Consider the following 40,471-nt stretch of genomic DNA (forward strand, 5'->3'; position numbering starts at 1 on the left):
ATTGTCTGATGCGTTACATACAATTTTACAGCTCCCTCTACAGCAGCATCGAAAAGTCTATCCGCTAAAATCTTATAGGGGGAGCTCTTTATTATACGCTCAACCACCACGCTTGTGTCAATCACGTATTTCCTTGAGGATCGCACTTATCTTCCTCCTCTCAAGCTCATTCTCCTCCTTTAAGATCTGATCAACAATTTTAGGATCTATTTCTACTTCTCTCGGCCTGAATGGCTTCAGCACAATTTCTCCCTCCCTAGCTTCAGCTATAACCTCCCCCTCATCTATCCCGGCAGCTTCCCGAATGGATTTCGGAAGTATTAAAACCCCCTTCTTCCTCATCCGAAGCACAACTCTCACTTCAGTTCACCAACAATGCTAAGTTAAACTTATATTAAAAGTTAACCTTTTCAGTACTTATCAACCGGATGAAAGCAAGCTGAGGATTGTATACAGGAGCTTAAATAACTTCTCTAAATGAAATAAAGACTTTTTAGGCAATGCGTTGCAAAGCAGATTTCGGGAGGCGATTGAGTTCCACCTAATCAAATCCCTGAACAAAGGTCATTCTAGGAACTATCCAGATCTGAGCATGGTCAAGGACATCATAGACAGCTATATGAGGGAAAAAGGAATTAAAGACGAAAATATAGCAATTAAAGAGCTTATAGAGAAGGGATATAGGTACTGGAGCTTGGAGAAGATATATCAGAATGTATCGGAGAGGGAGATATGGGATATCAGGTACAAGCTGTTGAAAGTTGAGGGCAGATATCTTTACTACAGGTTGCGACTAAAGGAGACTATTGATGAGATGAAAAGGCTTGTCCTCATGCTCAGCAGTGTCATGTCGGAACTGGAGCTCTGCTACAGGCTTATGAAGGAGAGAGATCCGAGCGCAAAGCTGGATGAAGACAAGCTGAGGGAGGAGAAGAAGTCAGTTGAGAATTATGTGCACAGGTATATAGCGAGCTTAAGGGAGGATGTTGAGAGAGCTGCTGTCGATAACGAGCTGGACATCTTAGCAGAGATGGAGGATCTCATGAGGAGATATAGAAAGGAGTTTCGATCAACACAGTAGAACATAAAAACTATGCTAATAGGATATAAAAGTTATAGAAATAGATAAGCCACCTAAAACAAATAGCCTTGCGAAATTAAGGAGGCCTGAGCACTTCAACCTCCCTTAAGGACATATCCTTGGCTATTATGATCCCTCCGGCTCTCTTCACCTCCCTTATATAGTCTATGTCCTCCTTTCTTATCAGAAATCCCTTTATGAGTATCGGAATACCTGGAGGATATGAGACTATGTTCTCAGCAGATACTAAGCCCTGCGCAAGATCTAGAGGAACCCTTCTTGAAACAAGCTTTTTTGGCATCCTTCTCACTAAATATGGCTCTATTTTCGGTGAATCACATCTCAAAGGTGGAAGCAATAGGCTCTTTCTGTTCATTGAGTGCCTGTCCTTCAGGGAATCCTCAATGGCATTAACAGTTGGCTCTACAGATTCCTCCTTTAGCTGAAAGGTTGCAAGGAACAGTATTGAGTTGTAATCTGCTTTTTCAGGGACTATTCTGTAATTAGCCTGAAGCATATTGTCCAGCTGGAATCCAGTTATATCGAAGTTCGTCAGGACAATCTGAGTTTTTGTCAAATCCATGCCCGAAATATGATCTTTCCACTTCTCCAGCATCTCATCATCCATTATTCTCAGGCCTCTTATTCCTCTAAGCTTCTCTCTAAAGATCTCAGATATCCTTATTATCCTCTCAACCTCCTCTCTTCCTCTTCTCTCCAGATGGCTCCTAGCTGCATCAAGGGATGCAAGAAGGTGATAAGAGGGGCTTGTGGTCGCATATCCCCTGTAAGCATCAAGCATTAAATCGGAGTCTATCACCCTCTCCTTCCAGTGTATCATCCCAGTCTGTTGAAGGGATCCTCCCTGCTTATGCGTGCTCTGTATGCTCACATCAGCCCCTGCGTCCATTGCTGTCTCGGGAAGCTTTTCACTGAACTTGAAGTGAGCTCCCCAAGCTTCATCCACTATAACGATTATGCTGCTATCGAAGTTGTTCACAACTCTAACTATATCCCTAAGCCTACAGGAAAGGCCCTCATATGTGGGATTTGAGAGGAGAACTGCAGTTGCCTCAGGATTCCTTTCCAAAGCCTCCTTTACATCATCAGGAGTTGGAGGTATGAGGGAATCTATTTCTGGATCGTAGTACGACTTTATAAACCTAAACCTTATTCCGAAGTCCTCGCAGGCATTCTGGACGCTTATATGGATGTTCCTTGTGACGAGGATGAGGGGATTTCCGTACATCAGGGATAGATATCTCATCACGACATAGACGCTACCAGTGGATCCATTTACACTGAAAAGGGTTCTATCAGCATTATATAGCTTGGCAGCTCTCTCCATAGCCTCCTCGAATATCCCTGTTATCTCTATCGGATTTCCGTGCAAGGAGAATGATGCGGAGACATCACTGCCGTATATATCAGTTACTTTCTTCGCTTCCTGAAGAACAGAGGGGGTGCACCACCTTATGTACTTCCCCACCTCATTGTTCAGAAGATCCACTAAATCCATAAGCTCATGAGAAGGGGGAGTTTTTAAAAAGAGATTGTGATACCAGCTGTGAAAAAGATCCTCATAATAACTGAGAAGCCAAGCGTTGCTGAAAGAATAGCTAGAGTGCTGAGCGGAGGAAAGATGAAAGAGGAAGTTAAGGGAAAGGTGAAAATCTACAGGTTTTACAGAGGGGATCTTCACACAGTTGTGCCGGCATCCGGCCACATCTTCCAGCTGGATTATCCCGATGGAAAATGGACATATCCCATAATAGTAGAGCCTGAAAATCTTATTTACAAGCCAATAGCCGGAAAGAAGGCCTACATAGACGCAATAAAGAGAGAGGCGGAGGATGCAGATCTCATAGTGATAGCAACTGATTTGGACACAGAGGGCTCGGCAATAGGTCTTGAGATACTGGAAGCTCTGAATATAAAAGGAGAGGTCAAGAGGATGGAGTTCAGCTCCCTCTCAGAAGCAGAGATAAAGAAGTCATATGAAAATTTAAAAAATATGGATTATACTAGAGCATATGCCGGCTTTGCCAGAAGAGTGCTGGATCTAGAATGGGGAGCAAATATCACAAGAGCTCTCACTCTCTCAGCTAGAAACCACAGATGGGTGAAGCTTTTGAGCTCAGGGAGAGTTCAGGGGCCAACGCTTAGGATGATAGTTGAGAGGGAGAGGGAGATAAGAAGCTTTGTCCCGGAGAAGTTCTACGTCATAAAGGGGATATTTGAGGCAGGAGAGAGGAAATTTGAGGCCTTTCTCAGGGGTAAGATAAAGGATCCTGGAAAAATAGAAGAGATAAAAACCCTTGTAGGCTCGGAGTCTAGGGCTAATGTGAGAGAGAGGAAGGTCTCGTTGAGACCTCCGCCTCCGTTCGATGGGACCACGATGCAGATAGAAGTGAGCTCCATAACAGGATTGACTCCAAGGCAGATAGCTGATAGAACAAGGGGGATAGCACAGCAACTATATGAAGCAGGTCTGATAAGCTATATAGGGACTGAAAGCCAGAAATATCCAAAGTCTTGGAGAAAGGAGGATTTTCTGGACATGGTGAAGATAATAGCATCCTACAGCCCTCTGAGCAGGGATGCGATGTGGGTTCTGGAGAACATGAGGGAAAAAGCCGTTGAAGGAAGAAAAGATGATCCAGCACATCCATGCATTCATATAGTCGGGGCTCCGGAAAAAGGATTCCCTACAGAGAACCACAGGAAGGTGTATGAGATAATAGCAAGGAGGGTTCTGGCAACTCTATCTCCGGACGGGGAGGATATGAGAACTATAATCTCTGTCAGAATCGGGGAAAACGTCTTCATAGCTAGAGGAGTTGTAAGGTTATCTGATGGATGGAGAAGGGTTTATCCCTTCATGAAATCCGAGGAGAAACCCCTTCCAAGGATAGAAAATGGGCAGGAAGTGAAGCTTATTGATATAAAGGTGGAGGAAAAGGAGACAAAGCCTCCAAAGAGATACACCCCTAGAAGCTTGATAAAAGCCATGGAGAAGCTTGGACTGGGGACAAAGAACACAAGAGCTGTCATTCTGGACCTTTTAAAGGAGAGAGGTTATGTGGAGGGAAAGACCTTCAGGCCAACCAAGATAGGGGAGAGGGTTGTCGATGTCCTATCCGATTTGGTGCCGGAGATAGTTGATCCTAATATGACAGCAAAGTTAGATGAGGCGATGAGAAGGATAGAGATGGGTGAGCTAAACCACAAGGACTTCCTCAGGAAGACTTTGAATGAGCTGTCTGGCTACATGATCAAGTTCAAGGAGCTAGAAAAAGCAATAGGAGAGAGTATATCCTCAGCAATAGAGGCTAAATCTGTCGGAACATGCCCCAAATGCGGAGGAGCTCTTGTTTTGAGAAGGAGCAGATTTGGCCCTTTTGTAATCTGCATTAATGGAGATGTAAAATACGACTTAATGCCGAAAGAGAGAGTTATCGAGGGCTCCTGTGAGTGCGGCCTTCCGCTAGTTGCTGGAAGCATAAGGACAAAGAGCGGGAAGCACATAAAATATGAGAGATGCTTGGGCAACTGTGATAGATCCCCTCTCAGATGCTCCAATTGTGGCTCAACAGCAATACCAAAGAGAGGAAAATACGGCGTATATGTGAAATGCAGCTCATGCGGTTCTGTCAACTTTTTCAAGATCTCCCGGGCGAAGAGAGGATGAAGCTCAGGACAAACTATCATATCCACACTCAGTGGAGCGATGGGGATAACTCGGTGGAGGAGGTTGTGAGGACAGCAGAGAAAGTTTTCGATGAGATAGCTATAACAGATCACCTCGTCATAAAGCCGGATGGTTCACAAGAGCCTTATTCAATACCTGCAGGTAGGATAAAGAGCTACTTGAAGGAAATAGAGAAAGTTGAAGCGCAGGTAAGGGTGCTCAAGGGCCTTGAGGTGGACTACTTTCCTGAATCTGAGAGAATTATAGAGAATTTGCTGAAGGAGCTGGACCTTGATTTAGTCATAGGAAGCGTTCATTTTGTCGACATGGCTCCAATAGATCTTTCGGAGGAGTTCTGGATTGGAAAGAGCCAGAGAGAAGTGGATGAAATATACAGAAAATATTATGAGCTTGTGGAAATGGCATCGTCATCGGGCTTGTTTGATGTTATCGGCCACCTTGACCTGCCGAAGAAGTTCGGGAGAAGAAGTGATATATTCCCCGAAAACCTAGATGTAGAAGTTGTGGAGATAAACACCAGCGGATTAAGGTATCCTGCTAGGGAGATCTATCCAGCAGAGGCGATCTGCAGGAAGCTTGTCCAGAAAAAGGTCAGGTTCACAATAGGAACCGATGCTCACTCTTTAAACCATCTTTCTTATTGTATTAAGGAAGCTGAAGAGCTTCTAGAGAGAATATCTGGGGAGAGAGTGGTCTTCAGGCATAGAGCTGCAGTTCCCATCTGACCATAGGTTATTAAATAGGATCTCTATCACCGAGGAAGATGCCCTATCTGAAGGAGCTCACGCCTATATACCTTTCAGTGCTCTCAATGAGACTGAGCTTTGGGCTTGTGGTCTTCGCTCTCCCTCTATACATAGGTGAGAAATATCTCTCAGTTGGCATAATTGCTGCTGCATATCCTGTTGCTGAGCTTCTTCTCGTCTTCCCCTTCGGAGTCCTATCTGACAGATATGGAAGGAAGGTTTTTCTGCTTATCGGGCTCCTCTTATCTGCTATCGATCTTCCTCTCTTCTCCCTCACAAGGAACACCATTCTGCTGACATTGATACATGGAATTCAGGGGATAGCAGCTGCATCTGTTATGGCAAGCTCTCTGGCAGCAGTATCCGATGTAGCAAAGGAGAGCAGAAGGGGGAGGGAGATGGGAATATACGATCTTGTGAACATGGCAGGCTATATAATAGGTTTCCCCCTCTCCGGATTGGTAATAGATGCAACAAAGGATATGAGATCCCCCTTCTTTGTTGCGTCCCTTATAGCTGCTCTTGGATTGATTATAACAGCTTTTCTTCTCCCAAGAGACATTGGAAGATCCACAATGGATCTTAAAACCAGACTTAAGATCGCATTCAAGGGGATAACGGGGGGAAGAGAGGCCGTTCTGCTGACAGTTATGTGGTTCACCATAATGATGTTCATAAGCTTCTTTCTCACATTTGGACCCCTCATCATCAGAGGCATGGGAGGGCATCACAGCTTCTTCAGAATTGGATCCTATTTGTCAGCTTTAATAGCAATCCTAGCCATAACCCAGCCCCTTTACGGATATATATCTGATTTAATAGGGAGAACAAAGGCTCTTCTCACCGGTTCTATCTCCATATTTCTCCTTCTGATCACAATTTATGCATGGCATGCAGGATTTGTGAAATATCACATTGCAATTCCATTGATAGCGATCTTGGGCCTTGGATCACTCATGTTCTCCCCTGCCGGGCTTGCATTCCTTGCTGATATATCCAAGGAGGGAGCTAGAGGCTCTTTCATGGGATTCTACAGCTTCATAATGAACTTGGGGAATGTCCTAGGGCCTATAATGGGAGGAGCCTTTATGAGCGCATTTGGTCCAAGGGATGGGATATCAGCCATGATACTGCTGGGAGCTATCCTCACCGGATCCTCTGTCCTAATCTTTATGATAAAAAAGAAAAAAGAGGGGAGTTCAGGCGGTTATAGTCTGGCTTATCGCCTTTCTGGAGATATCCAGAACGTATTTGCCCTTGTCGGTTAGCTTGTACACCTTTCTTCTGTCTTGCCACACTCCCTCGACAAGCCCCAGCTTCATCAAACTGTATATTATGGCATATATTGTAGTTGATCCCATTTTTGCATGAGAGAGTTCAAGTATCTTCTTTTTGACTCCATATCCATGCATTGGCTCTTTTTCAAGCAATGCCAGTATTATATAGGGTGCAAGATCTTTCCAAACTAGGTCCTCAACCTTCTCGGTCTCCCTCTTGGGTCGGGTCATATGTTTCACCCACTTAAGTTTAGAACCACTTGCTTATAAACATTTCTTCCATCAGAGGTACTGAAGAAAAACTTAGAATTTCAAGTAGAATTTCTCATCAAAGACTTATTTTAGATAGAATTTTATCCATTTCCTTTATTACAGGAAATTCTCCTTTGAGGTTCAATATTCGAACAGATCAGTGCTGAGATACTTGAGCCCGTTATCAGGCAGAACTGCCACAATTGTCCTCCCTCTTCCGATCTCCTTTGCCTTCTTCACAGCGACATCCATTATTGCTGCAGAACTCTGGCCTACTAAAAGCCCCTCCTTTCTCGCAAGCTCCCTTGCTATAAGCTTTATTGAGCTGAGATCCTCTATTTCCACTATCTCGTCGAAGGCATCTGGCCTGAACAGCTTTGTTGGATTTTCCTCGGCTGGATTTCTCAGCCCCTGTATGCTGATACCGGGTTTTGGAGTGACTCCAACTATCCTCACATCTTTTTTTGTATTCCTTCAGCCCCATCGATATTCCAACACCTGTTCCAGCAGTTCCTATGCCAACTACCACCATATCGACTTTGCCAGATGTCTGCTCTATTATCTCCCTCGCTGTTGTCTGGTAATGAGCCATTATATTAGCTGGATCGCTGAACTGATCCAGATCCACATATTTCTCCGGATCCTCCTCTATGATCCTTCTTTTCAGCTCTATCGCACCTGCCGTCCCCTTTTCCCCAGGAGATAGAATGAGATCTGCACCATATGCCCTTATTATCTTCCTCCTCTCTATGCTGACGGATTCTGGCATCACAACCACTATCCTATATCCTTTGACAGCAGCTATCATCGCCAGAGCTATTCCTGTATTTCCCGATGTGGCCTCTATTATCACCTTGTCCTTTCTAAGTCTTCCTGATGCCTCAGCTGCCTCCACTAAATAGAGGGCCATTCTATCTTTCACAGATCCTCCTGGGTTGTACCACTCAAGTTTTGCCAGAAGCTCTGCATCCTCGCTGCTCACAAGCTTGTTTATCTTTACCATTGGGGTTCTACCTATTAAATCAAGAACGCTTCTGGCTATCATGAGATCACCTCAGCGCCCTGATATCAAGTCTCACATCCGGCTCTATTCTGGATATGTGGAAAAGATGGCCCTCCAGCGATATCATGTGCTTAGTTGTCTTGGGAGGAAACTTTCTTCCCTCTAAAGCAGCTCTTATCACATCCTCCTTGCTTATGCTATGGGGAGTAACAACGATCTTTTCAGAGCTGTAATCCAAGATGATGGCTGGTATTCTTCTGAGCCCTATTGCTCTAGCTGCCTCAACTCTGTGATGTCCATCGAGAACGACAAAACTTGATTGATCAACTGCAATAGCCTTTTTTATGAACCCATCTTTCAGAATTCTTGCTGAGAGAGAGGCAACCCTTCTCTCTACTATATTTTCATGACTTAATAGGTTTGATATATCGAGAAGAAGGATATCCAACACAAAGATGGTCACCCATCCTCATCACCGAACTACTGAAGAACAGAAGGAAATATAAGCTATTCCATTGCAGGAGGAGGGATGCCCAAGACAATAAGGATAACTGGGATAGTTCAAGGAGTTGGGTTCAGGCCATTCATCCACAGGCTGGCAACGGAGCTCAAGCTAAATGGATATGTGAGAAACCTAGGTGGGAGCGAGGTTGAGATATACGTTGAGGAGGATGATATAGACCTCTTTCTCGAGCTTATAATGAGAAGAAAACCGCCTCCAGCCAGAATAGATGAGATAACAGTTCTTTCATCCAGATCAATTGGAATAAAGGGGTTCCACATAATGGAGAGCGGAAGGGAGATGAAAAAACCCTCCATGATACCTCCGGACTTTGGAATATGCGAGGACTGCTTGAGGGAGGCGTTGAATAAAGGGGACAGAAGATATGAATATGCCTTCAACAGCTGTGCTTGGTGCGGTCCTAGATATAGCATGATGTTCACAGTTCCATACGATAGGGATAACACCTCGATGAGGGATTTCCCTCTCTGCGACAACTGCTTATCTGAGTACAATGATCCGGGAAACCTGAGGAGATTTCATGCAGAGGGGATAAGCTGTCCTCAGTGCGGGCCTGTCCTATGGCTGGAGGATGAAAGAGGAAGGGTAATCACAGAGAGACCAATTGAAACAGCTGCCGAACTCATAGATTCTGGAAAGGTAGTAGCAGTGAAGGGAATAGGTGGCTATCACATAGCAGCTTTAGCAACTGATGATGAGGTTGTATCGGAGCTCAGAAAAAGAAAAAACAGGCCGCAGAAACCATTTGCCCTGATGGCCCTTGATCTGAATGTGGCATCGAGCATAGTGGAGATAGAAGGAGTGGAGAAATTGCTGACAGGACCGGAGAGACCCATAATTCTGCTGAAAAAGAAGAGAAGTAGGGTATCGGATCTTGTGGCTCCCGGTCTAAATTATCTTGGTGTTATGCTTCCATACTCAGCCTTGCACTATCTTTTACTCGAGAAAACTAAGGACAAGTTCCTGATAATGACAAGCGGAAATCTGAGAGATCTTCCAATGTGCAGAGATGAGGAATCAGCTAGGAGGGAGCTTAGAGGGATAGTGGATTACTTTCTGCATCACAACAGGAGAATAGTGAACAGAGTTGATGACAGCGTCCTCAGAATAACAAACGGAAGAATTACAATGATAAGAAGAGGAAGAGGATATGCTCCCATGTGGTTTGAGCTTCCCTCAAAGCTGGATAGACCTGTTGTTGCACTTGGAGCAGAGCTCCAAAATGCAGGAGCAATTGCATTTGATGATAAGGTGATTATGACCCAGTTCATAGGGGATACTGATGTTTACGAGAATTTATTGGAGCTTGATAGAGCGATAAAGTTCCTAGCTGGGGCATATAAAGTTGAGCTGAGCGATGCATTATGCGTAGTTGATATGCATCCTGAATACAAATCCAGGATCCTATCGGAGGGATTTAGGGATGTTTTGGAGGTTCAGCACCACCATGCCCATTTGCTTAGCGTTGCTGGTGAGAGAAAGCTGAAGAAAGACAGAATTGTAGGCATAGCTGTTGATGGAATAGGATATGGAGCAGATGGGACGTACTGGGGAGGAGAGGTCCTTCTCATAGAGGGAGGGGATTTGAGAAGGATAGGAGGGCTCAAACACCAGCCTATGCCCGGCGGGGATCTTGCCACCCTTTATCCTGTCAGAATGTTGATAGGCATCATGTCCACATTCATGACAGATGATGAGATTTGCAGCTTTTTGAAAGAAAAAAACTTATATAAGCATCTTCCAAATGAGATGAAGGAGGCAGAGCTGGCATTGAGACAGGCAAGAGGATCAATAAGGACATCCAGCCTTGGTAGATTTCTTGACTCCGTTTCAGCTCTGCTGGGCATCTGCTACAAGAGGACATATGAAGGAGAGCCTGCCATGAAGCTGGAGTCCTTTGCTGAAAACGGAAGGCTTCTTGACGAAATAGAGATAAAGGGGAGCGATGTTTTGGACACCTCCTACCTCATGAAAAGCATAATTGAGAGCGATGCAAGGAAAGAGGATCTTGCCTACACTGTGATATATCAGCTGGGAAGAGGTCTGGCTAGAATTGCTCTGAAAGAGGAGAATGAAGTTGTTTTTCTCTCTGGAGGGGCAGCTGTCAACTCAATATTGGTTAGGGGAATAGAGGATGAGTTGAAGAGGGAAAAGGTTAATCTTCTATTGAACGAGAGGGTTCCGGCCGGAGATGGGGGAATTGCCCTAGGACAGATCATGGCTGTGCTTATGCGAGGTTAACACCTTATGCCCATCTTAGTAACAACTTTTTTCAATTAGTGACAAAGCTTATATAGATGCCACGATAAATTTTTCGGTGACACGATGCACATACCAGACGGATATCTAGGCCCTGTGACATGCGCCTTCTTCTACATAGTGATGGTGCCCATCTGGTATCTAGCCTTCAAAAAGGCAAGGGAGAAGCTAGAGTCAAGGACTGTTCCAGTTCTTGCAGTGCTATCAGCGTTCTCCTTCATATTCATGATGTTCAACTGGCCTATACCAGATGGGACAACAGGACATGGAGTTGGAGGAGCTCTCATATCAGCTTTGATGGGACCCTATGCGGCCACAATAGCGGTAACAGTGGCCCTTCTGATCCAAGCAATCTTCTTCGGGGATGGAGGGATAACAGCATTTGGAGCTAACTGCTTCAACATGGCTTTCATACTTCCGTTCACATCATACTTAATAATGAATTTGTTCAAAAAAGTTATGAAGGATGAGAGGAAGGCCACTGTCATAGGAGCTGCTGTCGGAGGCTATGTCGGGATAACTCTAGCAGCCATATTCTGCGGCCTTGAGATAGGAATACAGCCCTTTGTGGAACCAGGATACTGTCCATATTCATTCTGGCTCTCAGTGCCAGCAATGGCATTCGCCCATCTGACAGTAGCAGGACCTGTTGAGGGAATAGTCACAGGACTTGTTCTGGAGTACCTGTATAGATACAGCCCGGATTATCTGAAGCTAGAGAAGATAGGGCCGAAAATCCTGGGGGTGTAAAGTTGAGAAAGACGATTGTTGTCCTTGCAATATTGATATTGCTGACCCCTCTTGGCCTCCTTGCCCCTGGAGAAGCTTGGGGGGAGTGGAGTATAGAGGACTGGAATGTAAGCGAGAGCTGGAAGAGCGTGGCTGAGAAAATAGCAAATATATGGAGTGCCCCTCTGCCAGATTACAACCTTCCGGGATGGGAGGAGGGAGCCCTTCCCTATCTGGGATACATAATATCAGCAATAATTGGGGTAATCCTGATCGTCCTCATCACAATTGCTATAGGAAGGATTCTGGCGAGAAAATGAAGGGCCTTGCAGAGAGGACAGTAGAGGAGGCGATGAACTACTTTAAGAGGAGTATGAGAAGCGAGTTTAGCGGGAAAAAAGGCCTTCTTCAATCAGTGGATCCGGCATCATGCCTGATATCCTCCCTTATTTTTCTTTTCACATCCATAATCTGTAAAAATTTAGAGCAAATCTTTCTGCTCTTTGTTGTATCGGTTGTTATAGCTGTGGCTTCAAGAATATCCTTGATGAAATTTCTGGCAAGAGTGCTGTTTTTCATACCAATTTTCACCATGATAGTGATGATTCCATCAATGTTCTCATGGATAACCCCCGGAAAAGCCCTGTTTTCATTCTGCTCAATCAGCATAACAGAGGAGGGAATTAGAAAAGCTCTTATCTTCACAGCTAGGGTCACGGTTGCCATATCATTTCCAATAGCTGCTACCATGGCTGTTGAGTGGGATGACTTGATAGAGGGATTCAGAATTTTGAAAATACCTGATTTAATGGTGAGAATTCTTCTTATATGCTACAGGTACACCTTTCTCATGGCAAACATGGCAGTTAGTATGCTCACCTCCAGAAGGGCTAGGATTTTGTCCAAGGAATCCTGGAGGACTAGCTGGAATTGGGGGAGCGAAGCTGTTGGTGCTCTTCTGTTGAAATCCATGATGTTGAGCGAGATGGTCCACATGGCGATGACAGCTAGGGGATTCGGCAGGGAAGTTGAGGAGAGGAAGAGAATCAAAAGAAGAGGCGCAGCTTTCATCATAGCATCTTTGATAATCAGCTTTTTTGTTGTAACAGAGGGATGGAGATGGCTATTTTCGATCTAATAGATGTGAGCTACACATACCCCAATGGAAGAACTGCTCTGGAATCCGTATCCTTAAGTGTATATGAGGGGGAAGTTTTGGGAGTAATAGGGCCAAATGGTGCGGGAAAATCCACTCTGCTTCTCATAATGAGCCTTCTAATAACTCCAACATCAGGAGAAATTCTCTTCAAGGGGGAGAACTTCAGAAGGATACTGGAGGATGAATCCAAGATTTATGACTTCAGAAGAAGGGTTCAGCTTGTTTTTCAGGATCCGGATGTGCAGCTTTTCTCATCAACAGTCAAGAGGGATGTTGAGTTCGGTCCTATGCACTTGAAGAGTGGAAAGGAGCTTGAGAGATCTGTTTCAAGCGCATTAAGGCTAATGGAAATAGAACATCTTGCGGATAGGCATCCATATGAGCTAAGCGGAGGGGAGAAGAGAAGAGCTGCAATAGCATCTGTCCTGTCGATAGATCCAGAGGTAATTTTAATGGATGAGCCAACGGCGGATCTGGACATAAGAGGAAGGGAGATCCTAGTTGAATTGATACAGAGGATGAGGAGGAAAAAGACCTTTGTCATCTCATCTCAAGATGCCGATTTTATTTTGAGAACTGCTGACAGGGTGATCCTTCTCAACAAAAAAGTGATGTTCTCCGGAGATCCTGAGGAAGCCCTTCGCTTTGCAAGAGGGGAGATGGCTCCAATAGAGATGGATGCGATGAAATGGAATCTCTTTAAGTCCCACTAAAGGTTACAGGTCTTATCAAAAGAAGAGAAAACTCCTAGAGATGAGGAGAAAAGGGTTATGCACAAAAATCCTAGGTAATAAGGTAGGCAGAGATCGGAAAATTCCTCTAGACTTAAAAGAGAAGACTTCTATTAAAAATTTCTTCAATATTTCTAATCAACTTTTGAATGCTAGAAGGCTTATCTCACCCTAGAGCCCGTAAGAACCTGCAAACAAGATAAAGAGTTCTGAAGAGGTTTGCTCATGTAAATTTCATGTATTTAAATTAAGATAGAAAAACTTTTAAGGCATTTAACAAAATATCTTTTAATGAAACACTTCATTATCTGCATTAGTATTTCATAGATGGATTGCTGTTGCTTTCAGCCATCTTTATCAAAAAAAGCAGGTTTTCCCCCTCTTTTTTCAAAGAGACAACTTCCTGAACCAACATTCTAAAAAAAATAAGAAGCAGAACAAAAGAATTTTAAATAAGGATGTATATCCAGCAACGGTGGATTTATGAGGAGGATCTACCCTGCTATCATGATCCTGTTGATCATTCCAGTTCCAGTCTTCTTGGGAAACTACATGAAAAAGCCTGAAAACCGGATTTATGGAATGTACCCTCCGGATTTTTGCGAAATGAACATCTCAAAAACAAACTTTCACAACATAACAATTGATCTGAAGAAAGGATCCATTGACGTAAAATCCCTCTGCAATGGGACCAGAAGTTTCACCCCTCCATCGATAAGCAGGAATGTGACGGTAAATAAGAGCGGGAACTCCACAATACTTCTTATAAATGATATTATAAAGATGGGAGACGAAACTCACTTAAGGAGGCAGATTGTGAACATCACAGTCCTTGGAAATGGCAGATATTTTGTTGTCATCTCCGATGGGAAAGTAAGCAGATTTACCGTGGAGACCAACATTTTGTGGACACATTTAAGCACTGGAACTGTGAACAGGAGCATAAACATGACCCTCTTGAGGATAAATGGGACTGATTTCCACTATCTCAGTTATGTAGCTGTTCACTCCGATTATATAATGGTCTTCTCACATGTTTTAAGCCTGGGAACTGAGGGATACAACGGATCCTTCTCCTTCATGAACATAATACCCAGAAAAGAGATAAACAGATCCCTTGAGCTTATCGACTTCAGGTTCAACAGCAGAACAAGGACAATACCTGAGCCCCTTAGCTTTGGTTACTGCTCCCCAATACCAATGGGAATAAGTGGAGCTCAACCGGATTATGGAACAGGAGGTTATTGTGTTCCTCCTCCCTCTGTATCAGATCTCTATGAGGAGACCAAAGAAGCTCTGAGGGATCTGGCAAAAGCATATAGTGAAAGCAGTAAAGATATTTCAAAATACTATAGTGAGAGCTCTGATGACATGGGATACCTGTCTTATGTTCTGGAGAAGAAGGGATATGACAGATATGTTTACGGTGAGCACAAGGGAGCTGTCTCCACTGGGGGAAGCATGTATCCATGTGAGGAGCAATGCTACAAGTGCTGCAGCAAGTGGGATAAGGAATGTGAGCATAGCGCATGGGATAAATATATGTCGATATCGACTTCGAATATATTCAGCTCTTCTGTGCCATTTACCTGTGGTGTATGTGCAGGAGTGATAATAGCCTCATCAATTGACTGGAAGCATTTAGTAGAACTGATAACTAGCAGTGCTAGGTATAAGGCAGCTGCAGTACTAAGTATAGGAGCTGGTATATACGCATGCGGTGATTGCGCCCACAATGTGGGAGAATATATTAAGGATCTCAGCAAATGTTGCATAGGGGAGTGGTATGACTGTAACTGTCATTGTGTATCAATAAGGTGGTGAAAAATGCTGGGAGAACGCGCCCTTTTCTTATTACATGAATCAATATTGTTTCTAATTGTTATATGGAGTATATTCCTGATTCTTACATTATTGGGTTTTCCACTATTGGGAGTGATGATATATAAAGGAAGGGAGATATATGTGCTCATTGGATTTATTCTCTTCATTTTGCTTTACTTTGTAGCTCCTCTGGGAGAAGGAAAGAAGATATTTTCAGATGAGGTTAAGCCCTCGCTTGCATCTTATCTCCTTGCATTTCTCTTGTTTTCATCCGCTTTCTGGTTGAGAAGCCTCATACTGGTAGTCTTTCTATCAGGTTTCTATATTTTCACCCTGACAAGGGGCATTGGCGTCTCCAAAATTGAATACCCGAACAGGCTGAAGCAGCACTATTCTACCATGCGGTTATGCCTCATTGTATCCCTTTCCTTCAGTATCCCATTTGTTGTTCTCGGTCTATTTAAAGAACCTGAGTACGTAAGCTGTCTACCTGAGTACCTCTGTCTAGCTCACGATCTCCTAGTTCTAATTTTAGTAGCTCTTTATTTCATCATATCATCTCTGGAGATAAAGAGGAGGAGGGATCCCTGGCCTTTCCCGTAAATTTTTATCTCCACAGCAATAAGGCGGTGATATGAGGAAGAAATGGCTAAGCTATATGAGCTCAGGTTTAACAGTTGTATTTATATTATACATTATACCAATGTTTTTCCTTGATACATTCTTTTTATACTTCCGTAAAGATATATACGTGCTCATAGGAGTTCTGCTATCCTTTCTTCTCTACATCTGTTCGTGGAAGGAATTCAATAGGATAAGGGAAAAGGATACTACATTTAAAAATTTCAAATTCTCGTTCATCTCCAACCTACTATTTTTCACATTCTTCCTCAGCATCCCACTTCTTGCACCATATCCTGAAGTAGGAAGCTTCATTTTAGGTTCGCTCTCCATAGTCTTCTTCGCATTTGTGTCTATCAGCACTTATCAAAGCATGGTTCTAGGGCCAGTGAAGGGGCATTTAATGTCAATAATTCTCTTCTGCATTTATGCTATTATCTCAATCTCGATAAAAACAGGTCTGAATTACAAGATCCTATCCCTTCTCCCGCTGGCATACTTCATTGCATCAATGTTGGAGATGAGGAGAAATAGATTTCCATCCGGCTTTCTTCTGCTCTTGATGGGCCTACATCCCCTATTGCGCGCGCAATGGAGATAATGAATAAATATGGATTGGATGTTGGAGTTCATTGTTCTCTATGTTCACTAGAGCTGGCCCTAGCTTGGCATGCTATTACCACAGAAGCAGCTAACTGGGTTATTGGAGCAAGCATGGGTACTGTCACAGTGGGATGCGGTCTGTGTGGTTTTAAATTGGTGGAAGCTGCTGGTTATCGTGCAGCCAAATGCTGCATAGGAGAGTGGTACGACTGTAACTGCCATTGTGTAAACATAAAGTGGGGATGATATGGAGGAAAAATGGGGTAATATAACCGATGCGGTTTGCGCAGCATTTATATTATATGTTATTCTCCCTTTATGCTTTATGTTCTTTTCTTATAACTCTTTTTTGGCAATACTAAAATTATGGTATATCCTTGTAGAAATTCTGCTATCCTCCCTCTGCTATTTCTGCATGTGGATGAATTTCAACAGGATGAGGGAGGAGGGAGCCATATCTAAGGATGCAAAGTTCTCATTTATTTCCAACCTCTTGTTCTTCATCTTCTTCCTTAGCATCCCACTGCTCGCACCATACTCGGAATATGAGGGACATTATCTACCTTACTTCACCCTTCTCTTCCTTACATTCGAGCTTATCAGCTTTCCTCTTGTTAAACATTTCAGGCTAGTGAATGGACGTTTAATAATCATGATTGTCTTCTGCTTTCTTTCCCTTCCTTTCCTGATTCACGTGAGTCCGAAAACTATCGCAATATTCCTCATCTCGCTGGCATACTTCATTGCATCAATTCTGGATATAAGGAGAAATAGATTTCCATACTTTGCTCTGGCATATCTGGAGAGAAAGAGCATCAGGGGGTCTACATGAATGGAAAAAGCATTGCTAGGATTTTCTTCGGGATTTCGTACATGCTTTTTTCTCTCTGATGATTTATCAGCCTAAAAATGAGTCCAAGCCTTTCTCTTTTCTTCTCTTCAAGTCCTCTGATATAGATCCCAGAAGATCCTCCCATTTCATCTCCCCTCTAACCCATCTCAGCAGATCCCCTGTTCTTCCAGACATAAGCTCCAAAAAGCTTCTCCAGTCAATCACCCCCTTTACCTCCTTATAGATGTAGCTTTGAAGCCTGTTTCCATACCAAACAGCCAGTTTCTCGTCCATCACCTCCATCATCCTCTTTATCTCTTCCTTTATCTCAAGGGGCTCGGGTATCATCGGTATATCTTGGGAAGGGAAACTTAAAAAATATTCCCAAAAAGTGGGGAGTTAGCTGCTTTTCACGCTAGCTAGCAAGCTCTCATATGCCGCCTTGTTCAGGATGCATCCCGGATCTGGAGCCATGTAATCATGGAAGTATCCATAAGCTCTTGCCCTGCACCCTCCGCAGACATATCTGAATGGACACTGACCGCAGTAACTTTCAAGAGCATCCTTGTCCCTCAGGTCATTTAGCACTTTGTCATGAGCCCACCAATCATCGAATCTATCCAATATCTCCATTATGTTCCCTATTTTCATCGGGAAGAAGACGCATGGCCTTATGTCCCCGTTCGGCCACAGACCTATGTAGAACCTTCCAGCCCCGCATCCACCTATGAACTCTGCAAGAGACTTGAGCTTCCTTCCGAGCTCAGCATTGGTGAAATGAGTTGGAAATATGAAGTTCTCTGAATCTCCCTCTGTCATTAAGGCAACTCTTGAGAACTGAGGAGCTGTCGTCAGGACATTTATCTTTCTTCCGCTTCTCAGCTCCCTGTAGAGCATCTTCAGGAGCTCCTCTCTCTCATCGGGGGATAGATCCCAGTCCTCTATGAATATCCCTCTCCCCGTCGGGATGAAGTTGTACATCATGAACCATCTGGCTCCAAGTTTTTCAGACAGGTCTATAACAGATGGTATCTCCCTCCAGTTGTCCTTTGTGGCTGTCATGGCCACGTTGACAAAGAACCCCATCTTGGAAGCTATCTTTATCGCATTAGTGGCTCTCTCCCAAGCTCCATCCACACCCCTGAATTCATCGTGAGTTCTGGGATTGGCACCATCTAGGCTTATCTGGAGGAATCTAACACCTGAATCCCATAGCTTCTGAGCAGTGTTCTCATTTATTAATGTTCCATTTGTCGCCATAGCAACGTAGATTCCCTTCTCATATGCGTATCTGGACAGCTCATAGATGTCAGGCCTCACCATGGGCTCTCCTCCCGACCACGCTATTGTCACCACACCCGCCCTGTCAAATGTGTCTATCACTCTCTTCGCCTCCTCCGTGGATAGTTCATCTGGCAATGGTCTGCCTGCGTTTGCATAGCAGTGTTTGCACCTCAAATTACAGGCATATGTGACATCCCATACAACGAGAAACGGAGCTCCGGGGACAAATGGCCTCCTGACACCGAAAGTAGCTATTCCCTTTACGACAGATGAGAGGCCTCTCCTCCAGTAAGCGTCCCTCATTGCCCTCTTTATCTCCTCCTTATCAGCGCCGAATGATCTTGCTCCCAGATCTATGACCCCGCTGACTATCTTCGATGCCAGCTTGCATTTCCCACATGCATCCTCTCTTACTCCGGAATAAAGCTCAAGCGCAATCTCAAGCCTGCTCTTCTTATCCTCCTCGCAGTACTCATTAAGCTTTTTCAGAATTCCTCTGGAGAACTTATTGTCCACAAGAAACTTGAACATCTCAACCGGTTCTGCTATCGACATCTTTCTCCCTCCCCATCACCTCATCTAAAGCTGATCTGATGAGATCAGCCAGCTCTCCTGGGGAGAGAGGATGGTAGACATAGGCCAGCCTTCCGTTTATCTCAGAGGGAACTCTTCTCACTATTCCTGCTCTCACCAGCTTGGTTAAATTCTTGTATATCGTCCTTCTGGACACTTTCAGCTCCTTCTCCAGATCTGAAACCGAGCATCCGCACTTCCTGTATATGTGGTGGGCTATTCTCTCCTCCCCTCTCCCCAAGCCAAGAAGCCTTATTGCGACAGATAGGATATTCATCATTCCTACCATAAGAATTTTTGTCTTCTCATGAATATAAATTTTGTATTCATTATTGAAAATTTTATTATAATATAGACTTTAAAATAAATCGTTGAATCAAATATAAGTTAGCTCTGAAGACAGCTGTTATAAGCTGCCATCACGTTAATTGAGGATGAGCTACAGAGTAGTACTCGAGGTAAAGGATGTGAGAGGATTCTGCCCAATTTACAAGAAGGGAGACAGAATAGTCCTGAAAGGGTTTTATATAGATGCAAAGAACTCAAAGGATATCTGCATTCACATGTTCTCCTCTCTTCTTACCCTTCTCTCTGCCTTTTCGCATGGATCATCGGCTATAGAGCTTGGAATAGGAAGTTCTGAGGACATAGGCTATCTACAATGTCCGGATCCGGGCCCTCCGTATACAAAAGGGGGAACTGTTATCTTTGAGCTTAGAAGGGAGAGATCAAAATAAGTGGAACACCTGAGCTCAACTAAAGCAATTTATTTTACAGCTCCCTGAACCTAGGATGCTCCTCGAAGAGCTTGTGAAAGTGCTGAACAGGGTGAGGGAAACCTCTTCTAGAGAGAAGAAAGTGGCCATCATGGCTGATTTTCTCAGAAACTTGGATGATAATGACCTGAAGAATGTGGTTAAGCTGATCTCAGGAATAGGAAGAATTAACGTCTCCTGGGGAACTATAGCTAGGGCTGTCGGCTTATCTCAAGGGGAGGATATAGGGGAGATGGTGAGAAGATCCCTATTAGAGAAGAGAAAGCAGCACTCCCTTGTAGAAGAAGCTGTTACAGTGGAGGAGCTGATAGATCTGCTTTCCTATCTGGAGAGCCTTAAGGGAAAGGGATCCTCTGAGAAGAGGGTTGCATTGATAAGATCTTTCTTCAGAAGGCTATCTCCTGAGGAAGCAGGATTTGTTGCTAGGTGCATAACCGGGGAGATGAGGGCTGGGCTCAGCAAGGGCCTTTTAATCGAGGCAATAGGCAGGGCTTTCGGCAGAGGAGACATAAGCAAAGCACATACAGTCATTGGGGATCTTTCCGAGCTTGCCTTGATGGCAAAGAAGGGAAAGCTTCAGGTTAGCCCAAAGCTGTTCTCTCCTATAAGTCCAATGCTAGCAGAAAGCTGTTATTCTGTCAAGGAAGCTCTAGAGGAGATGGGAATAGCCGCATTCGAGTACAAACTGGATGGAGTTAGGGTTCAGGTGCATAAAGAGGGGGATAGAATCAAGATGTTCAGCAGAAGGCTTTCCGATATAACGGATAGATTCAGAGTTGAGCTTGATTTGAAATGCGAGTCCTGCATAACTGAAGGGGAAATTATAGGACTTGGGCTTGATGGAAGACCTGTTCCCTTTCAGATACTCATGAGAAAGGCTGATATAAGAAGGGAGATCCTTTTCTTCGATCTAGTTTATCTGAACGGGAAAACTCTGCTTGATACGCCCTATCAGGAGAGAAGAAAGATGCTTGAAGAGATATCTGACAAGCTGGTGCCCAGAATAGTCACAGATGATCAAAAAAGGGCTGAGGAATTTCTAAAAGAAGCTATGGAAATGGGACATGAGGGCCTGATGGCAAAGAAGCTCAACAGCCCCTATCAAGCTGGAGTAAGGGGAAGATACTGGCTGAAGATAAAGCCGGGACTTGAAAAACTGGATCTTGTAATAGTGGGAGCTGATTGGGGATATGGAAGGAGGAGCAGGTGGCTGTCAGATTACTATCTAGCTGCATATGATGAGGAGAGGGGGACATTTGAGGTAGTGGGCAAGACCTTCAAGGGATTGACCGATGAAGAGTTCGAGAAAATGACAGGAAAGCTTCTTTCCTTGGCTGTGAAAGAAGATGGAAAGACGGTCTGGGTGAAGCCTGAGGTTGTTGTTGAGGTAGCATATGATGAGATACAAAGAAGTCCAAAATATAGATCCGGATTTGCCCTGAGGTTTGCGAGAATAACAGCCATAAGGGAGGATAAAAGCCCCGGAGATGCCGATACGATTTCAAAGATAAAGAGGATATATGAATCCCAGTTCTCCAGAAAGTCAGCTAAATGGTGATAATGAATAGTAAACGCAGCTCTGGATTTTAGCTGCCCTAGCTGGAAATTTTTAAGTGCTCTTCGGACAATCCCGTTATGTTTTAAGCAAGTTTTTAATTTTTCAGGGAGAGGATGAATTATGTACGATGTGGAGAGGATAAGAGAGCAGTTTCCTGTTTTGAGAAATAGAAAAATTATATATCTGGATAATGCCGCTACATCACTAACTCCTGATAGAGTAATAGATGCTATCGTGAGATATTACTCTATGCACAGAGCTAATGTGCATAGAGGGCTTCATAAGCTCTCGATGGAGGCATCCAAAGTCTACGATGATGCCCATTCAAGAGTTGCCTCTTTCATAGGGGCAGAACCGCAGGAGTTGATATTCACAAGTGGAACAACAGAAGCACTGAACTTAGTCGCCTCAGGCCTTAAGCTGGGGAAAGGGGATCCAGTTGTTGTGACAATGATGGAGCATCATGCAAATCTTCTTCCATGGTATAGGCTAAGAAAGGAAAAAGGCGTTGAGATAAGATTTGTCCCTGTCTCAGCTGATGGAGGGATAGATATGAACTCATATCAGGAGATGGTTAAGGGAGCAAGAGTAGTTAGCGTCACATGGGTCTCCAATGTCCTTGGAACAATATCCCCTGTGGAGGAGATGAAGAAGATAGCTAAGGAGAACGGTGCAATATTCGGTCTTGATGGGGCCCAGGCAGTTCCTCACATGCCAGTAGATGTGAGGAAACTGGATATAGACTTTCTTGCTTTTTCTGCTCATAAAATGTGCGGGCCAACTGGAATAGGAGCTCTTTACCTGAGAAGGGATCTAGCTGAGGAGATGGAGCCATTTAAGCTCGGTGGAGACATGATCTCAGATGTCACGCTCGATGGATATCTTCCAGCAGAACTTCCCACAAAGTTTGAGGCTGGAACTCCTCCTATAGCTGAGGCCTTTGGATTCTCTGAGGCAATTAACTTTCTCGAGGAGCTGGGGGTTGAGAACATAATGAACCACGTCAGAAGGATAACTAAGGAAGCAGTAAAAGCTCTAAGCGAGATGAAAAAAGTGAGAATATATGGACCTGCTCCTGAGGAGGAGAGAGGAGGATTGATAAGCTTCTCCATAGACGGAATGAACTGTCATGATGTTGCTGCTGCCTTGGATGAGCTTTCTGGAATATGTGTTAGGTCGGGACATCACTGTGCTTTACCTCTTCACAAGTACGTTTTGGGAGTTGATGGAACTGTTAGAGCCTCATTTTACCTCTACAATACATTAGAAGAGGTGGAAACTCTTGTAAATACGCTGAACGATATAATAGGGTGAGCTTTTGTCTTGGGCAGGGCTTCCTGGATATGATTGCTGGCTTTGTGGAGCGCCATCATGCTCCACTGCTGCTAGGCTCATGGAAGCAGGAGAGCTATCTCCAGAAAGCTGTCCATTCTCAAAGCCAGTTCTCAGGAAACCGTGGATAACAGAACCAACCCCTATAAGAATAATCCATCCATGTCCATCAGAGCCCCAGACTACTGAGATATCACTGTCTTTAGTGCAGAAAGGAGCTAAATACAGGCCAATTGACATGGATCTCTCGATCGAGCTCCTAAACTTCTTTGCTGTTAGAGCTAGGTCTATGGCAAGAGGGCAGATAATATCAGCAGATATAGGGAGATCCAGTGTGCAAATATATGCTAGTGGGAGGATAATGCTCAGAAACGAAATTAGCTCTCAAAGTGCCCTAGATGACCTGAAGAAGTGCCTTTTCTATATAATGCCTGCTGTAGTATGCCAGAATGATGCTTATCTGTTTCTTGAGGAGATAATCTACAAGAGAAAGGTATGTCAAGAACATCTGATGGAAATAGCAGGAATAAAGCTTGATTTAAACGACATCAGGTCTGCTATAGAGGGAGTTGAGCCTGAGAATTATGAGATCCTTCTGAAAGAGGGGATAAACAGGATTAAAAAGCTGGATAGCACTGGATTAATCCTGATTTCCATCTCCATAGAGCTGAGAAGGGTCTTTCTTCTAAACCCACCAAAGGAGATAGTGGATGTTTTGAGAAGATCTTTCTCCGGATATCTAGAGAGAGAAGTGAAAAGCGATCACAGATCCAGCACAAGAGTGATGAAGCTCTCTGAGGCAGTAGCTAGGATTTTAGAAGGTGATATCCCGGCAACAGATAAAAATAGGACGGATCCTGAATAATGTTGTCTTTTTCTGAGATCAATGTTTATATTCTAGAGCGGATGAGTTAATGCTGTGTCGTGAATGTCTTCAGAGGACTTGGTGAAGAAGGTAAAGAACATTCTAGATGGCATGAATGTCAGGTATGAGGAGGGGAAAGTGAAGGATGCTACCTTCCTTATCTCCTTGTGGAAAACTGATAAATGGAGCGAGCTTGAGATAGACATAGTGATATCCCCTGGAGATCTAGTTGTCTTGTTCTCCACTCTACCTGTTTCATCAGAAGGAATGGAGAGCTGGCTTCTAAACAAGAACTGGGATTATAACTTCGCTCATTTTGCCACGGATATCTCGGGCAATGTCATAATAGTCTCAAACATAAGGGGAGAGGATGTCTCAGAGGAGTTAATGAGGTTGTCATTGGCATCAATAATAAGGGCTGCTGATGACTTAAAAGAGGCAATGGAGGAGGAAGAAGGCAATCCAACTGAGTGAGATAGCGGAAATCTACTCCAATCTAGGCAAAACATCGCTGTATAGTTCATATAAGGATCTAACACATTCTCTGACCTTATCTATAGTCTCCTTCATCGTCTTTTTCCTAGCTATCCTTACTATAAGAGGCCATGGTCTGCCCTGAAGGTTCTTCGCTATCAGAATTCTTTCAGCATCCTCCGGCAGGCTTCCCGCTCTCGACATGAAGTATGAGATGAGAAGCTCCTTTATTGCATCCGAGGCCATCTCGTACGTGTTGAACTCCCTTATGTAATCTCTCAGCCTGAGAATCTGAGAGAACCTTAGTCTGGGTCTCTCCTCATGAGTTCCAGCTGAGAGAACAAGCCTTATCACCTCCGGATCTGCATCAAAGTAGACATCGTGCAATGTGCTCAGAATCCTCCTCTTGAACTCAGCATTTAGCTCCTCAATGGATCTTCTCGCCTTCTCGCTGACGGGCTTTATCACAAACACACTATATTCCCCGGACACATCGCTTCTCTGCGGGCTCATATGAACTGGTAAAAATCCATTTTTGAGCCAGAATTTGAGAAGCTCAGGCGAGGCCCCGAATCCTGCTCCTATCCAGTCAACTCCAGCATCTTCAGCCTCTTCATGTATGAAGGACAGCATTCTTGATCCTATTCCCCTCCCCTGTAGCTCTGGATGCACAGCTATCCTTACTATTCTCCATCCCCATAGCTTGCAGAACTCCTTGTTTCCATAATGTACAAGAATTCTCGAGGGAATCATGTGTCCAGGAGGACTATCCTTTCTCTCCATAATGGCGTCTATCATGGATTTGTTTAACCTGCCCTCCTCGCATATCTGAGCAGCTGCCACGACATTATCCCCCATAAGAACAGCTCTCATATGATGATGAGGAGCATCCAGCATCATAGCAAGGTCATCTGGTCTGTTCCTATAATGAGCCAGAACATAGATTCCGTAGAACTCCCTCAATTTCTCCTCATCCAGCTTCTCCGGATCAAGCTTCTCATATCTTATCTCATCCTCTTTGACGGAAGCAGGTTCTGCATCCAGCAACAACAGCCTGTATAACCATAGCTCCACAGGATCTCCCTCCGGATATCTTATCGGAATTCTCATCTCCAGCCTCAGGAATCTGGTGTTTTTGGATTCCATCGCTTTCAGGAACTTCATTGTAAACCCTCTTCCAGATCCCTCATATCCGTGAACTGTTGTGGCGAATACGCTCAATCTACTCTTTCTCGCTATTCTGAAGAGAAGGTGAACAGGAACTGTAGCTGCTTCGTCCACGATCTTTATCCTTATATCAAGCTCTGACATAGATATTGGGGATCTATAGAACACCATTCTCCTCCCTGATATCACCGCAACAGTCTTCCCATCCCTCTTTACCTCGTTGTACTTCATCCCCTGTGCCTCTAACCCCTTTTTCAGAAATGAGAAGAAGATCTGCACGCCATCTGGAGAGGATGCAGTAACCCCTATCGACCTCGATATCCTCCTTCCCAATATCAGGGATGCCGCTAGGCCGAGAGCTGCTGATTTCCCCCTTCCTCTGTTGGCTGTTATGGCTATTATCTGTTTTTTCGGGGATGCTGCACTTGATAAAATTGTTCTTATGACGTTCAGCTGATCCTCCGACATGGACAAGCTCTCAACGGGATCATCTGATTGTGGCTTCTCAGTTTTCTTCTTCTCAACAGATCTCTCAACTCCCATCAGTTTTTCTCCATCCAGAAGCCATACTCCCTCTGATCCGAGGCTCTCCAAGAACCTTCTCTTAAATGCCTGCCTTACATCCCTCTCAGTGTAAGGAGGGGATATGAGCTCCCTTTGAAATCTGGTCAGCCTGCTCAACCAGTCATCAGGAACAAGAAACACTATTATCCCTCCTCCTCTCACAGTTTCTACGAGTATTCCCAGATCGTTCGGCCTGAGCTCATCTGATAGATCTGCAAAAAGGGCATCAAAAGTGCTTCCCAGAACAGAATCAGTTTCCTCATAACTTATTGTCCTCACATTACCTGTTTCTGGGAGTCCCACGCAGAGAACTGATTTCTCTCTTGAAAGCTCCTCGACAACATCTTTTATGGAGTTGAATTCATGTCCTTTTATCACAAGCACTCTTCTCTCTCCGCTTCTCTCAGCCTCGCTTAGTACCTTCTTTATTGCCTCCTTCGGATTTATGGGGTACATTTTAGGGATAATTTAACCTTCCGATATAAAGCTGGTAATTGTTAAATAAATACTGAGAGCTGATCTCACATGCTCGACAGCAGAATTGATGAATTGAGGAACTTCTGTGTTAAGGTGCTATCTGATTTAATATCTTATCCGACTGTGAATCCACCTGGGGAGAGCTATAGAGAGATATCAGATTATTTTTCCAACATTTTGAATGAGATCGGATTTAAGGTAGATGTGATTAAGGTCCCAGATTCCCTTTTAAACGATCCGAAGCACCCGAGATACAATGTTATAGCAAGAATGGGGAATGGCAGACCTGTTGTACATTTTAATGGCCATTATGATGTTGTACCAGCTGGATTTGGATGGAAAACTGATCCATTTAAGCCCTTTATATCAGGAGGACTTATATATGGAAGAGGAGCTAGCGATATGAAGGGGGGCATAGCCTCTATAATCACAGCTGCTAAGGCCTTGGCTGATTCCAATGCAAGGCTAAATGGCACATTAGAGCTATCATTTACGCCAGATGAGGAGACAGGAGGGGAGGCAGGGGTTGCTTACATAGTGGAAAAGGGAATTGTAAATCCGGATTTTGCTGTTGTGGCAGAGCCAAGCGGAATAAATAACATATGGATAGGAAATAAAGGGGTAGCGTGGCTTCTGATAGAAGTTTATGGTAAGCAAGCCCACGGCAGCACTCCTTGGAGAGGAGTTAATGCATTTGAGGCCATGGTTCATGTTGCCGATAGGATATTGAGAGAGCTGAAGCCAGTTGTGGAGAGAAGGAAGAGCAAATACGATTATGGGGATCCTGAGGGAGCAAGGGCCACCATAATGCTCGGAGGGGAGGTAAAAGGAGGAGCTAAGGTGAACATAGTCCCTGGATATTGTTCCTTCACGATAGATAGAAGGGTTCTACCGGAAGAAATGTCGGAAGAAGCTGCAAGGGAGATAGAGGAGTTCGTGAACAATATAAGAATTCCTGATGTTGAGCTTAAGGTTAAGAGGATAAGCGTTCAGGATGCAAGTGTAGTTGATCCAGAGCTCGAAATAGTGAGAGTGGCTGTGAGATCAGCTGAGGATGTGATAGGGATAAAGCCGAGAAGAACTGTCTGCATGGGAGGCTTGGACACAAGATTCTTCCAGAAAAAGGGGATCCAAGCTATAACATATGGACCTGGTGTACAGGAGGTGGCTCATATGGCCAATGAATATGTGAGGATAGATGATGTTCTTTCGATGGCTAAAATCTACTGCAGAATGGTATCAGGTCTTATGGGAGTAGAGCTGAGCTAAATGTCAAGTGGAGAGGAGAGATATGTACTTATAAGCCTCTCTTCCTGTTTCAAAGGCATAATGTATGTGCCTGAAGTTCCTTCTAAACTCTGATACCTGTTTTGAGACCTTCACTGGATCATCTCCTGCTATTAACACCTTTCTGATGAATTCAGCTATTTCCTCCATCTCTCCTTCCTTCATTCCAAGCCTAGTTACTTCAGCCACACCCATCCTTATCCCTCCTGGATCTAAGAAACTTCTACCTCTCTTCGGATCCCATGGCAATAGGTTTCTGTTCACTATTATATTTGCATCCTCCAGAAGCTTCTCAGCCTTCTTTCCACCACCCAGCTCATCCACATCCAGCAGAACCTGATGGCTTTTTGTGAACCCGTTTTTCTCCCCCGGCACCTTAAATCCCTTATCGTGAAGGGCTTCGGCAAATGCCCTCGCATTTCTCACTATCTGAGATGCATACTCCCTGCCAAAGGCAAGAAACTCAGCAAGAGCCACAGCTAAAGCTGCAACTGCGTTAAGATGATGATTGCTTAGAAGACCTGGAAAGTTTGCTTTTTTGATTAGCTCAAATTTCTCCTCATCATTCGTGACCACCATACCATGCTGTGGTCCTGGAAGAGTCTTGTGAGTGCTCATTGTCATGCAATCTGCCCCCTCCCTGAGCGGATCCTGAAACTCTCCTCCTGCTATTAGACCTGCTACATGGGCAGCATCGTAGTTTACAACTGCATTTATCGTCTTAGCTGCCTCTGATATCTCTTTTACAGGCTGAGGAAAGAGTATAACACTTCCTCCGAGCATTATCAGCTTGGGTTTATTCTGCTCTATTCTTTTCACAGTCTTCTCCACATCTATATTCAGGTTCTCATCATCAAATGCTATATATTTGACGTCCAAGCCTCTAACAGCTCCTGCAGTGCCTCCTATGAAGTTTCCCTCAGAGCCATAGAGAGGACCCATGCTTATGTGTCCTCCTTTTGTTATTGGAAGGGCCATCATGACATCTCCTGGCTTTGTGAAAGCAGCGTAAACTGACATGTTTGCTACAACACCACTTATAGGTCTTACATCAGCAAATTTTACTCTGAAAAGCTCTTTTGCAAGCTCCATTGCAATTATCTCAACTTGGTCAAGATATTTGGTGCCTGCATATACCCTCTCTCCCACCCATCCCTCTGCATATCTGTGGCCGAAATCGCAGATCAACGCCTCCCTAACAGCCCAGCTTGTCACGTTTTCGCTTGCTATAAGTGGTATTGAGGAATCAAACCAGTTATGATGTTCCCTCATGAGGGAGAAAATTTTCTCATAAGATTCTCTGGCATCCAATTACAACACCCAGTTAAGCAGGAAAGCTTTTTGAATAAAATCATAACTGATGATCATATGCACTGCTGGAGGAGGAGAAGAGGTCCCGGAAGACCGGTGAAGCCCAGAAACATAGCTTTCTGGAGGGGCCCCTTTGCCTTTCTGCCATCCCTTCCGGATGGCAGAATTGTGGAGGGACAGCCGATATACCTAACTCCAGATGAGGTCGAGTCATTCAGATTGGTATATCTGGAGGAGTTAACTCAGGAGGAGGCTGCAAAAAGAATGGGAATATCCAGAGGAACTCTTTGGAGATCTCTTTACAATGCAAGAAAGAAGATAGCAATGGCTCTTGCTGAGATGAGACCACTAGTTATAGGACCATAATAAATAGTATAATAGTATATTAGCTTGTAAATTTTGTTATCGCTTTCAGCAGTACTTTTCTACAAGGAAGTTCGATCTACTTGGTCCAACCCTCCCTGCCTGAAGCTTTCTTTATTTCATGCTCAGTGAATCTCAGAACAAAGTATATATAGTAAATTTCCCCAATAGTTAGAGAAGGGTGATTCCTTGTCGGTTGAGATAGTGGAGCTGTCCGAGGAGGAGGGAGATGTCCTGCTTCTGGGTTTTCCTGGGAATGGTCTAGTCGGTGCGATATCATCGGACTACATGGTGAGGCAGGCCAACATGAAAAGAGCGGCTAAAGTTGACTCTAGGAACTTCCCTCCAGTAGTGAAGCTGCTGGATGGAATGGCAATAGAACCTATAAATATATATTACACCAAGGGCATATATGTGATGATCGATGAAGTGGCACTTCCTCCTCAGTCCATAGCCGAGCTGATAACGTTCACTCTCGACTGGTTCTCCAAGAAAAAAGGAAAGCTGGTGATAATGGTCGAGGGATTGGCTGTTGAGAACAGGCTGGAGAAGGAGAAGCCCTCTGTTTATAAAGTATATAATAACGATAAAGCAAAAGAGCTGGCATCAAGCATAGAGGCAGACCCCCTTCCATCTGGCTATATATCAGGTCATATAGCTCATTTCCTGAAGGAGGCAAATTACAGGGGAATTCCTGCGATAACAGTACTAGTTGAATGTTTTCCATCTTATCCAGATCCGGGTGCTGCAGCTGCGGCAATAGATGCAATAAAACCATTGATAAAAATAGAAATAGACACACAACCTCTGATAAATGAATCCAATGCAATAAGATTGAAAATGAGGGAACTCATGAGGCAGGTTCAGGCTGCTCAGAGGCCTGCGGGTTATATAGGGTGATAACATGAAGTACTACTTCCCGGAACATGAGGAGGTTGTTGAGCCCCTTGCCGATTTGAAGGTGATGATGGATACTATAAAGCTCAGCATGGACATCCCTGGAGTTGAAAAGAAGAATTTAGAGCTCAAGGTAAGCGAAAAAACAGTTATAGTAAGGGCTTTCGCTATAATAGGAAAGAGAAATGTACATTATTACAGAAGAATCGATCTTCCAGTCGAGATAGATCCTGATACTGTCAAGGCCAAGCTTACAGCAGGAGTGCTTGAGATAACAGCTAAGATAAAGCCTAAGGGATTTAGAGAGGTGGCTGTGGAATGAAGTTCATAAGAGTGGCAGAGTGTTACAGCAAGCTTGAGGAGATATCAGGAAGGCTTGAGATGATAGATATCCTGAAGAGACTTTTCCTTGAGGCAAATCCGGATGAAGCGGAGAAAATAGCCTATCTCACGCTTGGGAAAATAGCTCCAGATTATGAGGGGTTGGAGCTGGGGCTGGGGGAGAAGCTCGCGCTCAGGGCTATATCAATAGCTTCAGGCATCAGCGAGCAGACAATATCAAAGGAGTATAAAAGGATAGGGGATATAGGAAAGCTCGCTGAATGGGCTGTAGGCAAGAGGCCTTCCCTATTTGGGAAGGAGGAGCTGACATTAGATAGAGTTTTCAGCTCGCTTCTTAAAATAGCTAGGGCAACTGGTTCTGATTCCCAAGACATAAAGATAAGGACATTTGCAGGATTGCTGAGCGATTCCGAGCCTATAGAGGCAAGATATATAGCTAGGATAGTCATGGGAAGGCTTAGACTTGGAGTTCAGGATATGACCCTGCTCGATGCCCTTGCTGAAGCTTATTTAGGCTCAAGGGAGAGGAGGAGTCTTCTTGAGGAGAAATACAACATATACCCAGATATAGGAAGGATAGCTAGAGCTGTCGCTGAGAAGAAGGAGAAAGGTCTGGAGGAGATAGATGTTACTTTGGGGGTTCCAATAAGGCCGATGCTAGCTCAAAGGGTGAAATCTGCCGAGGAAGTTATTGAGAGAATACCGAAAATGTATGCTGAGCACAAGTATGATGGGGAGAGGATGCAGATTCACATATGGAAGGATGGAAGAGTTAAGCTATTCTCAAGGAGGCTTGAGGACATAACCGCTCCTTACCCAGATGTCAGAGATGCCTTAAAAACCTTTGTGGGAAGGGATATGATCCTTGACTCTGAAACTGTTGCTGTCAATCCAGATACTGGAGAGATACTTCCCTTCCAAGAGTTAATGCATAGAAGGAGAAAGTATGGAGTCGAGGAGGCAATGGAACAGTATCCAGCTGTCACCTATGTATTCGATATACTCTATCTGGATGGAAAAAGCCTCATAAATCTCCCGTTAAGGGAGAGAAGGAAGATACTGGAGAGCATAGTTCCAAAGGAGGGGAACATAAGAGAGGTGGTCTACAGGGAGATAGACAGCAATTTGCAGGAGCTAGAGGCATTCTTTGAGGAAGCTGTTGAGAAGGGAATGGAGGGATTAGTTATAAAGGATCCAAATTCAAGATATCAAGCTGGGACAAGGGGATGGAATTGGATAAAGCTGAAGAGGAGCTACATAAGCAAGATGATAGAACCCGTTGATCTCGTCGCAGTGGGAGCTTTCATGGGGAGAGGGAAGAGAGCTGGAACTTATGGTGCCCTTCTCATGGCAGTATATGATCCAAAGGAGGACAAGTACAAGACAGTTTGTAAGATGGGATCTGGCTTCACGGATGAGGATCTGGGCAGACTACCGGAGATATTTAAGCCGTACGTAACTGAGGTAAAGGATCCTAGTGTTGAGAGCAAGATAGAGGCAGATGTGTGGTTCCAGCCGAAGATAGTGCTCGAGGTGATAGGAGATGAGATAACGCTAAGCCCTGTGCACACATGCGGTTTTAACTCAATAAGAAAGGGATCCGGACTTGCAATAAGATTTCCAAGGTTCACTGGAAGATGGAGAGATGATAAGGGGCCTGAGGATGCCACAACTGAGGATGAGATAATACAGATGTACAAATCACAGCTGAAGGAGATTAAGGAGGAGAAAATTAAGGAGGAGGCCGCATGAAAAAGGGGAGGGTTGAACTAAGGCTTCAGAGGAAGGTGGATGACAAAGTTCAGTGCCTTGCATGCCCAAGAAAGTGCATAATACCTGAGGGATTTAAGGGTCTCTGCAAGAGCAAGATAAATGTAGATGGAAAGATATATGAGGTAAATTATGGATTTGTCAGCTCTGTGGCACTTGATCCAATAGAAAAGAAGCCTTTTTTCAACTTCTGGCCAGGATCATGGGCATACAGCATAGGAACAGTTGGATGCAATCTAAAATGCGAGCACTGCCAGAACTGGCAGATCTCTCAAGCCGATCCTGAGAAGTTCTCCTGGCTAATTCCTTTGAGCCCTGAGGATGCAGTTAAACAGGCAAAGGAGTTGGAGGCAAGAAGCATAGCCTATACGTACAATGAGCCGACTATAGTCAGCATAGAGTGGGTGCTTGACACGGCAAAGCTGGCAAAACAGGAGGGAATTCTGAATCTGAGCGTCACAAATGGATACTGGAGCGAGGAATCATTTGATTTACTGAAAAACTATATAGATGCAGCTAATGTGGATGTAAAGGCCTTCACAGACAGATTTTACAGAGACGTGGCAAAAGCTCCAAGCATAAAGCCTGTTCTAGAGACTGTTGAAAGATTGAAAGATGAGAAAAAGCACGTTGAGCTCACATATTTGATAATACCAACTTTGAATGACAGCGAGGAGGAGATAAGAGCTTTTTCAAAGTGGGTTTTTGATAAACTAGGCCCTGATACTCCAGTCCATTTCTCAAGGTATTACCCTGCTTACAGGATGAAGATTCACTCAACTCCTGTGGCCACAATAAGGAGAGCTAGGGATATAGCTGTTGAGGAGGGGCTTCGCTACGTGTACAGCGGAAATGTCCCTGGAGATCCCGGAGAAAACACGTACTGTCCAAGCTGCAAAAAGCCTGTCATAATAAGATACGGGTTTGATATAGAGGAGTGCAATCTCACAGAGGACAACAGGTGCAAGTTCTGCGGCGAGAAGATAGCTATTGAGGGCAGATGTAGTAGCGGAAGGAAGAGATGGCCTTCCCTAGTTATTTAAAAGCCAAAGTAACAGACCAGAGATCAGCAAAATGGGAATTGACCTCAGAAACGGAAATTAGAGATCCACTTTTCCCTCCTTCACCAGATTCATCAGAAACTCCATAGCTTCCCTCCCTAAGATCACCTTCTCCCCTATTCTAACAGCTGGGGCACTTTTTACCCCTGTTAGAGCTGCCTTAATTATGACATCATCCCCTGGCTGCTCTATCCTCCTTACAGCAAGCGTATATCCAGCTTTTCTCGCTGCTCTCTTTATTTCATCCATCATCTCTATTACTTCAGAAGATAGATCGTCATAGGATATGTAGAGCTCCAGCAAAGGCATAGTGAACATAATGTGGGGAATTTAAAAGCTAATGTGAAACTTTTTATCTCTTGGTGTGATCCCCTGCATACCTCTGATAGCCATGGAGATGATCTCTTCATGACCTATAAGAGAGTAAGAAGCTCATGGAATGGAGAGGATATGGTTTTTGCAAGGAAATTAGCTGATGCCCTCTCGGATAGGTTAGTGAGGGTTATTTCACTTTCAAGTCCGGATGATGAGGTCTATGAGAGTAATGTTCTCGTCGTCCTGAAGGAAATAAAGTATGAGGATTTTGAGATAGTGTCAAGTAGCATCGGAAGTTGGGGATAAGGTGAATCCTCTTCTCGCTGGAGAAGATGAGAGGGATGTACTGGATCTTTTCATTTTTCATGGAGGTAAGGATGTTAAACAAGTTATATAATGTCATTCTAGAAATATCTAAATTATATTCAATATATCAATAAGACTGTTTAGAACGTAGTTCGGCTTTACATCAGATTTCTTCAGATCATCCGGCTTAGTGACACCAGTGAGCACAAGAAGGGAGTCCAAGCCAGCAGATTTCGCTCCTACTATATCGGTGTCAAGCCTATCTCCTATCACCAGCGCATTGGAAGTTCCAGCTATCTCAACAGCTATGTCGAACATTATCCTGCTGGGCTTACCGACAACAATATCAGGGCTTTTTCCAGCTCCTGTCGATATCGCTGCTACTATCGCACCTGCTCCGGGAGCAAGCCCCCTCTCAGAGGGAAATGTTGGGTCCATGTTTGTTGCAATGTAAACAGCACCATTTCTCACAGCAGTCATCGCATTCCACAGCTTTTCATAATCGAACTTTCTGTCCATCCCAACTACTACAAAATCCACCTTATCCCAGCAATCCTCAGGCTCGGCTATCTCAAATCCCTGAGAGATTAACTCCTCCATGAGTCCACTTTCCCCCACAACATATGCCTTTCCTCCTCCATATAGCTTCTTCAAGTACAGCGCTGTGGCGTAGCTACTGCTCACCACGTGCCTCTCTGAAGCCCACTTTATCCCTGCATCTGAGAGAGCTTTGACATAGCTAGTTCTGCTCCTTGTGGAGTTATTTGTGAGGAATATCACTATTTTTTCCCTCTCATGTAGGATGTTTACAGCCCTGACAGCTTCCTCTATTATCTTACTGCCGACCCAGATCACTCCATCCATGTCAACAAAGTATGCTTTGTATCCCATCAAGATCTCAATGAGGAGCCTTTTATAACTCTTCTATCCTCTTTCTGCTATGAAGTTCCATGTTGGAGTAGCAGCTCACGGCTCTGGATCTGATCCGGAAAGAGCAAGGAGATTTGTTGAGGCACTTCCTTCAGATGTAAGAATTCTTCTTGGAGGATATTGGGGGCTTATGAGGGATGTAGCAGAAGCTGCAAGGAGAAGAGGGCTTCAAGTTATCTTCTTCCTACCACATGACCCGTTGGAAAGAGTACCTGAGGATGATAATTTCATAAAGATAGATACAGGCTTGGATTACAAGGGGAGAAGCGTCATTCTAGTGAGAAGTTCTGATGTTCTGGCAGTTCTAGGGGGAGAAGTTGGGACAGTTATAGAAGCTTTAATGGCCTACTCTTATGGAAAGCCTGTGTTTATTCTGAGGAATACGGGAAGAACAACAGATAAACTTGAGAAAGCATTTCCAGACGCATTTGACGAGAGAAAAACGGGTCCAGTATTCTATGCAGATACTCCTGAGGAACTGGCTGCAAAGATTGTTCTTTGGAGAGGAGGCATTAGATCTCTTAATTTTGTCTAAAAGCCTTTTATATTCCTGAGCTGCTTTAAAGAGGTTATCAGAAGATAAATTTCAGTACTGTTATCTTTCTTCTGTTTATCTTTTAGCGTGAATCTCTCTCATCATTATCTCTTGAAATTATCTTCTTTACTGCAACTGCAATCTATCAATCCTTCTTTCTTCCTTGAAAGGGCGAAATTATTACATATGACAATCAAGGACCCCTTTCCAAGAAGCTAGCATAATTTATCCTTCTTCTCAAGCAAGTAGACCTCATTCAACGATCTAGTCGGGATAAAAAAGCTATTTCCGGCAATGAGATAGACTAGAGAAAATCCGGAGCTGAAAGGAAATAGAAGAGTTTATAGAGGGATATAGCATGCAATTTCTTGATGACATTCAAGGTAAATTATGTGATAAAACGGGATGGAAGAAAAGTCCCATTCGACGTGGAAAGAATAAGAAGAGCTATAAAAGCTGCTATGCTTGATGTCGGATACTATGATGAGAAGGCTTTGGAGAAAGCAGTCTCATACGTGCTGAAAATCATAGAGGAAAGATACAGCGATGAGAATCCGCCTCATGTGGAGGAGATACAGGATATCGTGGAGCTTAGCTTGGTGAAGTACGGTTTGTATCAGGTGGCCAAGGGATACATATTGTACAGAAAGGAGAGGGAGAACATAAGAAGGGAGAAAATGCTCCTTCTAGGCAAGGATTACGTGGATGATGTTGATAAGAAATTATCTCTCAATGCAATAAGGCTTCTAGTGAACAGATACCTGCAGAAAGGGCCTGATGGAAAGCTTCTGGAGGATCCAAAGGGAATGTTCACGAGAGTCGCAGCTCTTGTGGTTATACCGGATATCTTGTACGATAAAAGAATTTTCAACAAGAGTGGAGGAGAAAAAATACATGAGAAGGAGGAGTTCAATCCAGATGAGTGGGATGGAAAAGTCGGATTGGGGGATGAGTTCAAGTGGAACAAGTACCACTTAGAGAGGATGAAGAGCCTCTATGATGAGCTTAATTCAGCTGGGAAGATGAGAATAAGCTGGTCTGAGTTCTGGAATATGCTTATTTCAGGGGAGTTTAACGATCATATAGAGGACTTCAGGAAATATTTCTCGTTGATGGCTGAGTTGAGATTCCTGCCCAACTCTCCAACATTATTTAACGCAGGAACTAGACTTTCTCAGCTTTCTGCATGCTTTGTCCTAGATATGGAGGACAGTTTGGACTCTATAATGAAAGCGGCAGTCGAGGCATCCAAGATATTCCAAAGCGGAGGAGGTATAGGGATAAACTACTCAAAACTCAGGCCAGAAGGGGACATAGTTATGTCAACTGGAGGAAGATCGAGCGGACCTGTCTCCTTCATGAGGATAATAGATGTTATAACGGATGTTGTAAAGCAGGGAGGCAGGAGAAGAGGAGCCAACATGGGAATACTTGAGGTCTGGCACCCTGACATACTTAAATTCATAGAATGTAAATCCAAACCTGGAAAATATGAGAACTTCAACATCTCTGTGATGATAACAGAGGAATTCTGGCAGTACTATGAGAAGAATGAGCCATATCCGCTGATAAATCCTAGAAATGGAGAAGTATGGGGGACTATAAACCCAAGAGAGCTCTTTAGAAGAATAGCTGAGATGGCATGGAAAACAGGGGATCCTGGTGTTTTATTTGCCGATAACATAAACAGGAGAAACATATTGAGAGAGGCTTTAGGAGACATAAAATCAACGAACCCATGCGGGGAGGAGCCCCTGTATCCTCATGAGTCCTGCAATTTAGGAAGCATAAATCTCTACTACTATATAGATTACAATGAGAAGGGAGCTCATTTCAACTGGGATGAGTTCTCTAAGGACATAAAATTGGCTACTAAGTTCTTGGACAACATAATAGATGTGAACAAGTTCCCGGTGAAGGAGATAGAGGAGAAGACTAAGATGAGCAGAAAGATAGGATTGGGGGTTATGGGGCTTGCAGATACCCTCTATGCACTGGGCATACCATATAACAGTGAGGAGGGCTTCTCCTTCATGAGGAGGATTGCCGAGACCTTAACATATTATGCAATGGAGGAATCCGCAGAATTAGCTCAGGAAAGAGGACCTTTCCCGCTTTTTGAAAAATCTGGATATGTGAAGGGAGATATGCCAGTGGAGGGATTTTATCACAGAGAATGGTGGACTCTCGATTGGCAATCCTTGGCAGAGAAGGTGAGAAATGGCATAAGAAATGCTGAGGTGACAACAATAGCCCCAACAGGCTCTATATCCATGATAGCAGATGTATCCAGTGGAATTGAGCCTCAATTTGCACTCGTATATGAGAAAAAGGTGACAGCAGGAGAGTTCTTTTATGTCGATGAGGAGTTGAAAAGACAGTTGAAGAGAAGAGGCATGTACAATGATTCCTTGATGAAGAAAATAGCAGATAATGGCGGATCTCTTCAGGGACTTGATATAGATGAGGATCTGAAAAGGGTTTTCCTGGTGGCCTACGATATACCTTGGTGGGATCACGTCAGAGCTGAGGCTGAGATAGCTAAGTGGATCTGTGCTGCTGTGAGCAAGACGATAAACATGCCCTCTTGGGTGACTGTCGAGGATGTCGAGAAGGCATATCTATTTGCTTACAAGCTGGGGGCGAAAGGAGTGACCATATACAGAGATGGATCTAAGGCTGCACAGGTCTTGGTGACACCATCCCAGAGAAAAGGGGAATATGTGATGTCAATAGAGAACAGAACCTTGGATATCATGAAGGAGCTGGGAATCGAGATGCCCTCGATGGGAAGGCAGAAAAAAGAGGTGAAAATGGTTCTGCCTACTCCAGTGGTGAAGAATAATGTGGAAAAATGCCCTGAGTGCGGGAGCGATAGATTGATATATGAGGAGGATTGTGTAAAATGCCTTGACTGTGGATGGACCGCTTGTGTTATCTCTTAAAGCTCAAGTTCCGTTCCAATTCCCATTTCTCTAGCCTTTCTGTATATTAGATCTGCCACCACCACATCATGTATTGCCAAGCCTAGGTTCATCGCCATAATCCTCTCGGAATCGCTTTCTCTTCCCGGCTTTTTCCCCACCACTATCTCATCCAGTTCAGCGTAAACTTCAGGTATTTCCCTAAAGTAACCTATACTTTTATAATACATTAATTGATTTTTATCATCCGTTACAAATTTGTCCATGGAGTGCATCGCACTGGGTTTCCAGTAGGAGTCGAAATCCAGCGGCGCAGCAAATCCCCCGTTCTTGAACCATTCGGCTTCTATAACCGGTTTTGGATCCTTTAATATGGGGCCTGCCGTTACCACTATGTCAGATCCCTCCACTACTTCCCTAGGAGATTTCATCACATTTACATCGATTCCAAGCTTGAATTTAATCTCTTTCCGATACTTTTCTGCTGCATCCGGGTTTACATCATATGCCCTTATCTCGCTCAGGTCGAAAATTGCAGAAAGCGCTTCAGCATTGCTTCTTCCCTGAACACCACATCCTATTATTCCTAGGGTTTTGGACTCCTTTCTGGCAAGATATTTTGCGGATATAGCTGTTACAGCACCTGTTCTCATTGCAGTTATCCAAGATGCATCCATGACGCTCAGCGGGATACCTGTATCTGGATCGTTAAGTATGAAAAGGCCTGTTATGTATGGAAGTCCTTTTTTCCTGTTCTCTGGATATCCTGCCACCCATTTAATCCCTGCTAGATCCATCCCTTTCAAATAAGCTGGCATTGCGTGTATGAACGAATCAGGTCTAGGATGTATTCCCGGCTTAGGGGGCATTTCCACCATTCCATAACCCTTCTCCCTCAGCCCAGCCTCCACAACGGATATTATCTCCTTCATGCTTATTCCAAGGGATTCCACATCTTTTCTGGAGAGGTAAAGCATAAAAAAGGGAGAGAAGGAAGAATAAAAAGTTTTAGGGCCAGATGCCCCTCAGCTCCATGGCCCTTACAACTCTCTTCACTGCAAGAGCTAGAGCTGCAGTTCTCATATCGACCTTTAGCTCCTTGTGCATGTTGTACACATCGTTGAATGACTTTGCCATCCTAGCCTTGAGCTTCTTCCTCACGGTCTCTATGTCCCACCACTCCCTAGTTCTTGCCTGGATCCACTCGTAGTAGCTTACTGTCACACCACCCGCATTTGAGAGTATGTCCGGCATTACTGTTATACCTCTTTCATGCAGTATATCATCAGCTTCAGGTGTTGTTGGGCCATTTGCAGCCTCCACTATAAGCTTTGCCTTTATGTTATCGGCATTCTTATCCGTTATCACGTTCTCCACAGCAGCGGGTATGAGGATATCTACATCTAGCTCTAACAGCTTTTCATTCGCCTTAACTGGATCCTTATCCAAGGTAGTGGAGCCTGGAAAGCCAGGAATTGCTCCTGTCCTCTGTAGGTGCTCCAAGACCTTGTCGGGATCAAGGCCATCTGGGTTGTATATAGCTCCCGTTATATCGCTCACAGCGACGACCTTCATTCCAAGCTCATGCATGAACTTAGCTACGAAGTATCCAACTTTTCCATATCCCTGTACAGCTACCTTCACCTTCTTTGGATCGATCTTCATCACTCTTATTACCTCCTCTGTCACATACTGCAACCCTCTTGCTGTAGCTTCCTCCCTTCCCTCGCTTCCCCCTATCTCAAGAGGCTTCCCTGTTATCACACCTGGCTCAGGATATCCCTTTATCATGCTGTACGTATCCATTATCCAGGCCATTATCTGTGGATTTGTGTTGACGTCTGGTGCCGGTATATCGATGTCAACCCCTATTATAGGAGTTATGGCATAAGCATATCTCCTAGTCAATCTCTCAAGCTCAGCCTTGCTGAGCTTAGTTGGATCAACCCTTACCCCTCCTTTAGCACCTCCATAGGGTATGTCCACAACAGCTGTCTTCCAAGTCATC

The 40,471-nt window shown here is 44.2% G+C and carries 42 protein-coding genes; 28 read left to right on the forward strand and 14 right to left on the reverse strand.

The window, feature by feature from the left end:
- Window positions 1-117 precede the first annotated feature (117 nt).
- On the reverse strand, window positions 118-360 hold the full coding sequence (locus D6D85_RS10515) for an AbrB/MazE/SpoVT family DNA-binding domain-containing protein (RefSeq protein ID WP_237558827.1): 243 nt from the start codon (window positions 358-360) through the stop codon (window positions 118-120).
- A 145-nt stretch (window positions 361-505) separates the two neighbouring features.
- On the opposite strand from D6D85_RS10515, the gene D6D85_RS10520 reads away from it, so the two are divergent.
- On the forward strand, window positions 506-1,081 hold the full coding sequence (locus D6D85_RS10520; RefSeq protein WP_125671994.1) for a hypothetical protein: 576 nt from the start codon (window positions 506-508) through the stop codon (window positions 1,079-1,081).
- A 76-nt stretch (window positions 1,082-1,157) separates the two neighbouring features.
- On the opposite strand, the gene D6D85_RS10525 is transcribed toward D6D85_RS10520, so the two are convergent.
- The gene (locus D6D85_RS10525) at window positions 1,158-2,600 is read right to left on the reverse strand and encodes an aminotransferase class I/II-fold pyridoxal phosphate-dependent enzyme (RefSeq protein ID WP_125671995.1); all 1,443 of its coding nucleotides are present in this window, start codon (window positions 2,598-2,600) and stop codon (window positions 1,158-1,160) included.
- A gap of 48 nt (window positions 2,601-2,648) precedes the next feature.
- Here D6D85_RS10525 and topA point away from each other — a divergent pair, with 48 nt between their 5' ends.
- The 3 genes from topA to D6D85_RS10540 are packed head-to-tail and all read left to right on the forward strand — an operon-like array spanning window position 2,649 to window position 6,807.
- Window positions 2,649-4,772 carry a DNA topoisomerase I gene (gene topA, locus D6D85_RS10530; protein ID WP_161969830.1) on the forward strand — a complete coding sequence of 708 codons (2,124 nt, stop codon included), beginning with the start codon at window positions 2,649-2,651 and terminating at the stop codon, window positions 4,770-4,772.
- On the forward strand, window positions 4,769-5,518 hold the full coding sequence (locus tag D6D85_RS10535; protein WP_161969831.1) for a histidinol-phosphatase: 750 nt from the start codon (window positions 4,769-4,771) through the stop codon (window positions 5,516-5,518). The genes topA and D6D85_RS10535 overlap by 4 nt, the downstream gene beginning before the upstream one ends.
- A gap of 38 nt (window positions 5,519-5,556) precedes the next feature.
- Window positions 5,557-6,807 (forward strand): MFS transporter, encoded by a 1,251-nt coding sequence (locus D6D85_RS10540; protein ID WP_125671998.1) that lies wholly within the window; start codon window positions 5,557-5,559, stop codon window positions 6,805-6,807.
- On the opposite strand, the gene D6D85_RS10545 is transcribed toward D6D85_RS10540, so the two are convergent.
- From D6D85_RS10545 to D6D85_RS10555, 3 genes are all read right to left on the reverse strand, one after another.
- Window positions 6,739-7,047, reverse strand: coding sequence for a PadR family transcriptional regulator (locus D6D85_RS10545; RefSeq protein ID WP_125671999.1), 309 nt, complete (start codon window positions 7,045-7,047; stop codon window positions 6,739-6,741). The genes D6D85_RS10540 and D6D85_RS10545 overlap by 69 nt on opposite strands.
- Before the next feature lie 205 nt (window positions 7,048-7,252).
- A complete protein-coding gene (locus D6D85_RS10550) occupies window positions 7,253-8,113 on the reverse strand; it encodes a PLP-dependent cysteine synthase family protein (RefSeq protein ID WP_237558828.1) in 861 nt (286 codons plus the stop codon).
- Window positions 8,114-8,117: 4 nt separating this feature from the next.
- Window positions 8,118-8,534, reverse strand: a complete 417-nt coding sequence (locus tag D6D85_RS10555; protein WP_125672000.1) for a ParB N-terminal domain-containing protein — start codon at window positions 8,532-8,534, stop codon at window positions 8,118-8,120.
- 66 nt (window positions 8,535-8,600) lie between these two features.
- Here D6D85_RS10555 and hypF point away from each other — a divergent pair, with 66 nt between their 5' ends.
- From hypF to D6D85_RS10605, 10 genes are all read left to right on the forward strand, one after another.
- Window positions 8,601-10,835: a carbamoyltransferase HypF gene (gene hypF / locus D6D85_RS10560; protein WP_125672001.1), complete on the forward strand. Its 2,235-nt coding sequence runs from the start codon at window positions 8,601-8,603 to the stop codon at window positions 10,833-10,835.
- A gap of 84 nt (window positions 10,836-10,919) precedes the next feature.
- Entirely contained in the window at window positions 10,920-11,603 is a 684-nt protein-coding gene (gene cbiM, locus D6D85_RS10565; protein ID WP_125672002.1) for a cobalt transporter CbiM, read from the forward strand.
- A 2-nt stretch (window positions 11,604-11,605) separates the two neighbouring features.
- Window positions 11,606-11,902 carry a PDGLE domain-containing protein gene (locus D6D85_RS10570; RefSeq protein WP_125672003.1) on the forward strand — a complete coding sequence of 99 codons (297 nt, stop codon included), beginning with the start codon at window positions 11,606-11,608 and terminating at the stop codon, window positions 11,900-11,902.
- On the forward strand, window positions 11,899-12,720 hold the full coding sequence (gene cbiQ, locus D6D85_RS10575) for a cobalt ECF transporter T component CbiQ (protein WP_161969832.1): 822 nt from the start codon (window positions 11,899-11,901) through the stop codon (window positions 12,718-12,720). Before D6D85_RS10570 ends, cbiQ begins: the two co-directional genes overlap by 4 nt.
- Complete coding sequence (locus tag D6D85_RS10580) at window positions 12,702-13,454, forward strand: energy-coupling factor ABC transporter ATP-binding protein (RefSeq protein ID WP_161969833.1); 753 nt, start codon at window positions 12,702-12,704, stop codon at window positions 13,452-13,454. The genes cbiQ and D6D85_RS10580 overlap by 19 nt, the downstream gene beginning before the upstream one ends.
- Window positions 13,455-13,955: 501 nt before the next feature.
- Window positions 13,956-15,296 carry a hypothetical protein gene (locus D6D85_RS10585; RefSeq protein WP_125672006.1) on the forward strand — a complete coding sequence of 447 codons (1,341 nt, stop codon included), beginning with the start codon at window positions 13,956-13,958 and terminating at the stop codon, window positions 15,294-15,296.
- Window positions 15,297-15,299: 3 nt separating this feature from the next.
- Entirely contained in the window at window positions 15,300-15,899 is a 600-nt protein-coding gene (locus tag D6D85_RS10590; RefSeq protein ID WP_125672007.1) for a hypothetical protein, read from the forward strand.
- A 31-nt stretch (window positions 15,900-15,930) separates the two neighbouring features.
- Window positions 15,931-16,518 (forward strand): hypothetical protein, encoded by a 588-nt coding sequence (locus D6D85_RS10595; protein WP_125672008.1) that lies wholly within the window; start codon window positions 15,931-15,933, stop codon window positions 16,516-16,518.
- A complete protein-coding gene (locus D6D85_RS10600) occupies window positions 16,509-16,766 on the forward strand; it encodes a hypothetical protein (protein WP_125672009.1) in 258 nt (85 codons plus the stop codon). Before D6D85_RS10595 ends, D6D85_RS10600 begins: the two co-directional genes overlap by 10 nt.
- Before the next feature lie 190 nt (window positions 16,767-16,956).
- Complete coding sequence (locus D6D85_RS10605) at window positions 16,957-17,352, forward strand: hypothetical protein (RefSeq protein WP_125672010.1); 396 nt, start codon at window positions 16,957-16,959, stop codon at window positions 17,350-17,352.
- Window positions 17,353-17,418: 66 nt separating this feature from the next.
- On the opposite strand, the gene D6D85_RS10610 is transcribed toward D6D85_RS10605, so the two are convergent.
- The 3 genes from D6D85_RS10610 to D6D85_RS10620 are packed head-to-tail and all read right to left on the reverse strand — an operon-like array spanning window position 17,419 to window position 19,498.
- Complete coding sequence (locus tag D6D85_RS10610) at window positions 17,419-17,700, reverse strand: hypothetical protein (RefSeq protein WP_125672011.1); 282 nt, start codon at window positions 17,698-17,700, stop codon at window positions 17,419-17,421.
- A gap of 51 nt (window positions 17,701-17,751) precedes the next feature.
- Window positions 17,752-19,191, reverse strand: a complete 1,440-nt coding sequence (locus D6D85_RS10615) for a radical SAM/SPASM domain-containing protein (RefSeq protein ID WP_202617277.1) — start codon at window positions 19,189-19,191, stop codon at window positions 17,752-17,754.
- A complete protein-coding gene (locus D6D85_RS10620; RefSeq protein WP_125672012.1) occupies window positions 19,169-19,498 on the reverse strand; it encodes a helix-turn-helix domain-containing protein in 330 nt (109 codons plus the stop codon). The genes D6D85_RS10615 and D6D85_RS10620 overlap by 23 nt, the downstream gene beginning before the upstream one ends.
- A 145-nt stretch (window positions 19,499-19,643) precedes the next feature.
- Between D6D85_RS10620 and D6D85_RS10625 the strand changes: the two genes are divergently transcribed.
- The 5 genes from D6D85_RS10625 to D6D85_RS10645 all read left to right on the forward strand — a co-directional run bounded on the left by D6D85_RS10625 (window position 19,644) and on the right by D6D85_RS10645 (window position 24,214).
- Window positions 19,644-19,946, forward strand: a complete 303-nt coding sequence (locus D6D85_RS10625; protein ID WP_125672013.1) for a TIGR04076 family protein — start codon at window positions 19,644-19,646, stop codon at window positions 19,944-19,946.
- Window positions 19,947-20,001: 55 nt separating this feature from the next.
- A complete protein-coding gene (locus tag D6D85_RS10630; protein ID WP_125672014.1) occupies window positions 20,002-21,543 on the forward strand; it encodes an ATP-dependent DNA ligase in 1,542 nt (513 codons plus the stop codon).
- Between the two features lie 120 nt (window positions 21,544-21,663).
- Window positions 21,664-22,857 (forward strand): aminotransferase class V-fold PLP-dependent enzyme, encoded by a 1,194-nt coding sequence (locus D6D85_RS10635; RefSeq protein WP_125672015.1) that lies wholly within the window; start codon window positions 21,664-21,666, stop codon window positions 22,855-22,857.
- Window positions 22,858-22,861: 4 nt separating this feature from the next.
- A complete protein-coding gene (locus D6D85_RS10640) occupies window positions 22,862-23,740 on the forward strand; it encodes a (Fe-S)-binding protein (protein ID WP_125672016.1) in 879 nt (292 codons plus the stop codon).
- A gap of 63 nt (window positions 23,741-23,803) precedes the next feature.
- The gene (locus D6D85_RS10645; protein WP_125672017.1) at window positions 23,804-24,214 is read left to right on the forward strand and encodes a hypothetical protein; all 411 of its coding nucleotides are present in this window, start codon (window positions 23,804-23,806) and stop codon (window positions 24,212-24,214) included.
- 12 nt (window positions 24,215-24,226) lie between these two features.
- On the opposite strand, the gene D6D85_RS10650 is transcribed toward D6D85_RS10645, so the two are convergent.
- Entirely contained in the window at window positions 24,227-26,401 is a 2,175-nt protein-coding gene (locus tag D6D85_RS10650; protein WP_125672018.1) for a tRNA(Met) cytidine acetyltransferase TmcA, read from the reverse strand.
- Between the two features lie 69 nt (window positions 26,402-26,470).
- On the opposite strand from D6D85_RS10650, the gene D6D85_RS10655 reads away from it, so the two are divergent.
- The gene (locus D6D85_RS10655; protein ID WP_125672019.1) at window positions 26,471-27,691 is read left to right on the forward strand and encodes a M20 family metallopeptidase; all 1,221 of its coding nucleotides are present in this window, start codon (window positions 26,471-26,473) and stop codon (window positions 27,689-27,691) included.
- Window positions 27,692-27,694: 3 nt separating this feature from the next.
- Here D6D85_RS10655 and glyA read toward each other — a convergent pair whose 3' ends face one another.
- Window positions 27,695-29,020, reverse strand: a complete 1,326-nt coding sequence (gene glyA / locus D6D85_RS10660; RefSeq protein WP_125672020.1) for a serine hydroxymethyltransferase — start codon at window positions 29,018-29,020, stop codon at window positions 27,695-27,697.
- Between the two features lie 57 nt (window positions 29,021-29,077).
- Here glyA and D6D85_RS10665 point away from each other — a divergent pair, with 57 nt between their 5' ends.
- The 5 genes from D6D85_RS10665 to amrS all read left to right on the forward strand — a co-directional run bounded on the left by D6D85_RS10665 (window position 29,078) and on the right by amrS (window position 33,435).
- On the forward strand, window positions 29,078-29,386 hold the full coding sequence (locus D6D85_RS10665; RefSeq protein WP_125672021.1) for a DUF134 domain-containing protein: 309 nt from the start codon (window positions 29,078-29,080) through the stop codon (window positions 29,384-29,386).
- Window positions 29,387-29,572: 186 nt separating this feature from the next.
- Window positions 29,573-30,283, forward strand: coding sequence for a proteasome assembly chaperone family protein (locus D6D85_RS10670; RefSeq protein WP_125672022.1), 711 nt, complete (start codon window positions 29,573-29,575; stop codon window positions 30,281-30,283).
- A 4-nt stretch (window positions 30,284-30,287) separates the two neighbouring features.
- Window positions 30,288-30,602, forward strand: coding sequence for an Hsp20/alpha crystallin family protein (locus D6D85_RS10675; protein ID WP_125672023.1), 315 nt, complete (start codon window positions 30,288-30,290; stop codon window positions 30,600-30,602).
- Window positions 30,599-32,374 carry an ATP-dependent DNA ligase gene (locus tag D6D85_RS10680; protein WP_125672024.1) on the forward strand — a complete coding sequence of 592 codons (1,776 nt, stop codon included), beginning with the start codon at window positions 30,599-30,601 and terminating at the stop codon, window positions 32,372-32,374. Before D6D85_RS10675 ends, D6D85_RS10680 begins: the two co-directional genes overlap by 4 nt.
- Entirely contained in the window at window positions 32,371-33,435 is a 1,065-nt protein-coding gene (gene amrS, locus D6D85_RS10685) for an AmmeMemoRadiSam system radical SAM enzyme (protein ID WP_125672025.1), read from the forward strand. The genes D6D85_RS10680 and amrS overlap by 4 nt, the downstream gene beginning before the upstream one ends.
- Before the next feature lie 57 nt (window positions 33,436-33,492).
- Here the strand turns inward: amrS and D6D85_RS10690 are convergent, their stop codons facing one another.
- Complete coding sequence (locus tag D6D85_RS10690) at window positions 33,493-33,762, reverse strand: hypothetical protein (protein WP_125672026.1); 270 nt, start codon at window positions 33,760-33,762, stop codon at window positions 33,493-33,495.
- Window positions 33,763-33,861: 99 nt separating this feature from the next.
- Here D6D85_RS10690 and D6D85_RS10695 point away from each other — a divergent pair, with 99 nt between their 5' ends.
- The gene (locus D6D85_RS10695; protein WP_125672027.1) at window positions 33,862-34,074 is read left to right on the forward strand and encodes a hypothetical protein; all 213 of its coding nucleotides are present in this window, start codon (window positions 33,862-33,864) and stop codon (window positions 34,072-34,074) included.
- Window positions 34,075-34,182: 108 nt separating this feature from the next.
- Here D6D85_RS10695 and D6D85_RS10700 read toward each other — a convergent pair whose 3' ends face one another.
- Window positions 34,183-34,965, reverse strand: coding sequence for an HAD-IIA family hydrolase (locus D6D85_RS10700; RefSeq protein ID WP_125672028.1), 783 nt, complete (start codon window positions 34,963-34,965; stop codon window positions 34,183-34,185).
- A gap of 49 nt (window positions 34,966-35,014) precedes the next feature.
- Between D6D85_RS10700 and D6D85_RS10705 the strand changes: the two genes are divergently transcribed.
- Both D6D85_RS10705 and D6D85_RS10710 read left to right on the forward strand, forming a co-directional pair.
- Window positions 35,015-35,539: an SLOG cluster 4 domain-containing protein gene (locus D6D85_RS10705; RefSeq protein WP_125672029.1), complete on the forward strand. Its 525-nt coding sequence runs from the start codon at window positions 35,015-35,017 to the stop codon at window positions 35,537-35,539.
- Between the two features lie 371 nt (window positions 35,540-35,910).
- Entirely contained in the window at window positions 35,911-38,484 is a 2,574-nt protein-coding gene (locus D6D85_RS10710) for an adenosylcobalamin-dependent ribonucleoside-diphosphate reductase (RefSeq protein WP_125672030.1), read from the forward strand.
- Here D6D85_RS10710 and D6D85_RS10715 read toward each other — a convergent pair.
- Both D6D85_RS10715 and D6D85_RS10720 read right to left on the reverse strand, forming a co-directional pair.
- Window positions 38,481-39,440, reverse strand: a complete 960-nt coding sequence (locus tag D6D85_RS10715) for an ornithine cyclodeaminase family protein (RefSeq protein WP_125672031.1) — start codon at window positions 39,438-39,440, stop codon at window positions 38,481-38,483. The two genes, D6D85_RS10710 and D6D85_RS10715, sit on opposite strands and share 4 nt — an antisense overlap.
- 31 nt (window positions 39,441-39,471) lie before the next feature.
- Window positions 39,472-40,471: Glu/Leu/Phe/Val family dehydrogenase (locus D6D85_RS10720; RefSeq protein ID WP_133308316.1), on the reverse strand; the 1,000-nt coding region annotated here is incomplete at its 5' end.

It is taken from the genome of Candidatus Methanodesulfokora washburnensis, from assembly GCF_003947435.1.
Classification (GTDB): domain Archaea; phylum Korarchaeota; class Korarchaeia; order Korarchaeales; family Korarchaeaceae; genus Methanodesulfokora; species Methanodesulfokora washburnensis.

Bases quoted from the DNA above. Each gene is read 5' to 3' on its own strand.
- D6D85_RS10525 (WP_125671995.1), bottom strand. From the start codon at position 2,600: ATGGATTTAGTGGATCTTCTGAACAATGAGGTGGGGAAGTACATAAGG.
- D6D85_RS10535 (WP_161969831.1), top strand. From the start codon at position 4,769: ATGAAGCTCAGGACAAACTATCATATCCACACTCAGTGGAGCGATGGG.
- D6D85_RS10540 (WP_125671998.1), top strand. From the start codon at position 5,557: ATGCCCTATCTGAAGGAGCTCACGCCTATATACCTTTCAGTGCTCTCA.
- D6D85_RS10545 (WP_125671999.1), bottom strand. From the start codon at position 7,047: ATGACCCGACCCAAGAGGGAGACCGAGAAGGTTGAGGACCTAGTTTGG.
- D6D85_RS10550 (WP_237558828.1), bottom strand. From the start codon at position 8,113: ATGATAGCCAGAAGCGTTCTTGATTTAATAGGTAGAACCCCAATGGTA.
- hypF (WP_125672001.1), top strand. From the start codon at position 8,601: ATGCCCAAGACAATAAGGATAACTGGGATAGTTCAAGGAGTTGGGTTC.
- cbiM (WP_125672002.1), top strand. From the start codon at position 10,920: ATGCACATACCAGACGGATATCTAGGCCCTGTGACATGCGCCTTCTTC.
- cbiQ (WP_161969832.1), top strand. From the start codon at position 11,899: ATGAAGGGCCTTGCAGAGAGGACAGTAGAGGAGGCGATGAACTACTTT.
- D6D85_RS10580 (WP_161969833.1), top strand. From the start codon at position 12,702: ATGGCTATTTTCGATCTAATAGATGTGAGCTACACATACCCCAATGGA.
- D6D85_RS10585 (WP_125672006.1), top strand. From the start codon at position 13,956: ATGAGGAGGATCTACCCTGCTATCATGATCCTGTTGATCATTCCAGTT.
- D6D85_RS10590 (WP_125672007.1), top strand. From the start codon at position 15,300: ATGCTGGGAGAACGCGCCCTTTTCTTATTACATGAATCAATATTGTTT.
- D6D85_RS10595 (WP_125672008.1), top strand. From the start codon at position 15,931: ATGAGGAAGAAATGGCTAAGCTATATGAGCTCAGGTTTAACAGTTGTA.
- D6D85_RS10600 (WP_125672009.1), top strand. From the start codon at position 16,509: ATGGAGATAATGAATAAATATGGATTGGATGTTGGAGTTCATTGTTCT.
- D6D85_RS10605 (WP_125672010.1), top strand. From the start codon at position 16,957: ATGAGGGAGGAGGGAGCCATATCTAAGGATGCAAAGTTCTCATTTATT.
- D6D85_RS10610 (WP_125672011.1), bottom strand. From the start codon at position 17,700: ATGATACCCGAGCCCCTTGAGATAAAGGAAGAGATAAAGAGGATGATG.
- D6D85_RS10615 (WP_202617277.1), bottom strand. From the start codon at position 19,191: ATGTCGATAGCAGAACCGGTTGAGATGTTCAAGTTTCTTGTGGACAAT.
- D6D85_RS10620 (WP_125672012.1), bottom strand. From the start codon at position 19,498: ATGGTAGGAATGATGAATATCCTATCTGTCGCAATAAGGCTTCTTGGC.
- D6D85_RS10625 (WP_125672013.1), top strand. From the start codon at position 19,644: ATGAGCTACAGAGTAGTACTCGAGGTAAAGGATGTGAGAGGATTCTGC.
- D6D85_RS10630 (WP_125672014.1), top strand. From the start codon at position 20,002: ATGCTCCTCGAAGAGCTTGTGAAAGTGCTGAACAGGGTGAGGGAAACC.
- D6D85_RS10635 (WP_125672015.1), top strand. From the start codon at position 21,664: ATGTACGATGTGGAGAGGATAAGAGAGCAGTTTCCTGTTTTGAGAAAT.
- D6D85_RS10645 (WP_125672017.1), top strand. From the start codon at position 23,804: ATGTCTTCAGAGGACTTGGTGAAGAAGGTAAAGAACATTCTAGATGGC.
- D6D85_RS10650 (WP_125672018.1), bottom strand. From the start codon at position 26,401: ATGTACCCCATAAATCCGAAGGAGGCAATAAAGAAGGTACTAAGCGAG.
- D6D85_RS10655 (WP_125672019.1), top strand. From the start codon at position 26,471: ATGCTCGACAGCAGAATTGATGAATTGAGGAACTTCTGTGTTAAGGTG.
- D6D85_RS10665 (WP_125672021.1), top strand. From the start codon at position 29,078: ATGCACTGCTGGAGGAGGAGAAGAGGTCCCGGAAGACCGGTGAAGCCC.
- D6D85_RS10675 (WP_125672023.1), top strand. From the start codon at position 30,288: ATGAAGTACTACTTCCCGGAACATGAGGAGGTTGTTGAGCCCCTTGCC.
- D6D85_RS10680 (WP_125672024.1), top strand. From the start codon at position 30,599: ATGAAGTTCATAAGAGTGGCAGAGTGTTACAGCAAGCTTGAGGAGATA.
- amrS (WP_125672025.1), top strand. From the start codon at position 32,371: ATGAAAAAGGGGAGGGTTGAACTAAGGCTTCAGAGGAAGGTGGATGAC.
- D6D85_RS10690 (WP_125672026.1), bottom strand. From the start codon at position 33,762: ATGCCTTTGCTGGAGCTCTACATATCCTATGACGATCTATCTTCTGAA.
- D6D85_RS10695 (WP_125672027.1), top strand. From the start codon at position 33,862: ATGACCTATAAGAGAGTAAGAAGCTCATGGAATGGAGAGGATATGGTT.
- D6D85_RS10700 (WP_125672028.1), bottom strand. From the start codon at position 34,965: ATGGGATACAAAGCATACTTTGTTGACATGGATGGAGTGATCTGGGTC.
- D6D85_RS10705 (WP_125672029.1), top strand. From the start codon at position 35,015: ATGAAGTTCCATGTTGGAGTAGCAGCTCACGGCTCTGGATCTGATCCG.
- D6D85_RS10710 (WP_125672030.1), top strand. From the start codon at position 35,911: ATGACATTCAAGGTAAATTATGTGATAAAACGGGATGGAAGAAAAGTC.
- D6D85_RS10715 (WP_125672031.1), bottom strand. From the start codon at position 39,440: ATGCTTTACCTCTCCAGAAAAGATGTGGAATCCCTTGGAATAAGCATG.